Origin of the sequence: Nocardioides jejuensis (assembly GCF_004337475.1) — a bacterium.
Classification (GTDB): Bacteria; Actinomycetota; Actinomycetes; order Propionibacteriales; family Nocardioidaceae; genus Nocardioides; species Nocardioides jejuensis.
The window spans coordinates 57,297-112,197 of record NZ_SJZJ01000011.1 but is presented as its reverse complement, the minus strand read 5'-3'; the positions used below and the strand labels follow the sequence as shown (position 1 = coordinate 112,197).

Annotated in this window: 60 protein-coding genes (1 of these 60 running past the window's edge); 32 read left to right on the top strand and 28 right to left on the bottom strand. The window is 69.3% G+C overall.

Translation table 11 applies throughout. The annotated features are described in order from the left end of the window. Positions 1-70 precede the first annotated feature (70 nt). From EPD65_RS08495 to EPD65_RS08485, 3 genes are all read left to right on the top strand, one after another. Positions 71-1,024, top strand: coding sequence for an alpha/beta hydrolase (locus EPD65_RS08495; RefSeq protein WP_131583108.1), 954 nt, complete (start codon positions 71-73; stop codon positions 1,022-1,024). Positions 1,025-1,109: 85 nt separating this feature from the next. After that, the gene (locus EPD65_RS08490) at positions 1,110-2,705 is read left to right on the top strand and encodes a succinic semialdehyde dehydrogenase (protein ID WP_131583106.1); all 1,596 of its coding nucleotides are present in this window, start codon (positions 1,110-1,112) and stop codon (positions 2,703-2,705) included. Beyond that, positions 2,702-3,472 carry an alpha/beta fold hydrolase gene (locus EPD65_RS08485; protein WP_207891472.1) on the top strand — a complete coding sequence of 257 codons (771 nt, stop codon included), beginning with the start codon at positions 2,702-2,704 and terminating at the stop codon, positions 3,470-3,472. Before EPD65_RS08490 ends, EPD65_RS08485 begins: the two co-directional genes overlap by 4 nt. A gap of 31 nt (positions 3,473-3,503) precedes the next feature. Here EPD65_RS08485 and EPD65_RS08480 read toward each other — a convergent pair whose 3' ends face one another. The 5 genes from EPD65_RS08480 to EPD65_RS08460 all read right to left on the bottom strand — a co-directional run bounded on the left by EPD65_RS08480 (position 3,504) and on the right by EPD65_RS08460 (position 10,605). Then, the gene (locus EPD65_RS08480; protein WP_131583104.1) at positions 3,504-4,115 is read right to left on the bottom strand and encodes a trimeric intracellular cation channel family protein; all 612 of its coding nucleotides are present in this window, start codon (positions 4,113-4,115) and stop codon (positions 3,504-3,506) included. Between the two features lie 3 nt (positions 4,116-4,118). Then, positions 4,119-5,339: an amino acid deaminase/aldolase gene (locus EPD65_RS08475; protein ID WP_131583103.1), complete on the bottom strand. Its 1,221-nt coding sequence runs from the start codon at positions 5,337-5,339 to the stop codon at positions 4,119-4,121. Next, positions 5,336-6,607 (bottom strand): D-arabinono-1,4-lactone oxidase, encoded by a 1,272-nt coding sequence (locus tag EPD65_RS08470; RefSeq protein ID WP_131583101.1) that lies wholly within the window; start codon positions 6,605-6,607, stop codon positions 5,336-5,338. The genes EPD65_RS08475 and EPD65_RS08470 overlap by 4 nt, the downstream gene beginning before the upstream one ends. 214 nt (positions 6,608-6,821) lie before the next feature. Then, positions 6,822-9,059, bottom strand: coding sequence for a neutral/alkaline non-lysosomal ceramidase N-terminal domain-containing protein (locus EPD65_RS08465; protein WP_131583099.1), 2,238 nt, complete (start codon positions 9,057-9,059; stop codon positions 6,822-6,824). A 217-nt stretch (positions 9,060-9,276) separates the two neighbouring features. Then, positions 9,277-10,605, bottom strand: a complete 1,329-nt coding sequence (locus tag EPD65_RS08460; protein ID WP_165872943.1) for an APC family permease — start codon at positions 10,603-10,605, stop codon at positions 9,277-9,279. 411 nt (positions 10,606-11,016) lie between these two features. On the opposite strand from EPD65_RS08460, the gene EPD65_RS08455 reads away from it, so the two are divergent. Further along, positions 11,017-11,628, top strand: a complete 612-nt coding sequence (locus tag EPD65_RS08455; protein WP_131583095.1) for a TetR/AcrR family transcriptional regulator — start codon at positions 11,017-11,019, stop codon at positions 11,626-11,628. Between the two features lie 60 nt (positions 11,629-11,688). On the opposite strand, the gene EPD65_RS08450 is transcribed toward EPD65_RS08455, so the two are convergent. Together EPD65_RS08450 and EPD65_RS08445 are read right to left on the bottom strand one after the other, a co-directional pair. Next, positions 11,689-12,120, bottom strand: coding sequence for an SRPBCC family protein (locus EPD65_RS08450; RefSeq protein ID WP_131583093.1), 432 nt, complete (start codon positions 12,118-12,120; stop codon positions 11,689-11,691). 9 nt (positions 12,121-12,129) lie between these two features. Next, a complete protein-coding gene (locus EPD65_RS08445; RefSeq protein ID WP_131583091.1) occupies positions 12,130-13,521 on the bottom strand; it encodes a flavin monoamine oxidase family protein in 1,392 nt (463 codons plus the stop codon). A 422-nt stretch (positions 13,522-13,943) separates the two neighbouring features. On the opposite strand from EPD65_RS08445, the gene EPD65_RS16245 reads away from it, so the two are divergent. Beyond that, positions 13,944-14,093: a hypothetical protein gene (locus tag EPD65_RS16245; protein WP_165872942.1), complete on the top strand. Its 150-nt coding sequence runs from the start codon at positions 13,944-13,946 to the stop codon at positions 14,091-14,093. On the opposite strand, the gene EPD65_RS08440 is transcribed toward EPD65_RS16245, so the two are convergent. Continuing rightward, positions 14,094-14,558 (bottom strand): winged helix-turn-helix transcriptional regulator, encoded by a 465-nt coding sequence (locus tag EPD65_RS08440; protein ID WP_131583130.1) that lies wholly within the window; start codon positions 14,556-14,558, stop codon positions 14,094-14,096. A 102-nt stretch (positions 14,559-14,660) separates the two neighbouring features. On the opposite strand from EPD65_RS08440, the gene EPD65_RS08435 reads away from it, so the two are divergent. From EPD65_RS08435 to EPD65_RS08425, 3 genes are read left to right on the top strand one after another with little or no spacing between them, the layout of a single operon-like run. Then, on the top strand, positions 14,661-15,839 hold the full coding sequence (locus EPD65_RS08435; protein WP_131583089.1) for an acetyl-CoA C-acyltransferase: 1,179 nt from the start codon (positions 14,661-14,663) through the stop codon (positions 15,837-15,839). A 2-nt stretch (positions 15,840-15,841) separates the two neighbouring features. Further along, positions 15,842-17,245: an MFS transporter gene (locus EPD65_RS08430; protein WP_207891470.1), complete on the top strand. Its 1,404-nt coding sequence runs from the start codon at positions 15,842-15,844 to the stop codon at positions 17,243-17,245. Positions 17,246-17,294: 49 nt separating this feature from the next. Continuing rightward, the gene (locus tag EPD65_RS08425) at positions 17,295-17,747 is read left to right on the top strand and encodes a GNAT family N-acetyltransferase (protein ID WP_165872941.1); all 453 of its coding nucleotides are present in this window, start codon (positions 17,295-17,297) and stop codon (positions 17,745-17,747) included. A gap of 46 nt (positions 17,748-17,793) precedes the next feature. On the opposite strand, the gene EPD65_RS08420 is transcribed toward EPD65_RS08425, so the two are convergent. After that, positions 17,794-18,048 carry a hypothetical protein gene (locus tag EPD65_RS08420; RefSeq protein WP_131583086.1) on the bottom strand — a complete coding sequence of 85 codons (255 nt, stop codon included), beginning with the start codon at positions 18,046-18,048 and terminating at the stop codon, positions 17,794-17,796. 157 nt (positions 18,049-18,205) lie between these two features. Between EPD65_RS08420 and EPD65_RS08415 the strand changes: the two genes are divergently transcribed. Then, complete coding sequence (locus EPD65_RS08415) at positions 18,206-19,093, top strand: HpcH/HpaI aldolase/citrate lyase family protein (protein WP_131583084.1); 888 nt, start codon at positions 18,206-18,208, stop codon at positions 19,091-19,093. A 42-nt stretch (positions 19,094-19,135) separates the two neighbouring features. Next, entirely contained in the window at positions 19,136-20,380 is a 1,245-nt protein-coding gene (locus EPD65_RS08410) for an MFS transporter (protein WP_131583082.1), read from the top strand. Positions 20,381-20,501: 121 nt separating this feature from the next. Here the strand turns inward: EPD65_RS08410 and EPD65_RS08405 are convergent, their stop codons facing one another. Continuing rightward, positions 20,502-21,347, bottom strand: a complete 846-nt coding sequence (locus EPD65_RS08405; protein ID WP_131583080.1) for an aldo/keto reductase — start codon at positions 21,345-21,347, stop codon at positions 20,502-20,504. Between the two features lie 38 nt (positions 21,348-21,385). Continuing rightward, positions 21,386-22,168: a TetR/AcrR family transcriptional regulator gene (locus tag EPD65_RS08400; protein WP_131583078.1), complete on the bottom strand. Its 783-nt coding sequence runs from the start codon at positions 22,166-22,168 to the stop codon at positions 21,386-21,388. A 106-nt stretch (positions 22,169-22,274) separates the two neighbouring features. On the opposite strand from EPD65_RS08400, the gene EPD65_RS08395 reads away from it, so the two are divergent. From EPD65_RS08395 to EPD65_RS08385, 3 genes are read left to right on the top strand one after another with little or no spacing between them, the layout of a single operon-like run. Continuing rightward, positions 22,275-23,738, top strand: a complete 1,464-nt coding sequence (locus tag EPD65_RS08395; protein WP_131583076.1) for an MFS transporter — start codon at positions 22,275-22,277, stop codon at positions 23,736-23,738. A gap of 25 nt (positions 23,739-23,763) precedes the next feature. Then, positions 23,764-24,087, top strand: coding sequence for a YbjQ family protein (locus EPD65_RS08390; RefSeq protein WP_131583074.1), 324 nt, complete (start codon positions 23,764-23,766; stop codon positions 24,085-24,087). Next, positions 24,087-24,854 (top strand): SDR family oxidoreductase, encoded by a 768-nt coding sequence (locus EPD65_RS08385; protein WP_131583072.1) that lies wholly within the window; start codon positions 24,087-24,089, stop codon positions 24,852-24,854. The genes EPD65_RS08390 and EPD65_RS08385 overlap by 1 nt, the downstream gene beginning before the upstream one ends. Positions 24,855-24,864: 10 nt before the next feature. On the opposite strand, the gene EPD65_RS08380 is transcribed toward EPD65_RS08385, so the two are convergent. Both EPD65_RS08380 and EPD65_RS08375 read right to left on the bottom strand, forming a co-directional pair. Beyond that, entirely contained in the window at positions 24,865-25,236 is a 372-nt protein-coding gene (locus tag EPD65_RS08380) for a hypothetical protein (protein WP_131583070.1), read from the bottom strand. Beyond that, entirely contained in the window at positions 25,233-25,619 is a 387-nt protein-coding gene (locus EPD65_RS08375) for a hotdog fold thioesterase (protein WP_131583068.1), read from the bottom strand. The genes EPD65_RS08380 and EPD65_RS08375 overlap by 4 nt, the downstream gene beginning before the upstream one ends. Before the next feature lie 138 nt (positions 25,620-25,757). Here EPD65_RS08375 and EPD65_RS08370 point away from each other — a divergent pair, with 138 nt between their 5' ends. After that, a complete protein-coding gene (locus EPD65_RS08370) occupies positions 25,758-26,156 on the top strand; it encodes a DUF4870 domain-containing protein (protein ID WP_131583066.1) in 399 nt (132 codons plus the stop codon). Positions 26,157-26,209: 53 nt separating this feature from the next. Here EPD65_RS08370 and leuE read toward each other — a convergent pair whose 3' ends face one another. Together leuE and EPD65_RS08360 are read right to left on the bottom strand one after the other, a co-directional pair. Next, on the bottom strand, positions 26,210-26,863 hold the full coding sequence (gene leuE / locus EPD65_RS08365; protein ID WP_131583064.1) for a leucine efflux protein LeuE: 654 nt from the start codon (positions 26,861-26,863) through the stop codon (positions 26,210-26,212). A 153-nt stretch (positions 26,864-27,016) separates the two neighbouring features. Beyond that, positions 27,017-27,211, bottom strand: a complete 195-nt coding sequence (locus tag EPD65_RS08360; RefSeq protein WP_131583062.1) for a hypothetical protein — start codon at positions 27,209-27,211, stop codon at positions 27,017-27,019. A gap of 129 nt (positions 27,212-27,340) precedes the next feature. Here EPD65_RS08360 and EPD65_RS08355 point away from each other — a divergent pair, with 129 nt between their 5' ends. Next, positions 27,341-28,180 (top strand): metal-dependent hydrolase, encoded by an 840-nt coding sequence (locus EPD65_RS08355; RefSeq protein WP_131583060.1) that lies wholly within the window; start codon positions 27,341-27,343, stop codon positions 28,178-28,180. A gap of 89 nt (positions 28,181-28,269) precedes the next feature. On the opposite strand, the gene EPD65_RS08350 is transcribed toward EPD65_RS08355, so the two are convergent. Continuing rightward, the gene (locus tag EPD65_RS08350) at positions 28,270-29,460 is read right to left on the bottom strand and encodes a RimK family alpha-L-glutamate ligase (protein WP_131583058.1); all 1,191 of its coding nucleotides are present in this window, start codon (positions 29,458-29,460) and stop codon (positions 28,270-28,272) included. 26 nt (positions 29,461-29,486) lie between these two features. Here EPD65_RS08350 and EPD65_RS08345 point away from each other — a divergent pair, with 26 nt between their 5' ends. Continuing rightward, a complete protein-coding gene (locus tag EPD65_RS08345; RefSeq protein ID WP_131583056.1) occupies positions 29,487-30,005 on the top strand; it encodes an ATP-dependent zinc protease family protein in 519 nt (172 codons plus the stop codon). Continuing rightward, positions 29,995-30,945: a succinylglutamate desuccinylase/aspartoacylase family protein gene (locus EPD65_RS08340; RefSeq protein ID WP_131583054.1), complete on the top strand. Its 951-nt coding sequence runs from the start codon at positions 29,995-29,997 to the stop codon at positions 30,943-30,945. Before EPD65_RS08345 ends, EPD65_RS08340 begins: the two co-directional genes overlap by 11 nt. 75 nt (positions 30,946-31,020) lie before the next feature. Here the strand turns inward: EPD65_RS08340 and EPD65_RS08335 are convergent, their stop codons facing one another. From EPD65_RS08335 to EPD65_RS16650, 3 genes are all read right to left on the bottom strand, one after another. Beyond that, positions 31,021-31,422 (bottom strand): SRPBCC family protein, encoded by a 402-nt coding sequence (locus tag EPD65_RS08335; RefSeq protein WP_131583052.1) that lies wholly within the window; start codon positions 31,420-31,422, stop codon positions 31,021-31,023. A gap of 297 nt (positions 31,423-31,719) precedes the next feature. Continuing rightward, positions 31,720-33,540: a phosphoenolpyruvate carboxykinase (GTP) gene (locus EPD65_RS08330; RefSeq protein ID WP_131583050.1), complete on the bottom strand. Its 1,821-nt coding sequence runs from the start codon at positions 33,538-33,540 to the stop codon at positions 31,720-31,722. A 147-nt stretch (positions 33,541-33,687) separates the two neighbouring features. Continuing rightward, positions 33,688-33,810 carry a hypothetical protein gene (locus EPD65_RS16650; RefSeq protein ID WP_279387557.1) on the bottom strand — a complete coding sequence of 41 codons (123 nt, stop codon included), beginning with the start codon at positions 33,808-33,810 and terminating at the stop codon, positions 33,688-33,690. Here EPD65_RS16650 and EPD65_RS08325 point away from each other — a divergent pair. Continuing rightward, positions 33,775-34,056 carry an ArsR/SmtB family transcription factor gene (locus EPD65_RS08325; RefSeq protein WP_243640508.1) on the top strand — a complete coding sequence of 94 codons (282 nt, stop codon included), beginning with the start codon at positions 33,775-33,777 and terminating at the stop codon, positions 34,054-34,056. The two genes, EPD65_RS16650 and EPD65_RS08325, sit on opposite strands and share 36 nt — an antisense overlap. A gap of 113 nt (positions 34,057-34,169) precedes the next feature. Then, positions 34,170-34,406 carry a DUF1272 domain-containing protein gene (locus tag EPD65_RS08320; protein WP_131583046.1) on the top strand — a complete coding sequence of 79 codons (237 nt, stop codon included), beginning with the start codon at positions 34,170-34,172 and terminating at the stop codon, positions 34,404-34,406. A gap of 66 nt (positions 34,407-34,472) precedes the next feature. Here EPD65_RS08320 and EPD65_RS08315 read toward each other — a convergent pair whose 3' ends face one another. Continuing rightward, on the bottom strand, positions 34,473-35,648 hold the full coding sequence (locus tag EPD65_RS08315) for an alpha-hydroxy-acid oxidizing protein (protein WP_131583044.1): 1,176 nt from the start codon (positions 35,646-35,648) through the stop codon (positions 34,473-34,475). Between the two features lie 8 nt (positions 35,649-35,656). Beyond that, entirely contained in the window at positions 35,657-36,379 is a 723-nt protein-coding gene (locus EPD65_RS08310; RefSeq protein WP_243640506.1) for a PaaX family transcriptional regulator C-terminal domain-containing protein, read from the bottom strand. A gap of 63 nt (positions 36,380-36,442) precedes the next feature. On the opposite strand from EPD65_RS08310, the gene EPD65_RS08305 reads away from it, so the two are divergent. From EPD65_RS08305 to EPD65_RS08295, 5 genes are all read left to right on the top strand, one after another. Next, positions 36,443-38,083 carry an acyl-CoA dehydrogenase family protein gene (locus EPD65_RS08305; protein WP_131583040.1) on the top strand — a complete coding sequence of 547 codons (1,641 nt, stop codon included), beginning with the start codon at positions 36,443-36,445 and terminating at the stop codon, positions 38,081-38,083. Continuing rightward, positions 38,080-38,850: a crotonase/enoyl-CoA hydratase family protein gene (locus tag EPD65_RS08300; RefSeq protein ID WP_131583039.1), complete on the top strand. Its 771-nt coding sequence runs from the start codon at positions 38,080-38,082 to the stop codon at positions 38,848-38,850. Before EPD65_RS08305 ends, EPD65_RS08300 begins: the two co-directional genes overlap by 4 nt. A 25-nt stretch (positions 38,851-38,875) precedes the next feature. Further along, complete coding sequence (locus tag EPD65_RS16240; RefSeq protein ID WP_165872940.1) at positions 38,876-39,040, top strand: hypothetical protein; 165 nt, start codon at positions 38,876-38,878, stop codon at positions 39,038-39,040. A 78-nt stretch (positions 39,041-39,118) separates the two neighbouring features. Beyond that, a complete protein-coding gene (locus EPD65_RS16235; RefSeq protein WP_165872939.1) occupies positions 39,119-39,286 on the top strand; it encodes a hypothetical protein in 168 nt (55 codons plus the stop codon). A 71-nt stretch (positions 39,287-39,357) separates the two neighbouring features. Continuing rightward, positions 39,358-41,154 (top strand): alpha/beta fold hydrolase, encoded by a 1,797-nt coding sequence (locus EPD65_RS08295; RefSeq protein ID WP_131583037.1) that lies wholly within the window; start codon positions 39,358-39,360, stop codon positions 41,152-41,154. A gap of 133 nt (positions 41,155-41,287) precedes the next feature. Here the strand turns inward: EPD65_RS08295 and EPD65_RS08290 are convergent, their stop codons facing one another. The 4 genes from EPD65_RS08290 to EPD65_RS08275 form a co-directional block, all read right to left on the bottom strand. Then, entirely contained in the window at positions 41,288-41,710 is a 423-nt protein-coding gene (locus EPD65_RS08290) for a VOC family protein (RefSeq protein WP_131583035.1), read from the bottom strand. Between the two features lie 58 nt (positions 41,711-41,768). Then, complete coding sequence (locus tag EPD65_RS08285; protein ID WP_131583033.1) at positions 41,769-42,209, bottom strand: SRPBCC family protein; 441 nt, start codon at positions 42,207-42,209, stop codon at positions 41,769-41,771. A gap of 129 nt (positions 42,210-42,338) precedes the next feature. Continuing rightward, positions 42,339-43,904, bottom strand: coding sequence for an SDR family NAD(P)-dependent oxidoreductase (locus EPD65_RS08280; RefSeq protein ID WP_207891469.1), 1,566 nt, complete (start codon positions 43,902-43,904; stop codon positions 42,339-42,341). 241 nt (positions 43,905-44,145) lie between these two features. Continuing rightward, the gene (locus tag EPD65_RS08275) at positions 44,146-46,281 is read right to left on the bottom strand and encodes an MMPL family transporter (protein WP_131583032.1); all 2,136 of its coding nucleotides are present in this window, start codon (positions 46,279-46,281) and stop codon (positions 44,146-44,148) included. A 56-nt stretch (positions 46,282-46,337) separates the two neighbouring features. Here EPD65_RS08275 and EPD65_RS08270 point away from each other — a divergent pair, with 56 nt between their 5' ends. Then, positions 46,338-46,844 (top strand): winged helix-turn-helix transcriptional regulator, encoded by a 507-nt coding sequence (locus EPD65_RS08270; protein ID WP_131583030.1) that lies wholly within the window; start codon positions 46,338-46,340, stop codon positions 46,842-46,844. 29 nt (positions 46,845-46,873) lie between these two features. On the opposite strand, the gene EPD65_RS08265 is transcribed toward EPD65_RS08270, so the two are convergent. From EPD65_RS08265 to EPD65_RS08255, 3 genes are all read right to left on the bottom strand, one after another. After that, positions 46,874-47,050, bottom strand: coding sequence for a YegP family protein (locus EPD65_RS08265; RefSeq protein WP_131583028.1), 177 nt, complete (start codon positions 47,048-47,050; stop codon positions 46,874-46,876). A gap of 106 nt (positions 47,051-47,156) precedes the next feature. After that, on the bottom strand, positions 47,157-48,227 hold the full coding sequence (locus EPD65_RS08260) for an amidohydrolase family protein (RefSeq protein ID WP_131583026.1): 1,071 nt from the start codon (positions 48,225-48,227) through the stop codon (positions 47,157-47,159). After that, positions 48,224-48,826, bottom strand: a complete 603-nt coding sequence (locus EPD65_RS08255; RefSeq protein ID WP_243640505.1) for a TetR/AcrR family transcriptional regulator — start codon at positions 48,824-48,826, stop codon at positions 48,224-48,226. The genes EPD65_RS08260 and EPD65_RS08255 overlap by 4 nt, the downstream gene beginning before the upstream one ends. 40 nt (positions 48,827-48,866) lie before the next feature. Here EPD65_RS08255 and EPD65_RS08250 point away from each other — a divergent pair, with 40 nt between their 5' ends. The 7 genes from EPD65_RS08250 to EPD65_RS08220 form a co-directional block, all read left to right on the top strand. Next, positions 48,867-50,129 carry an acyl-CoA dehydrogenase family protein gene (locus EPD65_RS08250; protein WP_131583024.1) on the top strand — a complete coding sequence of 421 codons (1,263 nt, stop codon included), beginning with the start codon at positions 48,867-48,869 and terminating at the stop codon, positions 50,127-50,129. Continuing rightward, positions 50,126-50,947 carry an SDR family NAD(P)-dependent oxidoreductase gene (locus EPD65_RS08245; protein ID WP_131583022.1) on the top strand — a complete coding sequence of 274 codons (822 nt, stop codon included), beginning with the start codon at positions 50,126-50,128 and terminating at the stop codon, positions 50,945-50,947. Before EPD65_RS08250 ends, EPD65_RS08245 begins: the two co-directional genes overlap by 4 nt. Further along, on the top strand, positions 50,944-51,699 hold the full coding sequence (locus EPD65_RS08240) for an SDR family oxidoreductase (RefSeq protein ID WP_131583020.1): 756 nt from the start codon (positions 50,944-50,946) through the stop codon (positions 51,697-51,699). Before EPD65_RS08245 ends, EPD65_RS08240 begins: the two co-directional genes overlap by 4 nt. Position 51,700: 1 nt before the next feature. Beyond that, a complete protein-coding gene (locus tag EPD65_RS08235) occupies positions 51,701-52,777 on the top strand; it encodes a phosphotransferase family protein (RefSeq protein ID WP_131583018.1) in 1,077 nt (358 codons plus the stop codon). Then, positions 52,774-53,469, top strand: coding sequence for a histidine phosphatase family protein (locus EPD65_RS08230; RefSeq protein ID WP_131583016.1), 696 nt, complete (start codon positions 52,774-52,776; stop codon positions 53,467-53,469). The genes EPD65_RS08235 and EPD65_RS08230 overlap by 4 nt, the downstream gene beginning before the upstream one ends. Positions 53,470-53,523: 54 nt before the next feature. Continuing rightward, on the top strand, positions 53,524-53,733 hold the full coding sequence (locus EPD65_RS08225; RefSeq protein ID WP_131583014.1) for a hypothetical protein: 210 nt from the start codon (positions 53,524-53,526) through the stop codon (positions 53,731-53,733). An 85-nt stretch (positions 53,734-53,818) separates the two neighbouring features. After that, on the top strand, positions 53,819-54,901 hold the 5' portion of the coding sequence (locus EPD65_RS08220; protein ID WP_165872938.1) for a DEAD/DEAH box helicase. 864 nt of this gene lie beyond the right edge of the window; the window shows 1,083 of its 1,947 coding nt (coding positions 1-1,083); the start codon lies at positions 53,819-53,821; the stop codon falls past the right edge of the window.

Genomic DNA, 54,901 nt, shown 5'->3' with positions numbered 1-54,901 from the left:
ATGGACGGCCGAAGCCGCCCATGACCGCGACCCGGCAACACCGTCAGAACACAAATCAAAGGAGATTGAAGTGACTGAGATCAAGCCGTTCCTGGAGCCGGAGGCAGCCGAGTTCACCGCGGCCACCGACAACCCACCCTTCCTCTTCGACCTGCCCCCCGCAGAAGGCCGTGCAGCCGTCGAGGACGTCCAGTCGGGCGACATCGAGAAGCCCGCAGTCGACGAGGAGTGGATCACCGTCGAAGGCGGTCCCACCGGCTCCGTGCAGGTGAAGATCATCAAGCCTACCGGCGCCACCGGAACGCTCCCGGTCGTCTTCTACATCCACGGCGCAGGCTGGGTCTTCGGGTCCGCCAGCACCCACGACCGCCTCGTCCGGGAACTTGCGGTCGGCGCCGAGGCCGCCGTTGTCTTCCCCGAGTACGACCGCTCACCCGAAGCGAAGTACCCGACTGCCATCGAGCAGAACTACGCCGCAGCCCAGTGGGTCATGAACCATGGCGCCGAGAAGGGCCTGGACGCGTCTCGCTTCGCCGTCGCCGGTGACTCCGTCGGCGGCAACATGTCGGCAGTCCTCACCCTCATGGCCAAGGACCGCGGCGACGTCACCATCAAGCAGCAGGTCCTGCTCTACCCGGTCACGAACGCCGACTTCGACACCGCGTCCTACCACCAGTTCGCCGAGCACTACTTCCTCCGGCGTGACGGCATGCAGTGGTTCTGGGACCAGTACACCGAGAACGACGAGCAGCGGAACGACATCTACGCCTCTCCGCTGCGCGCCACCCTGGACCAGTTGAAGGACCTCCCGCCCGCGCTCGTCCTCACCGCCGAGGCCGACGTGCTCCGCGACGAAGGCGAGGCCTACGCCGCGAAGTTGCGCGAGGCCGGCGTCCCCGTCACGCACCTCCGCGTCGGCGGAACGATCCACGACTTCATGCTCCTCAACGCGCTTCGGCCCACCAACGCCGCAGCAATCGGCATCAAGTTGGCGCAGGACACCCTCAAGGCAGCCCTGCACTGATGCCCGGCCGGGGTGGGCAACCCACAAGGTTGCCCACCCCACCCCAACGCCCCACACACCACACTCACCAACGGAGAACCCGAAAATGTCCCTCGACCACAGTGCGTCGGTCACCACCGCTGCCTCGAACCTGCCGGCCACCCTCACCGCGTCGTTCCTGGACCGCCTCACCAGCCAGGTCGCTGCGGCGCCCGGCGGCACCACGGTCACCACCACGGCCCCCTACACCGGCGAGCCCCTCGCCGTACTCCCTGCCTCCACCGTCGACGATGTCGACGCCGCGTTCGCCCGCGCCCGCATCGCCCAGACCGCCTGGGCCGCAACTCCGATCGAGGAGCGCAAGCAGATCTTCCTGCGCTTCCACGACCTGCTGCTGGAGCGCCAGAAGGAAGCCCTCGACCTGATGCAGGCCGAGAACGGCAAGACCCGCCGCGACGCCTTCCTGGAGGTCGCGGACATCGCCATCACCGCCCGCTACTACGCACGCAACGTGAAGCGACTCCTCGCCCCCAAGCGCCGCCACGGCGCGCTCCCGTTCCTCACCCACACCACCGAACTGCACCACGCCAAGGGCGTCGTCACCGTCATCTCGCCGTGGAACTACCCGCTCTCCATGGCTGCAGGTGACGCCATCCCCGCGATGCTCGCCGGCAACGCCGTCGTCCAGAAGCCCGACACCCAGACCGCGCTCACCGCACTCTGGGCACGCGACCTCCTCGTCGAAGCCGGCCTCCCCGCCGACATCTGGCAGATGGTCATCGGTCGCGCGAGCACCGTCGGCGACCCGCTCCTGGCCAACGGCGACTACGTCATGTTCACCGGCTCCACCGCGAGCGGCCGCCAGATCGCCCAGAAGGCGGGCGAGCGCCTCATCGGAGCCTCGCTCGAACTCGGCGGCAAGAACCCGATGATCGTGCTGCCCGACGCCGACATCGACCGCACCGTCAAGGGCGCCATCTCCGCCGCCTTCCCCTCCACGGGCCAGTTGTGCGTCTCCATCGAGCGCATGTACGTCGCGGACGAGATCTACGACCAGTTCGTGCCCGCCTTCGCCGAAGCCACCAAGGCACTCCGCATCGGCGCGGCCTACGACTTCACCGTCGACGTGGGTTGCCTCACCACCCCGTCACAGTTGGAGACGGTCACCAACCACGTCAACGACGCCGTCGCCAAGGGGGCAACCGTCCTGGCCGGCGGCAAGGCACGTCCCGACCTCGGACCGCTCTTCTACGAGCCCACCATCCTGGCCGACGTCACCCCCGACATGACCCTCTTCGAGCACGAGACCTTCGGCCCGGTCGTCGCGATCTACCGCTACTCCGACATCGAGGACGCCGTCGCCCGCGCCAACGCCACGCCGTACGGCCTCAACGCCAGCGTGTGGGGTCGCAACGGCGCCCGCGCCCGCGCGGTCGCTGCCCGGATCCACTCGGGCACCGTCAACGTCAACGAGGCGTTCACCGCTGCCTGGGGCAGCATCGACGCCCCGATGGGCGGAATGGGCGACTCCGGTCTGGGTCGTCGTCACGGCGCCGACGGCCTCCTCAAGTACACCGAGGCGCAGACCGTCGCCCACCAGCGCCTGCAGGGCTTCAACGCGCCCAAGGGCGTCGACCAGGAGAAGTGGGCTCAGTTCCTCACCAACGCCCTGAAGACCTTCAAGAACGTGGGCATGCGTTGAGCACTGGGCCGGTCGTCCTCATCTCGCCCGCAATGGGCATCGGGTCCCGCTACTACAAGCCGCTCGTCGCCGCCTTCGAGGAAATCGGCTGGGACGCGATCGCCCTGACCCGGCGCGGTTTCGAGGACAAGACCGTGACCGCGAGCCGTCGCCTCGACTGGTCCTACATGGACGAAATCGACGACATCCACGACGCCGTTGCCGAGGCCCGCACGACGTACCCGGGACGACCGGTCCTGCTGCTGGGGCACAGTCTCGGTGGGCAGTTGACCGCTGGCTTCATGATGACCGGGGGAGCGGTTGATGGAGTCATCACGGTCGGCGGCGCCATCCCGCACTATCGGCTCTTTCCGTACGCGGGCGTACACCTGGCGCTGATGGGAGCCGTCATCGTGCCCGCCCTCACCGCAACCTTCGGGTACCTCCCGAAGCCCGCCTTCGGTGGTCCGGGGGCACGAACCCTCATGCGGGAGTGGGCGTCGATGGCGCTCACCGGGCGGACGCCGTTCCCGGAAGGGAAGCCGATCTCGGTACCGTCGCTGGTGGTCAGCCTCGACAACGATTCCCTTGCTCCGTACAAGGCCGTTGAGGCGTTCGGGAAGAACATGTTCGACCGTGACGCCCTCACGCGATGGCACTACACCGATGCTGAGGTGCCTGTCGGCGCAACGAACGACCACGTCGCGTGGGTGCGCACGCCGGAGACCGTTGTGTCGAAGATCCACCTCTGGTGGGACGCGGAGACCGGTCAGTCCTCAGGTTTCTGAGGCAGGGGCGCCCGAGGGCGGGTCCGCATGGTCACGTTGCCGTGCGGACCCGAACGGGCTCCGGCGCCGTCCACCCTCGCCAGATCGCCAACAACCTCCACACGATGGTGACGCTTGCGGCAGCCACCACCGAAGGCCCGACGGCGTCGACAACCGTCAGACCAACGACCGCAATGGTGGCTCCCGCACTAGCCGGAATGGCGTACAACTCGTCCTTGCGGAGAATCAGCGGAACCCGATCGATCAGGGTGTCGCGCATGATTCCGCCGCCGACGCCAGCGACGACCCCCACGAGAATCGCGGGAAGCACTGCAAGGCCGTGGTCGACGGCCTTGACGGCTCCGGCTGCCGTGAAGAGTCCGAGCCCGAACGCATCGAACACGTTGATGTAACCCTCGGCGCGTTCCAGTGCCGGATGCAGCAAGAACGTCGCCGACCCGGCGACGACGGCTGCCAGCAGGTAGCGCCCGTCCAGGAACGCTGCGGGCGGGCTCGCGCCGATGAAGACGTCGCGTAGAACGCCGCCTCCCAGACCCGTGACAGTCGCAAGGACCAGCACGCCAACGACATCGAGTTGTGCACGCACTGCGGTGAGCCCGCCTGAGATGGCCAGGACGATGATGGCGCTGAGATCAAGACCCATGGCTCAGAGGAACGCTCGACCCTCGCCGCGGTACGTCGGAACGGTGGCGACTATCTCGCCGTCGCGGACGAGGTGGAGTTCGTTGACCCGCTCGCACAACTCGCCGGCCTTCGCGTGACGGAACCAGACCCGGTCGCCCAGTCGCATGTCCGATCGCCCCTTCAGCGGGGTCTGGGCTTCGCCTGCGCCTTCCATGCCGGTCAGGGACAGGCCGGTCGGCCACGAGGGTCGCGGCAGCCGGTCCCGCCCGGGAACCCCGCTTGCAACCCAGCCGCCTCCAAGAGCCGTGGCCATCGACGGCGTCGGGCGACGTATGACAGAAGCCGTGAAGTAGGCAGCCGGCAGAGGACGGAAGTGCCTGTAGCCGTCGAACAGTGCGGGCCCGTACAGGCCGGACCCGGCAGCCACCTCGGTCACGGCCTCCTCAGCCAACGTCGATTCGATGCTTCCGGTACCGCCCCCGTTGACGAACTCCAGATCGGTGACGTCCCGGACGGCGTTCACGATCGCGGCTCGGCGGGTGGCCAGTTCGCGAATCGAACGAGCCTGGATGCCTCGGATCTGCAGGCGGTGAACCAGCGAGCCGACGTTGTTCGCCACACCGGCGATCTGACCTTCGTACGCCATCAAGCCAACGAGGTGGAACCGCTGCCGGCCCTGGACTTCATCCGCGAGCGCCCGCACCGACTCGACGGAATGGAGCGGCGACCGTCGAGGACCCAGGTGGACACGTCCGCCGAGGAGGCGGAGCGAGGCGTCGATGTCGAGACAGACGCGCAACGCGGGCCCGGTGCGTCCGACGGCCCACTCGATGAGGTCCAACTGCTCGACCGAGTCGACCATCAGCGTGACCCGGCGGGCCAACTCCTCCGAAGCCGCCAACTCCCGCAACGCGGCGCGGTCGGCCGTCGGGTAGCCCACCACCACGTCCTCGCACGTTTCTGCGAGCCACAGCGCCTCGGGCAACGTCAACGCCAGAATGCCCGCGTAACCATCGGTGTCGAGGACTGCGCGGGTCAGTTCCCGACAACGCACAGACTTCGTCGCGACACGGATGGGCTTTCCGCCTGCTCGTCGAGCCATCGTGCGGGCGTTCGTGGCGAACGCCGCGAGGTCGACCGCTGCGAACGGCGGCTCAAGGTGGCTGGTGGCGGCGTCCAGGCCGGCAACGTCCACGTGGGCCACGTCCGCGGCGCTCAGCAGGTCAAGCGTCGTGACGCTCATCCGAAGATCCTCCGAACATGCGCGTTCGCGAATACGCCGTCCGGGTCCAACTGCTTCCGGACGGTCTGGAAGGCGTCCCATTCCGGGTAACGACCCGACAGGGTTGCTGCATCGAGTGCATGCCGCTTGCCCCAGTGCGGGCGCGCGTCGTACTCCCCGGCGATGGCGGCGACGCCGGCGAAGTACTCCTCCCACGCCATCCCCTGATAGGCGTGGGCCGCGATGTACGCCGTCTCCCTACCGTAGGCCGGGCTCAGCATGGAGTCGGTGTCGCTTGCCACGAACCGGACCTCCAGCGGGAAGTTCGCGTCATGCTTTTCAGCCACCGCCAGGATCTCTTTGAGGGCCGGCGCACACGCCTCCCGCGGGAACGCCCACTCGGTTTCCGTGAACCGCACCCTGCGCGGGCTGGAGAACACATCCTGTGAGCGGCCCACCTTCGTGGACCCGCCCGCCACCGAGGTCACGAACCGGTTGAGACGCGGAATGTGCCGCGGGAACCGTCGTCCGGTCCGCGAAATCAGGTCGAGGACGTGGTTCTCCACCAGTACCTCGTCAAACCAGGCACGTGCCCGGCCCCGGGCCGCCGCCGGCGCGTCGGTCCGGTTCAGGTCCTTGGTCAGGGCCCGCGAGGCGTGCGGAAAGATGAAGAACTCGAAGTGGTCGTTGCCGTCGACGCGCTCATCGAGGTCGGCCAGCAGCGCCGGCAGCGGAGTCAGTCCGCGATGCTCTTCCAGCCGGAACGACGGCACCGTCCGGAGCGTGTATGCCGTGATGACGCCGAGCGCTCCGACACTGACCCGCGCCGCGCGTAGTTCCTCACCGGACAGTTCACGAACCGAGCCGTCCGCGGTGACCAGTTCGAGGGATTCGACGAAGGTTGCCAGGTTGCCGAGCAGGGCACCGGTTCCGTGGGTGCCTGTGGAGATGGCTCCGGCAACGCTCTGCACGTTGATGTCGCCGAGGTTCGCCAGCGCCAAGCCATGCGCGTCCAATGCTGCGTTCAGTTCGAACAGGCGCGTGCCGGCGGCAACGCGGACCAGGCCGGTGTCCCGGTCGACATGCTGGATGCCCTTGAGTCCGTCCAGGCTTAGCAGCGTCCCGTCAGTCAGGACGTTGTCGCCGAACGAGTGACCCCCGCCGACGACCCGGATGATGTCGCCACGGTCCGCCGCCGCACGCACCACAGTGCCCACCTCGTCGACCGAGGTCGGCGCCGCCCTGTGCGCTGGCGCGCAGGTCTGGTCACCGGTCCAGTTGTGCCACATACGTCCTCCATGCTTTGTGCCGACCGTCACACGATGCCGCCGATTCGCTGCCCGGGGGAAACACCAGAACGCCTCGGCACCCACGCATCGGAGTTGTGAGTTCGAGTCGAGCCACCTTGGGCGGTTGCTCGACCGAAGGACGGGCTGAAGGAAATGGGTAGCCCCGGCCGTCCAGAGAGGACGGCCGGGGCCTCGCCGACTTACAGCAGAGGGGTCAGCGGATGACCACTTCCTTTGCGTTCGTGTTGCCGTACGCGTCCTTCGCGCCACCAGCGGGGATGGTCACGTCCGTCCCCGCAGGAATCGCCAGCGCCTGGCTGCCGGACACAACAACCTTCCGACCGTCCACGACAAACGTGGCCGTCCAGTTCGGAGCCCACGACGGGCGGTAGGTCCAGTCCTTGTTCTCCACCGCACCCGGGATGGCCAGTTGCATCTTCCCGCCAGCCACCGTCGGAACGAGCGCCGTCGAGGCCTGCAGCAGGAACGATCCCGACACGAGCCGGTACTGCTTCGCCGTGACCACCATCCGATAGGTACCGGTCGCCTGCGACAGCGACGGCTCCCACCACGCCGTGTACTTACCGTTCGCGTTCGACGACCACAGCATCTGGGTGCCGAGGTCGGACGTCACCGAGGTCCACGTGCCGGAGACGAGGCGCTGCACCGTCACGAAAGCCGAGTCGACCGGGCGGTCGATGCCGTTGGCGCCACCGACCCAACTGAACGCCGGGTGACCCAGGCGACCAACGGTGCCGGGCTGGGCAGTGATGGTCCCCGCAGTAGCACCCGACCCGTAGGCCGCGGCCGTCACATGAGTGCCCTGATTCGGGTCATACGCATAGGCAGCAGGTGCAGGAGTCCCCGCGGCAAGCGTCGTCGCAAGACCACTCAGACCCTGCACCACAAGCGGGAAGGCGTACTGGCCATACACCGTGGCCCCACCCTCGTAGTTCTGCATCTCGAACTCCTTGGGCGTCGTCCAGTAGTCCAGGTACTCGCCCGCGTAGCCAGCGATGACCACACGCTTGATTCCGACACCACTCAGAATCGGGCCGAGCGCGGACCGAAGCATGGTGCCCGCACCCAGCGTCGGCTCACCGGGAACAGTGGCGATGGCCTGGTTGCCAATCTGCAGGACCGTCAGCGGCACAGCCTGAGGCATGTTGCCCTTCTCGTTGAGAAGCGGAATCTTGCGTCCCTGCGGGCCGACGTCAGCGGGAAGGCGCATACCTTCGCGTGCGATGCCGAGTTCGTAGCCCAGGCTCCGGCCCTCCTCGGAACCGGCGAATGCTGCGAGACCGCCAACCGGCGACGAGTCTGTCGGGTGACCATCGACGCTCTGTCCGCACATGCACATACGGGTCCAACGGAGGTTGATCGTCGGGGTGCTCGTCATCGCCTGGCCTGCTGCGGACCACGCAGTGAACATCGCCGCCGCCTCACGCTGACCGACATAGTCGGCCGCCGCGGGGCCGCTCCGGTCAAGCCCGGAACTCATGTCGCCTGCGTCGGAGTTCGCGAACGCGGTCACCACGTTGCTCGAAGCGGGGAGGTGTGCGGCCGTCCGGATCTTGTCGCTGAGGTAGCGCTCGGCGGAGCCGGCGTGGTCGGCGCTGTAGTAACTGAAACTGGCCTTGTTGACCGTGCCGTGGTTCGCGAACGTCGTGTAGACGCCGATCGGGACGCTCTTGCCGTCCTTGAACTGGTCAACGCGAAGCAGGTCGACACTCGGGTCGATGGTGCCCTCGTAGCCGTTCGGGTCCTGGTCCACGCTTCCGGAACCGACGGGCTCGTCGATGCCGTAGTTGGCGAGGTGTGCTTCGAGGCTGCGGTTCTGCGTGACGCCGTACAGGTTCGTGTGACCCCATCCGACAGCGCCGGGGGCGAGGTTGTCATCGGCCATGCGAATCGCGGAGGCCAACTGACGGGTCATGAAGTTGTACATGGTCTGATCCGGCTGGGTCAGCACCAGGTTGGAGTTCAGAAGTGAGTCAACGGAACCGGTGTCCGGGAGGACGCTGTTGTAGGCAGGGAAGTTCATGTAACTCATCTGCGAACTGTGGGTGTGCGTCGCAGATGCGATGACGTCCTGCTCGGTGAACCCGCGCCCCGGCAGCAGAGCAGCCGCGTCGCGGACCATGCCGGCGCTCAACGCGAACAGGTCCGTCGTGACCAGGGCGACCTTCTGGGTGCCGGACTTGATGACGACCGCGCGGGCATACAGGCGGGTGTTCTGCCCGTAGGCGTGGGCGCAGGAGCACGCCCAGCCGCCCTTGTAGCCGCCGGTCGGGGGAGTGATGTCGGCGTACCCGACCCCCACCTCGATCTTCGGGGGAGTGGTGGCCGCAGCGCTCGGGCCGCTTGTGCCGGTCAGGACCGGCATGGCGAGGACCGCCGCGAGCAGCAGCGTGATGAAGCGGTAGCGCCCCAACGGGGGTGTCTTTCTCATTCGGATGGTCTCCCTCTGGTGTGAACGATGTCCGCACGCGAAGCGCACGATGATGAGTGACTCGGGTAGGGCCGACCGCGCATCGGGCGACCGCCCCGATGTGGGTCCGCGGGGTTCTAGCCACGATGGGCGGAGGCCGGCGCGAAGAGAAACACCAGATCAGTGCGGCATCCACACATGAAAGTTGTGAGGTCTCCGTGCCGGCCCACGCTGTCGGTCAGGCGCCGCTCTTGGCGTTACGGCGGGCCTGCACGGCGAAGCCCAACGGCACCGCGACCAGGAGCACAGCCGGAAGAAGCCGACTCGCCGTCGACGTCGACCCCGTCAACACGGAGTAGTTCGCCACGATCGCGTAGCACGCACCGATGGCACCCAGCCCGCCGAGCACTGGCGCACCCAGCGTCGACCAGCCGGGACGCGTTCCGCTGCGCGCGTAGAAGACCACCACTGCGATCGACACGAGTGCCTGCGCGGCGACGATGCCGAGCGTGAACAAGCCGGTGAGCGCGGTGGCGAGCCCGATGTACGGGTCGGCCTTCGCTACCGCGAATCCGACGAACAGCACCGTTCCAAGCGCACCGAGCACCGTGGAGGCGGTCGCCGGCGACTGGAACTTCGGGTGCAGTGAGCCGAGGGGGCGGGGCAGCGCTCCGTTCGCGGCGAGTGTGTGGGTGTACCGGGCGCTGGCGTTGTGCAGTGCAACGAAGCACGCCATCAGCGACGTCACGAAGAAGACCTGCGTGATGTTGACGAAGACAGTGCTCACCTCGGTGCCGGCGACAAGAAAGACGAGTCCGCCCTGTGCCTGTCCGGCCGTAGCTACCGCAGCCGCGGTGCCCAGCGACCCGATGACCAGCCACGCGGTCATCACATACAGGACGCCGATGGCCGCCACGGCCGCGTAGGTCGCCCGTGGGACCGACCGCGCGGGGTTCCGCGTCTCCCGTGTGTACAGAACCGCAGACTCCACGCCGATGAAACTGGAGAACCCGACCAGCACGGCGGGGCCGAGGTTTCCGGAGAAAGCGTTGTGTGCGCTGAACACCGACAGGGGCAGCGCATCCAGGCCGTGCTTCACCAGGATGGCCCCGTCGAGGAAGACCACGACCGCAAGTTCGGCAAGCATCAGCAGGGTCAGCACCTTCGCTGACAGGTCCGCTGCCCGACGACCCAGCAGGAGCACGATGGCGTACGCCGTCAGCGAGTACGCCCACCACGGCACGTCGACGCCGTGCATGGTGCCGATCAGGTTGCCGAAGTAGCCCGTGGAGGCGGCCAGTGCGAGTGAACCGGTCCAGTACGAGATGCCGGTGATGTAGGCGGCAACGAGACCCATGCTCTTGCCGAGCCCGGCCCGGACAAGGTCCGCGAAGCCGCCATCGGCCCGCACATCACGTGCCAGTCGCATGAAGCCCGTGGCCATGCAGGCGATGACGAGCGCTGCGGCGAGGAATGCCGCGGGGAGGCCGATTCCGTTGCCCAGCAGGAGACCCACCGGAAGGTTGCCGATGGCGACGCCCAGCGGTGCCGCCGCGGCGACGATCATCAGCAGCAGGTGTTGGGTCTTGAGGCTGCCCGGTGACGAGTCACTTCCGGAGGCGGACGCTGTCGGACTGTCAGTCGGGTATGGGCGGGGGAGCGTTTCAGGCATGGTCATCTCCGTGGTCGAGTCGAAGGACGCGTTGCGAGTCGGGTGGTGCGGGTGTTTGGCCCGAGATGTCGCGGAGGCGGACGGCGACGTTGGCGTCCGCTGGAAGAGCAAGGGGTTCACCGGCGTGGTGAAGGTCTTCGATGTGGCGCAGGCTCGGCCTGTCCCACTAAGGTATTTAGAACGGACGTCCGAAATAGTTCAAGGATGTAACTTTCCTGTGAATGCACCCCGCGGACGTCGGACGCCGACACCATCAAGACCTCCGACCCGCCACCATGGGGTCAGAGACCTCACCCAAGGAGAGCCGTGCCAAAAGTCGTCGACCACGATGAGCGGCGCCGCGAACTCGTCGCCGCGACCATGCGCGTCGTCGAGCGCCTCGGCCTCGAAGGCGTCACCATCCGCGAAATCGCGAGCGAAGCCGGCTACTCAACAGGTGTGCTCGCGCACTACTTCACCAACAAGGCCGACATCCTCGTCACGGCCCACCTCGCAGCCTTCGAGCAAGTCGCCAGCCGAGTCGACGCCCTCCGAGCCAGCCCCCACCACCCCGTCGAACTGATGCGCCTCGCCCTCGAAGAAGCACTCCCGCTCGACCGCCCCCGACTCATCGAAGCACAAATCGACGTCAGTTTCTGGGGCCTCGCCCTGCGCGACCCCTACCTTCGGTCAGTCCGCGAAGACAGTTACGTCTCCACCATCGCCATACTGCGCGACCTCATCGACGACATCGTCACCGAAGGCCACGCCCTCCCCGGCACAGACGTCGACGGCCTGGCCCGCGAAACCCTCGCCCTCATCGACGGCATCTCCATCCAGGCCGTGCTGTTCCCATCGCAGATGACCCCCGAGGTCCAGCGCGAAGCGGTCCAGCACCACCTCCGCAGTTTCACCACCTACCCGGTCGCAACCGCCTGAGCCGAAAACGCAATTCGCGGACCGTGGCAGTACGCCACGATCCGCGAATGCTGTGTGTGCTCAGGCAGCGCTGACCAGGGCCGCGTTGAGGACCGCGTTCACCACATCCGGGAAGCCCGCTGCAATCTTCCGGCCGAGCAGGGCGGTGTAGACCCGCGAGAGGGGCCCCTCGACCCGGACGCCGTGAGTGACGGCGTAGTTGCCCTTGCCCTGCTCCTCCACCAGGTGCGTGATGCTGACCGTCCCCAGGGGCAGGTTGAACGCGAAGTCGAAACGGCGCAGCGGCTCGACACAGGTGAACGTGAACTTCTGCGCGGGGGAGCCGGGGCTCTTCAACTTGCCCGTCGAACCGTTGCACGGCTCGCCGTCGAACAGCGCCCACTCGACGCTCGGGTCATCGATGGCCCACGTGGTGGCAACGGCCCAGCGGGACCAGACCTGTGCCGGGGTGGCGGTGGTGATTTCGGTGTGCTTGTGTTCCCAGGTTCCCATGACTGTTCCTCAGTTCTTGTCGGTGATGGATGCGTTGCTGACGGCGGCGATGACTTCGGCGGCGGCACGTTCGCCGGCGCGAACGGCGCCATCCATGAACCCGCTCCACTGGTCCGCGGTCTCGGTGCCCGCCCAGTGGATGAGGTGCTGCGGCTCGATGAGGGTCTTGGCGTAGGGGAGAACGTGACCCGGGGCAGGGGCCGCACACGGCCCACCGCCAACCCACTCCTCGGTCACCCAACGCTGGTCCAGGTAGCCGCGCGGGTGCCGCGCCTGCTCGCCGAACAGTTCAGCGAAGCCGTTCAGTGCGCGGAGGCGTCGCTCGTCCTCCGGCAGTGAATCCCACATGCGCGCCTGCTTGCCGCCGATGAACCCGAGCAGCACACCGACGGACCCGTCCTCCGGGCTCGCGTCAAACGTGATGACCGCCGGGCCACGATCCGACACAGCCTGCCCCGACAGGCCGAAGTCACGCCAGAACGGACGGTCGTAGACGGCGTACGCCTTCGAGAGAACGCCGCCCGGCCACCGCTGACCCAAAGCAACCGCGTCCGGCCCAAGGCTCGGCGTCACCTTGATCCGCTGACGCATCCAGACAGGCACCGCGATGACCACCCGACGAGCCAGGAACTCCAGGTCAGGAGTCCGCACAAGCGCGACATCGCCCGTCTGGTCGATGGACAGCGCCGGCTGGGACAGATGCACCCGCCCCTCGCCAAGTTCAGCAGCGACCCGCGCAGCAATCTCGTGCGTCCCCTCGACGAAGTGCTCCTCCTGTGCACCGTTCTTCGTGTCCAGCAGGAGATCGAGACCACCCGCCATCGCGATGTAGTGCAGCGCGTGGAGGAGCGACAGTTCGTCAGGCTCACAACCCCACGTCGCACGCGAAGCGATCGCGAAGATCTCGTACGTCGACGCGGTCGCGCGGTGGGCACGCATCCAGGAACCGAGGCTCTGGGCGTCCAACTCCTGCGCGTTCGGCGCATCCCACGGACGGCCCGGGGGAACGCTGCGGCTCAGTTTGTCCAGCGCAGACTGAATACGACCCGCGTCAACGAGCGCGATGGGCCCGATGGAGGGGATGGTCCCGCGGTAACTACGGCGGGTGCCGCCCCAGTGCATCAGGTTGCCGCCCTCGACGTACGTGGCAAACCGCTTGACGCCGACCTCCTCCGAGAGGGCGATGATGCGGTCCTGGGTCGGGCCGACGAAGGTGCCGCCCAGGTCAAGGTGTGCGCCCGCGACGTTGGCGGAGCGGACCCGGCCACCGACACGGTCGGCGGCCTCGATGACGTGGACGTCAAGACCCGCCTTCTGCAGCGTCCGTGCGGCGGCGAGGCCCGAGAGGCCTGCCCCGACGACGACCACGTCGACGGTCTTCGCTGGTGCCTTCGTGTTCATGTCGTACCCATCTCTCCGTGTGTCGGTAGCCGAGTCGTTGTCTCTGCTGGGTCTCGTCGGTCAACGCGGTGCTGCCGAGGGGACCGATGTGACTACGTTATTTAGAACGGACGTCCGAAATAAATCCATGACGTAACAATTCCGTTAATGCGCCTGGCCGAGTCCGGGGTCAGGTCGCGGATCGCGCCATGAAAACGGACAGCCCAAATGACCGCCCGCGTCAGGGCGCGCCGATGCGTCTGCGCAGGGGCTTGTCACGACGAAGCGGCCGGACCCGGCCGTCGTACCCGATCCGCTGCTGCTCGACCTCGAGCGGGCCGTGATCCGCTCGGTCGTCTGGGGCGACGGGCGTCAAGGCGGACCACTCGTTCGTCGAGCTCCCGGTCTCCGACGACGAGGGCCGGATCCGCCGCGACGGTGGCGTGGTCGACTGGTCGGGGCTCTATGTCGTCGGCCTGCCCGTGCTGCGGCGTCGGCGCTCGACCGTCATCGACGGCGCCGCTGCGGATTCAGCGGAGATCGTCGATCACCTCGTCGCCCACGCCCTGTCCGCGCGCACGGCGACGCCGTAATCACCGCGCGACGCGCAGCTCCAGGTCGTCAGTTGCGACCTCGTGCCCGGCGTCGCACACCAGGCGAACGTCGACGTGGGTGCCGCACCCGTCGTGGTCGATCGCCAAGGGCGGCGGCGCGGCGGCGTGCTTCATGCCCCAGTTGAACAGGCCGACGACGACCGGCATCAGGTCGCGCCCGGCCTCGGTGAGGACGTACTCGAGCCGGGTCCGGTGTCCGGCCTCCTTGTAGCTGGACCTGGTGAGCAGGCCGGCCTCGACCAGCGCCTTCAGGTTCGACGCCGTCGTCGCGTCGGACATCCCGACGCGATGGCCGAAGTCCTCGAAGCGCGTCGTGCCGTAGAACGCCTCGCGCATGATCAGCATCGCGTTGCGCGACCCGACGACGCCCATCGCCTTCTCGATCGGGCAGACCCCGTGGGTCACCCAGGCATCGCGGTTCTCGAGCTTGCCGCTGAGTCGCATGACCACTATCACCTCCTCAGGTGACTTTACCGCATTGAAGTCTGGTAGTACCTTCGGAACTGACTTCAGTTGACTAAAGTCAACTTCTTCGAAGGAGATGCCATGTCCAGCAGTCCCCGTTCGGCCGTGATCGTCGATGCCGTCCGCACGCCCGTCGCCAAGGGCAAGCCCGGAGGTGCGTACAGCGAGATCCACCCGGTCGACCTCCATGCCGTGTCCCTGAAGGCGCTCGTCGACCGCACGGGGATCGACCCCGCGATCGTCGATGACGTCATCTCCGGTGCCGTGGGCCAGGTGGGGGAGCAGTCGGGCAACACCGCGCGATGGGGCCTGCTCGCCGCCGGCTTCCCGGAGTCCGTGCCGGGAGTCACCGTCGACCGCCAGTGCGGGTCGAGCCAGCAGGCACTCCACTTCGCGGCGCAGGGCGTCATCGCCGGAGCGTACGACGTCGCCATCGCCTCCGGTGTGGAGTCGATGAGCCGGATCCCGATCGGATCGCAGTTCGGTGGCAAGGACTTCGCGGGGCCGACCGTGGGCGAGCGCTATGCGCCGAGCCTGGTGCCGCAGGGCATCAGTGCCGAGCTCATCGCCGCGCGCTGGAACCTCAGCCGGACGCAGCTGGACGAGTTCGCTGCCGAGTCGCACCGACGGGCCGCCGAGGCGTGGAAGAACGGGCTCTTCGACTCCCAGGTGGCCTGGGTCAACGAGCTGCGGACCGACGAGACGATCCGTCCTGACACGACCGTCGAGTCACTGGGCGGCTTGCGGCTGGCGTTCCAGGACGACTACTGGGCCGGTCGCTACCCGGAGCTCGACTGGCGGGTCACCGCGGGCAACAGCTCTCCCGTGAACGACGGATCGGCCGCCGTGCTGGTCGCTTCCGAGGAGGCCGCCGCGAAGTACGGTCTGACGCCGCGGGCGCGGGTGCACTCCGTCGCGGTGGTCGGTGACGACCCGATCTACATGCTGACCGCGATCATCCCGGCCACGCAGAAGGTGCTGGCCAGGGCCGGCCTGACGATCGACGACATCGACGTCTTCGAGGTCAACGAGGCGTTCGCATCCGTGGTGCTCGCCTGGCAGGCCGAGACCGGGGCGGACTGGTCGAAGGTCAACATCAACGGCGGCGCGATCTCGATCGGCCACCCCCTGGGTGGCTCGGGTGGACGACTCCTCACCACGCTGGTCAACAACCTCGAGCAGGTCGGAGGCCGCTACGGCCTCCAGGTCATGTGCGAGGCCGGCGGTCTGGCCAACGCCACGATCATCGAGAGGATCTGAGCGTGGCGCACTCGAAGCGGGTCCTGCTCGTCCTGACCCTGGCCGCCTTCATGGCGTCGCTGGACGTCTTCATCGTCAACGTCGCCTTCGATGCCATCGGCGCCGACTTCCACGGCGCCTCCCTGGCCGACCTGTCGTGGGTGCTCAACGCCTACGCGATCGTGTTCGCGGCGTTCCTGGTCCCGGCAGGGCGGTTCGTCGACCGCTACGGGCGCAAGCGGGGCTTCCTGGTCGGCCTCGCGGTGTTCACCGCAGCGTCCGTCGGGTGCGCGATGGCCGGCGATGTGTGGACGCTGGTCGGCTTCCGGATCGCCCAGGCGATCGGTGCCGCCGTCCTCACCCCGGCCAGCCTGGGACTGGTGATCGCTGCGGCGCCGCCGGAGCGGCGTACGGCCTGGGTCCGGATCTGGGCAGCCGCGGGAGCGCTCGCCGCAGCGTTCGGCCCGGCCGTCGGCGGGGTCCTCGTGCAGGTGTCGTGGCACTGGGTCTTCCTGGTCAACGTGCCGATCGGCATCCTGGCCATGATCGGCACCTGGGTCTGGGTGCCGGAGTCCCGCGACGCCACGGCGATCCGCAACCCGGACGTCCTCGGTGCGCTCCTCCTTGTTCTCTCGATCGGTGCCCTGTCCCTCGGGATCGTGGAGGGGCCGACGTGGGGCTGGTCGTCCGGGCGGATCGGTGGAGCGTGGATGGTCGCGATCGTCGCGATGGCGGGCTTCCTCGCCTCCTCGGCGCGCCATCCCGTGCCGGTGATCTCCCGGGCGCTCATGCAGGTGCGCCCCTTCGCGTGGGCCAACGTGACGGCGCTCCTCTTCGCCATCCCGTTCGCGGCGGCGCTGCTGGCCAACATCCTGTGGATGCAGCAGGTCTGGCACTTCTCGGCGATCGAGACGGGGTTCGGTGTCGCGCCCGGCCCGCTGATGGTGCCGTTGTTCGCCTTCCTGGCTGCACGGTTCCTGCGCGGTGTACCCGTAGGTGCGATCGTGGCGGCGGGCTGCGTCCTCTTCGGAGCCGGCGGACTGGTGATCGCCGCCAGCGTCGGAGCACAGCCCGACTACGTGGGCGCGATCCTGCCGGGATGGCTGATCGGCGGAGCGGGCGTCGGGCTCGCGCTGCCGAACATCCTGTCGGCGGCGACTGCAGATCTCCCTGCTTCGCAGGGCGCCACAGGATCCGCGATCGTGAACATGTCGCGGCAGATCGGCACGGCACTCGGTGTCAGCCTGCTGATCGCCGTCATCGGCAGCCCGGCGACGTACGACGCTGCGCACACGTCGTTCCGGCACGCGTGGTGGCTCTTCGCCGGCATCGCCGGTCTGGGTGCGCTGGCGGCACCCTTCATGACGCCGACCTCGCACCGCGTCGCGGCCCCGCGCGTTGCGGAGCCGTCGAGCTACGCCCATTGAGGTCAGCGGATTGGCGTCGCGCGACAATCGACGGGTGACGAGTGTGTCGGTGGAGCAGATCGATCCGTACGCCAGTGTGTGGTTGCGGCAGCGCGTGCTGCGCCCGGACCTGACGTACGACGAGGTCGTGGCCGACACCGCTCACCCGGACGTGTTCGCGATCGGTGCCTTCGTCGAGCGATCGCTGGTCTCGTGCGTGGTGGCGTACCCCGATCTGTTCCCTGCTGGCGTTGCTCAGCCGGCCGCAGACGTTGCGGATTCCGAGGTCTGGCGGCTGCGCGGCATGGCGACCGATCCGGTACACCGTGGTCAGGGGCACGGGGCTGCCGTCCTCGCGCGGATGCTCGACGACCTGCGTCTCCGCGGAGCCCGCATGGTGTGGTGCAACGCCCGCATCCCTGCGGAGGGGCTCTATCGCCGGGCGGGGTTCGCCACGATCGGCGAGCCCTGGGTGGATCCGGTGATCGGACCGCACGTGCGCATGTGGCGTCGCCTGGGCTGACGGAGCGCTCGACCGTGAACCCGGCCGCCCCGACTGAGGGTCCAGGTCAGCCGGGCCGGCGACCGGTGGACGGGTGACCGGCGCGCTGAGCGGCAGCGAGGCGGGATGCGGTCCGGCGGGCGCGCAGGGCCTCGAGGTCGAGCACCGTCGCTGCCTCTGCGTCGACGGGACGCGTGAGCGGCTTCCGCAGTCGGTACGCCGTCAGGTCGGCCACGCCTTCCGGTGCAACGACGACCGGGGGCTCCGGGAGCAGCAGCTCGTGGGCCTGCCGAAGGATCAGGTCGATCGAACGGATGAGCATGGCGGACCTCGGCTCGGGGTGGGGTGCTGGACTCCAGCAGATCGCGCTCACGTTTCGTCCGTATCGCGTGCGCGAGACATCGGTGGAAACAAAGCGGTCGGCAACCGATATGAACACAACTTCCGAGTAACCCGCGGCCAGGTCTAACGTGAGGAACATGTCACCTTCTGTCGACGCGCTCGACCTGGACACCCGCCGCTCCACCCGCGAGGGCCACCGCGTGGACCCGGCTCACGCCCGGAGCTGGCAGCTGGTCAACGCGCTGCACGTCGACCGGTTCGACGCTGCGCAGCTCGGCCACGCGGATGCCGTCATCCTCGACATCGAGGACGCCGTAGACGACTCGCAGAAGGACGCCGCGCGCGGCCACGTGCTCGACTGGTTCGGCGCCGGCGGCAGCGCCTGGGTGCGGATCAACGACGTGACGACGCCGTTCTGGGAGGACGACGTGGCGGCACTCGCCGGACATGCCGGCCTCAAGGGCGTCATCCTGGCCAAGGCCGAGGCGCCCGACCAGGTGGTCGCGACCTTCGACCGGCTCGGAGCGAAGGCGCCGGTCGTCCCGCTCGTCGAGTCGGCGGTCGGCATCGAGTCCGCAGTCGCCGTTGCGCAGGCGCGCGGCGCCTTCCGTCTCGCCTTCGGCGGTGGCGACTACCGCAAGGACACCGGCGCGGAGAACACGCCGCTCGCGATGGCCTACCCGCGCTCCCGCCTCGTGGTCGCCTCGCGCATCGGCGGCCTGACCGGACCGGTCGACCAGCCGACCATCTCCACCCAGCACGCCGTCGTCCGCGAGCACTGCGCCGACGCGGTCTCCCTCGGCATGACCGGCAAGCTCTGCCTCGACCGCGAGCAGCCGGCGCTGATCAACGAGGAGATGAGCCCGTCGGCGGCCGACGTCGCGTGGGCCTTCGACTTCCTTGCCTCCTTCGAGGCCGAGGGCGGCGTCATCAAGGACGGCTCCTACAAGCCGCGGATCGCCCGCGCCACGATCATCAAGGAGCGGGCCGCCATCTACCGGATCGCACCGCCGACCTCGGAGTGAGTCCCGCGGGGCGCTGACCCCGGGAGTGGCTACGGTGGCGCCATGACTGCCACCACCGCGACCAGCCGGGTCTGGACGCCGTGGCGCACGGTCCTCGCGTTCGGCCTGGTCAGCCTCGCCGCCGACATGGTCTACGAGGGCATGCGGGCCATGGCCGGCCCGCTGCTCGGCGACCTCGGCGCGTCGGCACTGACGGTCGGACTCGTGACGGGTGCCGGCGAGGGCATCGCCCTCATGCTGCGCCTGCTGACCGGTGCCTGGGCCGACCAGGCGCAGAACCACTGGCGGCTCACCGTCATCGGCTACGCGATGACCGCCGTCTGCGTGCCCCTGCTCGCGGTGACGCCGTTCCTCGGTGCCGCGGGACTCGCGACCGCTGCGGTCCTGATCCTGCTCGAGCGCACGGGCAAGGCGGTCCGGTCACCCGCCAAGAGCGCCCTGCTCGCACGCATGGCGACGCAGACCGGCCGTGGCAAGGGCTTCGGCGTCCACAAGGCGATGGACCAGGTCGGCGCTTTCTCGGGCCCGCTCCTGCTCTCCGGCATGGCGGCGCTCACGGGCGTCCTCTGGCCGGGCTTCGCCGTGCTCGCGATCCCCGGCGCACTCTCCCTGCTCCTGCTCGCGCAACTGCGCCGTCACGCCCCCATCGTCGAGGAGGGCGACTCGCCGCCGCCGTCGAAGGGCGCGCTCGCGGGCCTGCGCACGGCGATCGGCACGGAGCTGCCGGGCGCCTTCCACGTCTTCTCGCTGGCCACCGCCTTCATGACCGCCGGCCTGATGACGTTCGGCGTCATCTCGTTCCGGCTCGTCGACCGCGGCATCATCACGGCCGCCGTCGTCCCGCTCGTCTACGCGGCAGCCATGGCGATCGAGGCGGTCGGTGCGCTCGTCACCGGACAGCTCTTCGACCGGTGGGGCGGAGCCGTCCTCCTCGCGGTGCCTGCACTCGTCGCCGGTATCCCGCTGCTCGTCTTCGCCGACACCGTGTGGGTGGTCCTTGCCGGCATCGCCGTGTGGGGCGTCGCGACCGCGATCCAGGACTCCACCGTCAAGGCGTACGTCGCCGACCTCGTGCCGAGCTCGCGCCGGGCCACGGCGTACGGCGTCTTCGCGGCGGTGCAGGGCATCGGCGCGCTGGGCGGTGGCGCGCTCGCCGGCGCGCTCGTCGAGCACCACCTGTCGGTGCTGGCGGCGACGGTCGCGGTGATGCAGGTCGTGGCCGCTGGCCTGGTGATCTGGACGCTCGTGCGCACGCGCCGCAGCGCTGTACCCCACGCCGGCGGCTGAGCGGCAAGGTCTTCGTCGGGGCGAAGACCTTGCCGCTCCGTGGGCCTTCTTCGGGGCGAATTCTGTGCCTCGGTGAAGACTTCGTCATCGACCCCGTTCAGCTCGCCGCCGGCTCGGGGAATCAGGGGATCCAGTCGAAGAGGTCCGGGTCCGGACCCTGGCGCCCCGCAGCACCGCGGTCGAGGGCGGCGAGCAAGGCGACCTCGGCCGTGCTGAGCGCGAAGTCGAAGATGGCAGCGTTCTCGGCGAGGCGCTCGCGGCTCATCGACTTCGGGAAGACCACGTCACCCCGGTCGATCTGCCAGCGGAGCAGCACCTGAGCGGGCGTCTTGCCGTGCGTGCCCGCGATGCGTACGACGGTCTCGTCGGTGAGCTCGCCACCGCCCTGGCCGAGCGGGGACCACGCCTCGACGAGGGCGCCGTGGCGACGGGTCGCCTCGCGGACGCCCTCGTTGGCGAAGTACGGGTGCACCTCGATCTGGTTGACGGCCGGCACCACGCCCGTGGCGCTGACGATCCGGTCGAGGTGCTCGGTCTGGAAGTTCGAGACGCCGATCGAGCGGGTCAGGCCCTCGGCGCGCAGCTCCACGAGCGCCTCCCAGGTGGAGACGTAGTCGCCGTCGTAGCGCGTCGGCAGCGGCCAGTGAATGAGGAAGAGGTCGACCTGGTCCAGGCCGAGCAGCTCGAGCGAGCGAGCCAGCGACTTCTTCGCGAGAGCCGGCTCGTGGAAGCCGTTGTTGAGCTTGGTGGTCACGTAGACCTCGTCGCGGGCGAGGCCCGCGGACGCCAGTGCCGCGCCGACGCCGGCCTCGTTGCCATACATCTGCGCCGTGTCGATGTGGCGGTAGCCGAGCTCGAGGGCGTCGGTCACGACGCGCTGCGTCTCGTCGGCGGGCACCTGCCACACGCCGAGGCCGAACTGGGGGATCGAGGTCTGGTCGTTGAGCTGGAGCGAAGGAATGTCCATGGTTCCTGCAACCAGTCGGCCGCGGGAGTATTCCGGGCTCAGCGGCGGCGTTCGACCGCCTGCCGGACCAGGCCGCCGAGCAGCAGGTCCAGACCCGCGATGAACTGCTCGTCATCGTCGTGCTCGCGGAACTCGCCCGCGATCGAGTGCAGCCAGCGGAACTCCGTCGGATCGAGCGCGAGCCAGCCGTCGGTCACCTCGGCCAGCTGCTCGTCCTTGGAGCGCGAGGTGTCGGCGTGCAGGTCCTGCGCGGCCATCTCTGCGGCCACGCCGGAGACGTATCCGCTGATCGCCGTGCTGCCGTGGAACTGCTGGCGGGGAGTCAGGCCCATGTCGGCGAGCGGTCGGCCCAGCTGCTCCCAGTAGCGCAGCAGCTGAGGCGTCGGCGGCCCCTGGGCGTGCAGCTGCAGGGCCAGCCACGGGTGCTCCTGCGTCAGCTCGAACAGCGCCAGCGCCGTACGCCGGAGGGTGCGGACCGCATCCACGACTGCCGGGTCGTCGGTCTCGAGCTGGGGGCCGCCCGGCGCGATGCCGGGCGGTGAGGTGACCTCACCCGGGCCTTCGCCGGCGGGGGCGCCGGCGCGCACGAGAGCTTCGGCGAGCAGGGCGTCGCAGGCAAGGGCGATCAGCTCGTCCTTGCTGCCGACGTACCAGTAGATGCTGCCCAGGCCGCCGCCCAGATCGGCCGCGAGCCCGCGAAGCGTGAGGCCGCGGATCCCGTCGCGGTCGAGGATCGCGGTCGCCGTCGCGACGATCTGCTCGAGCGAGTGGGTGGCTCGTCCGCGTCGACGGTCGGTGGGGCTGCTCTCGCGCGGGGTCACGCCCGCACCCTATCGCGGCGAGTTGACATTCTCGAACACTGTTCTATTCTCGAACCGTGTTCGATCGAACAACGTTCGACAACCATGAACCCGAAAGGAGACGGCCATGACTGACACCACCACCGCAGCCCTCGCCACTCCCGAGCGGACCTACCGCTCGCTCCGCGCGGCCTGGATCCCCCTCGCCGCCCTCTGCCTCGCCTTCTTCGTCGAGATGGTCGACAACACCCTGCTGATGATCGCCCTGCCCACCATCGCGCGCGATCTCGGCAGCAGCACGACCGGCATCCAGTGGGTGACGGGCGCCTACTCGCTCACCTTCGGCGGCCTCCTGCTCACGGCCGGCGCCACGGCCGACCGCCTCGGACGACGCCGCGTCCTCCTCGTCGGACTCGCCGTCTTCGGCGTCGTCAGCCTCGGCGCGGCCCTCGTCCACAACGCCGGCGAGCTGATCGCCCTCCGCGCAGCCCTCGGCATCGCGGCCGCGATGATGGCGCCGATCACCAACTCGCTCGTCTTCCGGCTCTTCGACGAGCAGGCGCTGCGCATGCGGGCGATGACGGTGATGATCGTCGTCGGCATGAGCGGCTTCGTCCTCGGCCCGCTCCTGGGTGGCACCGCCCTCGCGCACGTCAGCTGGGAGTGGCTGCTCCTGGTCAACGCCCCCATCGCGCTCGTTGCCTGGGTCGGCGTACGACTGGGGGTGCCGGCTGACCGCCCCGAGGGCCTGACCCGCGACCGCCTCGACCTGCCGGGCGCCCTGCTCTCGATCGCCGCGATCGGCCTCGGCTGCTGGTCGCTGACCAGCGGCGTCGACCGCGGCTGGACTGCCGGTCTGACCCTCGGTGCCGCGTTCGGTGCGGTGCTTGCGCTGGTCGCGTTCGTCGTCCACGAGCGGCGTACGCCGGAGCCGATGCTCGACCTCGCGCTCTTCCGCAACGGCACGGTCCGCGGCGCCACCATCGCCCAGGTCGGCAGCTCGATCGCGATGGCTGGGGTGATGTTCGGCCTGATCCTGCACTTCCAGTTCGCGTGGGGCTGGAGCCCCGTCCGTGCGGGCCTGGCCAACCTCCCCATCATCGTCACGATGCTGCTCGCCGCGCCTCTCTCGGAAGGCCTGGGCAAGGCGCTCGGCCACCGCCGCGCCACCCTGGTCGGCGCCGGCCTGCTCGCCGGTTCGCTCGCCGGGCTGGCCTGGGGCGTCGACCACGGGTACGCCGCCATCGCAGCGTGCATGGTCGTGATGACCCTCGGCCTCCGCACCGTCATGACCATCTGTGCCGTCGCCCTGGTCGACGCGGTGCCGGCGAACCGCACCTCGCTCGGCGCCGCGCTCAACGACACCGCGCAGGAGGTCGGCACCAGCATCGGCACTGCCGTCGTCGGCACCCTGATCGCTGCACTTGTCACGTCGGTGCTCCCGGCCGGCGCCTGGAGCAGTGAGCTGGTGGCGTCGTTCTTCCACGGCGAGCGGGTGACCTACGCCGTCCTCGCCGTGCTCGTGGGTGTGGTGGCCGGGCTGGGTGCTCTCGCACTCACCGACTCGCGGTCGGTGGAGGAGCTGCACTGACCGGGGGCGGCCTAGGCTCGCAGACATGATCATCGTGACCACCAACGACGTTCCCGGCGCCCGCATCGAGCACACCTTCGGAGAGGTCTTCGGCCTCACCGTGCGCTCGCGCAACATCGGCTCCAACATCGGCGCCGGCTTCAAGTCGCTGGCCGGCGGTGAGCTCAAGGGCATCACCAGCCTGCTCCACGACTGCCGCAAGGAGGCGCTCGCGCGCCTGGCGACCGAGGCCGAGGCGATCGGCGGCAACGCGGTCGTCGCGTTCCGCTTCGAGACCACGGAGTACGCCGGCAGCGGGGTCGAGGTCTGCGCCTACGGCACCGCGGTCCGGATCGCCGAGGGCGCCTGATGCGCGTCGCCGTCGCCGGCGGCACCGGGCTGGTCGGCGCGAAGGTCGCCGACCGGCTGCGTGCCCAGGGCCATGAGGCCGTGGTGCTCACCCGCGGTGAGGGGGTCGACCTGACGACCGGCAGCGGTCTCGCGGCGGCGCTGGCCGGCGTCGACGCGATCATCGACGCCACCTCGCTGGAGTCCACGAAGCCCGCGGACACCGTTGCCTTCTTCAGCGCGGTCGCCGGCCACCTCCAGCGCGAGGGAGCCGCCGCCGGCGTACGCCGGATCGTCACGCTCTCGATCGTCGGCATCGACGGTCTGGGTGGCGGACCGTTCGGTCACTACGACGGCAAGCGGGCGCAGGAGGAGACCACCGAGGCCGGGGAGGTCCCGACCGCGATCCTGCGGGCGACCCAGTTCCACGGGTTCGCCGGGCAGCTGATCGACTGGATGGCGAAGGGCCCCCTGCTGCCGTGCCCGACCCAGCCCGTGCAGACCGTCGATGTCGACGCGGTGGCGGACGAGCTCGTCGCCCTCGCGCTCGAGTCGCCCGCCGACCAGCACGTCCGCAAGGACGTCGCGGGCCCGGACAAGCGGCTGCTCGCCGACCTCGCTCGCGCGATCGCCACGGCCCGCGGTCGGCGCCTGTGGGTGCTGCCGGTCTGGCTCCCCGGCGACACCGCGCGGCGGGTCCGGCAGGGCATCCTCCAGGCTCCGCCGGCCGCGAAGATCATCGGTGGCACGTTCGAGGAGTGGCTGGCCCGGGAGTACCCCGTCGGCTGACCCGCGAGGGTCAGTCGAGGCCCTCGAGGGTGTCCGGTACGACGAAGTCGTCGGTGCCCAGCAGCGCGTCGGGGTCCTGACGGATCGGCATGGCCTCGACCACCAGCTTCGTCAGCCGCGCGGCCGCCTTGCTGCCGGCCGCGGCGGCGTACTCCTCCTTGGAGAAGTCCGGGGTCGCGCCGACGGTCGGCCGCTCGGGGAGGGCGATCAGGGCGGGGATGACGGCCTCGCCGACTGCTGCCTTGCGCTGGTACTTCTCGAACTTCGGCAGCAGGTCCCAGGCGGCCTGCTTCGACTTCCGCCACGGAGGGAGGGTGGCGAGGAAGAGGCCCTCGGCCACGCGGTCGATGCCGACCGTCATCTCCCGCTCGGTGAACTTCATGCGCGCTCGCGACGGTTGCCGCGGCCGGTGGCCCGGGCGACGACCTCGTCACCGCGGCAGACCTTGACCACGTAGATGTCCTCCTTGGGGAGGCGGACGTCGACCTTCGCCTCGGCGCGGAGCTCGTCGCCCTCGCGGACCGGGCGCAGGTAGTCGATCGCGACGTGGCTGATGACGCCGGAGTGGGTCTCGTTGTTGGCCGCGGCGGCCAGTGCGATGCCCGAGACCGAGAAGAGGAAGGCGCCGTGCGTGGTGCCGTGCGGGTTGAGGTGGTCGGAGGTGACGGTCACGAAGGACTCCGCGTGGCCGCCACCGTGCTGCACGATCGACACGCCGAGGTGCTTCGCGTAGTTGTCGACCGGGGCGCTGCTCTGGGACGTCATGCCTCCAATTCTGCGGTACGCCGCGGCCCGACCCTGATCCCGTCTCGGGGAGATTTCAGGGTCGATCTCCGGGGCCGTCCCGGAACACAGGGTCGCCGGTCATCCGTTTGACTGGTGTCACCCACCAAGGAGCACCCCATGACGCAGAACCCGTACGCCCCGCAGTCCGGCACCGCCGCCCCGCTCACCCCGCAGGAGGAGCGGACCTGGGCCGTGGCCACGCACGCCGTCACCGGATTCGCGACGGCCGTCAGCGCCGGCACCCTCGGCTTCATCGCCGCCCTCGTCGTCTTCGTCCTCTTCAAGGACCGCGGCCCGTTCGTCCGGCACCACGTCGCCAACGCCCTGAACATCCAGCTCACCGCGCTGGTCTGGGTCGTGGCGATCGCGATCTTCGGCATCCTCACCATCGGCGTCGGCTGGTTCCTCTTCGCGGTCATCCCGGTCGTGGTCGTGGTCCTGCACGTCCTGGGTGCGCTCAACGCCTGGAACGGATCGTGGGCCAACCCGCCGCTGACCGCGCGCTTCGTGCGCTGACGGCCCTGCCGCGCTCAGGCGGGGGCCTCAGGCGTGGGCGTCAGGCACAGGCCTCAGGCGTGTGCGAGGGCGAGCTTCGCGGCGAAGCCGAGGAAGACCGCACCGACGGCCGAGGTGCCCGCCGCGGAGAGACCCTTGCGGCGGCGGAACGCCTCGGCCAGCCGTGACCCGAAGAAGATCAGCGCGCTGAGGTAGAGCACCGAGGCGATCTGGCACAGCACGCCCAGGAAGAGGAACGTCAGCGCTGGCCACGCGTAGTCGGGATCGACGAACTGCACGAAGAAGGCGACGAAGAAGAGGATCGCCTTCGGGTTGACCAGGCTGATCACGAGTGCGCGGTGGTACGGCCGCTCGCCCGGCGACTCGACGGGTACGCCGGCAGCGGCTGCCGTCGCGAGGCGGCGTGACCGCCACGTCGCCCAGGCGCCGCGGAGCATCGCGATCGCCAGCCAGGCCAGGTAGCCGGCGCCGGCGTACTTCACGATCGAGAAGAGCAGCGGGTTCGTCCGCAGCACCGAGGCGACGCCGCCTGCGGTGAGCAGCATCAGGATCGTGTCACCGGTCCAGACGCCGGCGGCCGCGGCGTAGCCCGCACGGGTCCCGCGCCGTGCCGCGACCGACACGACGTACATCGAGTTCGGGCCGGGCAGCAGGATGATCAGCACCAGACCGATGAGGTACGTCGTCAGGTCCGTCACGCCGAGCACGGATCGATGGTGCCAGCGGTGGTCACGGCCGAGAAGGTCCGCGGCAGGATCGAGACCGACTCGAGACGTGCTGATCCACGTGCTGATCCACATGAAGAGGGCGAACGGCCCCGGACCAGTCGGTCCGGGGCCGTTCGTTTCAGTGTGTGGTGCTCAGATCTTGACCTTCTTCTGGCGCACGACCAGGTCGAAGGCGAGGCCGGCGACGATCGCGAGGATCGGCAGGATCCAGAGCCATCCCTTCACCGAGGTGTCGTCGCCCGAGCCGGCGGCGCTGAAGAGGATGAGGAGCAGGACGGCGACGATGACGCCGACGATGGTGGCGAGCCAGGGCTTGACGAGGTTCATGGTTCCGAGTCCCAATCTGTGAGTCATGCTGACCTCCGCACCCTAGGGCATGGTGGTCCAGACCAGTCGGTCCCGGCGCGCGGAGCGGGGAGCCTCGACCGGCCCGCGCCGTCGGCGTACGTTCGGAGCATGTCTGGTGACGTGCACGCACGGAGGATCCGCTTCTCCTACCCCCAGGGCTCGCTCGACCGGCACTACGTGCAGGGCGACCTCGTGATGAGCCACGCGGTCAGCGTGCTCTCGGCGCTCTTCCCGTCGGGCGAGGACTACTTCGTCCGCTCGGTGCGGAACTTCACCGACCAGGTCACCGACCCGGTGCTCCGCGACCAGGTGAAGGGTTTCGTCGGGCAGGAGGTCACCCACGGACGCGAGCACCGCGAGCTCAACCAGCGCCTCGACGAGATGGGCTTTCCGACGCATGCGATCGCCCGCAACAGCAAGGGCTGGCTGCTGCGCTACGAGCGCTGGTTCCCGCCGATCTTCCGGCTGGCGCACACCGCGGCTCTCGAGCACTTCACCGCCGTCGTTGCCGAGACGCTGCTGACCAAGCCCGAGGCGCAGGCGTTGCTCGGTGACAACGAGGTGCGCAACATCTTGCTCTGGCACGCGCTCGAGGAGTCCGAGCACCGCGCCGTCGCGTTCGATGTCTTCCGCACCGTGGGCGGCACGGAGCGCATGCGGCGTCAGGGCTTCCGCGCGGCGTCGTTCGGACTGATCCTGGCCACCGTCGTCGGGACGACGCTGTCGATGTTCCTCACGGACCGCTCCGCGTGGAACCCCGTCCGCCTGGTCCGGTCACTCCTGCGGCTGCGTCACAACCCGTTCCTGCAGCGCGACGTGGTGACGCGTCTTCGCGACTACCGCCGCGACGGCTTCCACCCCGACGACCACCCGAACGACGAGCTGGTCGCGCGCTGGCGTGAGCAGCTGTTCGGCGAGGACGGCTCGCTCGCCGACCACCTGCACTGATCTCGCAACTGGACAGAAGTGGCAGGTCCAGACCCCGGAGATCTGCCACTTCTGTCCAGTTGCGGGGGACGGGGGCGGCTCAGGGTCAGTCAGGTCTCGTTGATCGGGTGCTTGGGCAGCTTCTTCACCTTGGACCGGCGGGTCTTGCGGTCGGGGATCATCGACCGCATCTCCTCGAGCCTGCCGAAGCAGAGCAGCCGGTCGTCGGCCTCGAGGATGTTGCGCGCGGCCGGGTTGGGGATGACGTTGGTGCCGCGGTGCAGCGTGAGCACGGTGATGTCGCGCTCGCGCAGGCCCGACTCGGCGAGCGTCTTGCCGATGAACGCGCCGTCGCCGTGGACGACGATCTCGGCGACGCCGTAGCCGGTCGAGACGGAGAGCCGCTCGCGGACGTCGATGTGCGGGAACGCGACCTGGTTGTCGATGTAGTCGATGATCGCGCCGGCCACGTCGAGCTTGGTCGCGGCCTCGATGCCCTCCAGGCCCGGCGAGGAGTTGACCTCCATGACCAGCGGGCCGGCGTCGGCCTCGAGCATGTCGACGCCCGCGACCTTGAGGCCCATGATCTGCGCCGCGCGCACGGCGACCCGCTCGTACTCCGGGTCCAGCTCGACGCGCTCGACGGAGCCGCCGCGGTGCACGTTGGAGCGGAACTCGTCGCCCTTCGCCGTACGCCGCATGGCCGCGACGACGCGGTCGCCGACGACCAGCGCGCGGATGTCGCGGCCCTTCGACTCCTTGATGAAGCGCTGGATGAGGACGTTCTGCCGGGTGCTCTGCAGGGTCTCGATGATCGCCTCGGCGACCTTGATCTCGGGCGCCAGGATGACGCCGATGCCCTGGGTGCCCTCGAGCAGCTTGATGACGACCGGAGCGCCGCCGACTCGCTCGATCGCGGGGATCACGTCGGCGCGGTCGCGGACGAACGTCGTGGCCGGCATGCCGATGTTGTGGCGCGACAGGATCTGCGTCGCGCGGAGCTTGTCGCGGGAGTTGGAGATGCCCGCTGCGGTGTTGGGCGTGTAGACGTCCATCTGCTCGAACTGACGGACCACGGCCGTGCCGTAGTACGTGATCGAGTTGCCGATCCGGGGGAGCACGGCGTCGTAGTCCGACAGCGGCTTGCCGCGGAACTGCAGGTCGGGTTCGTCGCCGGCCAGGTCGATGCCGAAGCGCAGGGTGTTGAGAACCTTGACGTCATGGCCCCTGTTGAGGGCGGCAGACCTGAGGCGCTGCGTCGAGTAGGAACGCGGAGCGCGGGAGAGGATCGCGAGCTTCACCGGGTGCCTCTGCTTGGATAGGGGCCGTGACGGAGACCCATCCAACCAGACACCCGGAGACGGCTGGGTGGCGCGAGTGGGTGAGTCTTCCGGACCTCGGCGTCCCGTGGATCAAGGCGAAGCTCGACAGCGGCGCCCGCTCCTCGGCCGTGCACGCCTTCGACCTGGAGCCGTATCAGCGTGACGGCGTGGAGTGGGTCCGCTTCTCGATCCACCCGTGGCAGCGCAGCGCCGACGAGGCGGTTGACGTCGACCTGCCCGTGCACGACCGCCGCGCAGTCCGCAGCTCGTCGGGGCACTCCGAGGAGCGCTACGTCGTGCTGATGGACATCCGCCTGCTCGACCGCACCGTGACAGCGGAGGTCACCCTCAGCCGTCGCGACGAGATGGGCTTCCGCTTCCTGATCGGCCGCGAGGCGCTGCGTCAGGGCTTCCTCGTCGACTCCGCCCGGTCGTACGTCGGCGGCCGCCCCCGCCGCGTCGTACGCCGGAAGAACCGGGGCGTGGCCCCTCTCCCGAAGGCGGTACCCACCGATGGCGCGTGAGTCCTTCGCGATCGGCAACGTCCGCGTCCGTGCCGGCTCAGCCAAGTCCGTCGAGCTGCCGATCACGCGCCTGGTCACCGGCGGTGACGCCTCGCTGCCGGTGCACGTCGTGCACGGCAAGGAGCCAGGCCCCGCGATCTGGGTCAACGCAGCCATCCACGGCGACGAGGTGCTCGGCGTCGAGGTGATCCGTCGGCTGATGGCCGACCTCGATCCGAAGACCCTGCGCGGCACGGTCGTCTTCGTCCCGGTCGTCAACGTCCTCGGCTTCATGAACGGCGACCGGTACCTCCCCGACCGGCGTGATCTGAACCGGATGTTCCCCGGCTCGCCGCGCGGTTCGCTCGCGTCGCGCATTGCCAATCTCTTCATGACCGAGGTCGTCTCCAAGTGCGAGCTCGGTCTCGACCTCCACACGGCGGCCGACAAGCGCGACAACCTGCCGCAGATCCGCGCCGACCTCGACGACCCGGTGACCCGCAAGCTCGCCCAGGCCTTCGGTGCGCCGGTGATGCTGCACGCCAAGCTCCGCGACGGTTCGCTGCGCCAGGCCGGCCTCGATGTCGGTGCGCGCGTCCTGCTCTACGAAGCAGGCATGCCGATGCGCTTCGACGAGGCACCGATCCGCGTCGGGGTCGACGGCGTTCTGCGGGTGCTGACCCAGATGGACATGATCGACCTGCGTCCCGAGCTCATCGAGCCGCCGTACGTCGAGGAGTGCCGCTCCAGCGGCTGGGTCCGGGCCCGCGGCACCGGGATCCTGCACCTCGAAGTGGATCTGGGTGCCGAGGTCCGCGAGGGCCAGCGCCTCGGCGGGCTCTCCGACACCCTCGGGCGGCGCGTGCGGCTCGTGCACGCCGACCGCACGGGTGTCGTCATCGGACTGACGCGTCAGCCGATCGTCAACGCCGGCGACGCGGTCATCCACATCGCCAACTGACACTTGCGCAGGGTGTGACAGGTCCGAACTGTCACACCAGGCCAAGCTGTCAGTCTGACAGTTTGGCGGGAGGGGTCAGGCCGTGGCGGCCTGGCGCACCTCGAGGGTCTCGACGAGGCGGGCGACGGTGCGGGCCATCGCCTTGGCGGCCGCCTTCTCGATGAGCGGCGCAGCGAGGCCGACGATCGGGGCCTCGCCGGTCTGGCGGAGGGTCAGCTTGGTCCAGGCGCCGGTCGGCTCCCAGGTGTACGTCGCCTCGAGCGCCACCGGGCCCTGCGCGCTGCGCAGCACCATGCCGTGCGTCGGCTCGAAGGAGACCAGCTCGAAGCCGAGCGGCAGCTTGCGGCCTAGGACGTGGGGCAGCCACGCCTCGGCGGTGGCCGGGTCGGCAGCGTGCCGGGCGACGTCCGCAACGGGACGGCGTACGAGCGAGGTGACGGTGACGTCCATGGCGGGTGCTGCGACCGTGGTGCTCATGGGGCTGCCTTCCAGAGGTGGTGTGACCCGAGTCTTCTGGCCACTCGTCCAGAGAAACGTCTGAACCGGCGATCGGTGACGCGGTTCACCACCAGAAATTCCGTGAAGGCGCGAAATGAGCGTCGGCGGGTCCGGACACCCCCGTGCTCCCCGGACCCGCCGTGCACGATAGCAAGCAACGCTACCCAACTTAGTAGGTCACGGCGCTTCGGACAAATACGTAGAAAATGCACGAAGGCCGCCACCCCGTCGTACGACGGAGCAGCGGCCTTCGATCAAGCCGTCAGACGGTGATCGTCACGCGTCGAGGTTCTTGGCGACGCGGTTGTGCGCCTCCCAGATCTCGGCCGGCACGTTCGTGAACTGCTCGAGGTGCTCCTTGCGGTAGCCCATCTCCTGCTGCCAGCGAGCCGTGTCGATCGTGAGGATCGTGTCGAGGTCGGCGAGCGTCTGCTCGTCGAGGCCCTCGAGGTTGAGCTCGTCGCGCGCCGGGATGACGCCGACCGGCGTCTCGACACCGGTGACCTCGCCGTTGCGGTACTGCATGAGCCACAGCAGCGGGCGGAGGTTCTCGCGGTAGCCGGGCCACAGGAAGCGGCCGTCCTCGCCACGCTGGAACCAGTTGACGTGGGCGAAGATCGGGTTGTTCGTCGCCTTGCCGACCACGTTCAGCCAGTGCTGGGCGTAGTCACCCTCGCCGTAGGACATGAACGGACGCATCGACATCGGGTCGTAGCGGAGCACGCCCTCGAGGCCGTCGGCGGCGAACGTCGCCTCGGCGCCCAGGGTGAGACCGTCGTAGACGCCCTCGGCGAGGTCGTTGATCGCGCGGATCAGCGGCTCGCGGTCGCGGGTGCGACCACCGAAGATGATGCCGTGGATCTCGACACCGGCCGGGTCGTCCCACTGCTCAGCAGCGTTCGGGACGTTGGCGATGGTGGTGGTGAAGCGGGAGTTCGGGTGCGCCCAGTTCTCGTCCGCCTGCTCCGCAGTGCGGTCGGCGATGCGCTCGCCCTTCCAGTCCAGCCAGCCGTCGAGGTCGGTCGGCTTGTCGCCGCGACCCTCCCACCAGACCGCCTGCGTCTTCTCGTTGTACGCGACGTTGGTGTAGATGACACCGAGGCCGGGCTTGATCGAGTCGATCGCGGTCGGGTTGGTGTGCTCGTTGGTGTCCTTGGCGACGCCGAAGACGCCGTTCTCCGGGTTGAAGCCGCGGAGGACGCCGTTGTCGTCGACCCAGATCCAGGCGATGTCGTCGCCGTAGAACTCGACGTAGTAGCGGTCGCCCAGGGCGTCCGGCGAGAGCGTCATCGCGAGGTTCGTCTTGCCGGAGGCCGACGGGAAACCACCGCAGATGTTGTACTTCTTGCCGGTCTCCTTGTCGGTGATACCGAGGAGCATGAACTGCTCGACGAGGAAGCCGTTCTTCCAGCCGTCGTACGAGCCCTGGCGCAGACCGTGGGCGATCTTGCCGAGCAGCGCGTTGCCGCCGTACGAGGAGCCGAAGTGCAGGATCGTGCGCTCGTCGGCGACGGTCACGAAGTAGCGCTTGTCGTCCGGGGTGCCCTGGCCGAGGTTCGGCAGGTCGCCCGTGACGTGCACGGCGCGGACGAAGTCGTTGCCGAGGTGGTTGATGTAGTCGACACCAACGCGGGCCATACGGATCATCTGCAGCACGACGCCGACGTTGTCGGTGAGCTCCACACCCGCGGCGAACTTGTCGAGCGGGGAACCCGCCGGCGCCATCAGGTAGGGAATCACGTACATGGTCTTGCCCTTGGAGGCGCCGGTCATCAGCTCGATGAGCTTCGGCTTCATCTCCGAGGAGGGCTTCCAGTTGTTGTAGATGCCCTTGTCGGCCTCGTCGGAGGTCGCAACGATGGTGCGCTCCTCGGCACGCGCGGTGTCCTTGAAGTAGGAGCGCGAGAAGTACGAACCCTCGCCAGCGGGGAGCAGGTCCCCGTTCTCGAGCGCCACCTGGATCAGGCGGGCGTCGTCGGCGGCGCTGACCACCTCGACGCGCTCGGCGCCGGTGATGGCAAACCACTCGTTGACGTACGCACGCACGTCCTCGTTGGTCAGACCAGCCTGGTCAAGCACGGTGTTGACGTCAGTCATTTGGGTCCTGTCCTCTCGACTCTGACAGCCATTGCACACGACACGCCCTCGGATCGCACATTCGTGAGGCTACTTGAGATGAAGAGTTTCGCAAGTCATGTAGCCTTCATGTCCAATGGTGGTGGACGTCGCCGTTGACGGACAGGATCAGGTCGCGAGCGAGGAGAAGTGGTGGGAGTACCGCTCTATCAGGCTAAGGCCGAGCTCTTCAAGACGCTCGGGCACCCCGCCCGCATCCGGATTCTGGAACTCCTCAGTGAGCGGGATCATGCCGTGCATGAGCTGCTCGAGAAGATCTCCATCGAGCCGTCGAACCTCTCGCAGCAGCTCGGCGTCCTGCGTCGTACGCAGCTGGTGACGTCCAACCGGTCGGGTGGCGCGGTCGTCTACTCGATCGCCGTTCCCGAGGTGCGCGACCTGCTGCTGGCCGGCCGCCAGATCCTCGGACAGCTCGCCGCGCAGCAGAGCCAGCTCTCCGCGGAGCTCGCGGGCGCGCAGGAGTCGACCGCCGACTGACCCCGCGCCGAGTCCCGGGTTTTGCCCCGTCGAGTCCCGGGTTTGGGCGCGTTGAGTCCCGGGTTTTGGGGGAATGGCTTCTCAGCCGTCCGGTTGTGGGCGACGATCTGCGCATGTTGTCGATGAAGAGCAAGTGTGAGCTGTGCGCGGCACCCCTCGACTATGCGGCGGACGCATTCATCTGCTCGTACGAGTGCACCTACTGCCCTGAGTGCGAGGCGCAGCTCGACGCGTGCCCCAACTGCGCCGGCGAGCTCGTCCCGCGGCCGCGCCGCGTCACCGGCCTGCGTGAGATCGCCCGCCGGGCGCCCGCACGCGTCGTACGACGGGTCAAGCGCGCGCGATCCTGAGCCAAAACCCGGGACTCAACGCGCCAAAACCCGGGACTCGACGGGGCAAAACCCGGGTCTCGACGATCAGGGGATGCGGACCAGCACATCGCGGGTCAGCTCCGCGACGGAGGCGTAGCCGTTGAGGCCCATCGTCAGGTCCGCCTCGGCCAGCAGGCACTGGAGCACGTGCTGCGCGCCGGCCGCGCCGCCCATGGCGATGCCCCAGCCGTAGGGACGGCCGACGCCGACCGCGGTCGCACCGAGGGCCAGCGCCTTGACCACGTCGACGCCCGAGCGGACGCCGGAGTCGAAGAGCACCGGCATGCCGTCGGCCGCCGTGACCACATCGGGCAGGAGGTCGAGCGCGGGCGCCGAGGCCGCCTGGCGGCCACCGTGGTTGGAGCAGTAGATGCCGTCGACGCCGCCGTCCTTCGCGCGGCGTACGTCGTCGGGGTGGCAGATGCCCTTGAGCAGCAGCGGCAGGTCGGTCAGGCCGCGCAGCCACGCCAGGTCGTCCCAGCTCAGCCCGGGGTTGCCGAAGGTCAGCGCCCACTGGATGGCCGCAGCGCCCGGGTCCTCCTCCGGCGTCTTGTCGAGCTTGGCCCGGAAGACCGGGTCGGAGAAGTAGTTGGCCAGGCACTTCGCCTGGAGCTGGGGCATCGCGGCGTGCTGCAGGTCGCGGGGGCGCCAGCCGAGCGTCCACGTGTCCAGCGTGACGACGATGCCGGCGAAGCCCGCCGCCTCCGCGCGGCGTACGAACGACTCCGCCAGCTCGCGGTCGTTGGGCGTGTAGAGCTGGAAGAACGCCGGGGTGTCGCCCAGTTCGGCGGCGACGGCCTCCATCGGGTCCTGCATGAGCGTCGACATCACTGCGGGTACGCCGGTCGCGGCAGCCGTGCGGGCCACCTCCAGGTCGCCGTGGCCCGGCGTCTCCGACGCGGCGTCCATGACACCGACGACGCCGACGGGCGCCATGAAGACCGGGCTCGCGAAGCGGTGGCCGAAGAGCTCGACCGACAGGTCGCGCTCGGCGGCGCCCGACAGCATCCGCGGCGTGATGCCCCAGCGCTGGAAGGCGCGCACGTTGGCATCCTGGGTGAACTCGTCGCCCGCACCGCCGGCGACGTAGTCGTACATGACATCGTCGAGCTGGGCGCGCGCGGCGGCCTCCCAGCCGGCGTACTCCATCGGGAAGGCCGGCATCGTGCCGAAGAGTCCGTTGAAGTAGACGCCGGTGTTGAAGTCGGAGAAGTTCGCCATGGTCGGCATCATGCCGTCTGGCGGGTCAGCGTGAGCAGCTCCTGCTGATAGGCGCTGTACGCGTCGCGCAGCTCGGCTCCCGGCCAGTCGGCGGGGAGCAGGCCGGGCGGCAGGAGCGGGTCGCTGGTCAGGTGGCGCACCAGGTGCGCGGCCGCGGCGAGCCGGTCGGCGGGAGCGATGGCTGCGCCGAGCTGCGCAAGGATCCGGCGGCCGGTGTCGGCCCAGGCGGGCAGGTCCCACAGCCGTGCGGCGAGCTCGGCCGGGTCCTCGTCCGGAACGCTCCGGAAGGTGCTGAGCACCGGGTCGGCTGCGTAGGCCGGCGAGCGGCGGAGGTTGGCCGGCCGGGTCCACACGCCTTCACGCAGCTCGGCGAGGCGTGCGCCCGACAGCTCCTCGCGAAGCGCGGCCCGCTCGGCACCTGAGCGGCCGGTCACGACCACGACGGCCATCTCCCAGCTGCCGTCCCACTCCGATTCGGCGTCCTCTACACCCTCGTCCTGCCGGGCCTGGCGGCTGGTGAGCCGCTCGCCGAGCTGGTAGCCGCCGTCGAAGCGGACCAGGTCGCCCGCGGCGACGGCCCGACTGAGCGCGACGCGGAGGGTCGCGGAGGCGACGCCGACGTGGTCGCCGGCCCGGGTCAGCTCGGCCGTCGTGAGCCGCGCCGGGTGGGCGCCGAGCAGCAGGCTGAGCACGACGGAGCGCGCGGAGAGCGGAGCGACGTCGGTGGGCACGTCCACATTCTTTCACTGCAACACGTATCGACATGTGTGTCGACAAATACGTAACATGGTGTCATGAGCGAGTTCCGCACGCACGAGGTCTTCAACCAGGTCCCGCCCCTCGTCGGCCACGACACCAGCGCCGACCCCGCCCTCCGTGAGGGCCTCGAGCGCGAGGGCGCCGGGTGGGCGATCCCCGAGATCAGCGAGCTCGGCCGCCTCGCCGGCACCGCCGAGGCCCAGGCCTGGGGCCGCCTCGCCGAGCGGGTCCCGCCGGTGCTCCACAACTACGACCGTTACGGCAACCGGGTCGACGAGGTGGAGTACGTCCCGGCGTACCACCAGCTGATGACGACGGCCGTGTCGCACGGCCTCCACGGCGCCCCGTGGGCCGACGACCGCCCCGGCGCCCACGTCGCACGCGCCGCGAAGTTCTACACCTGGAACGTCGACGCCGGCCACGGCTGCCCCATCTCCATGTCGTACGCCGTCGTCCCCGCCCTCCGCGCGAACCCCGAGCTGTCGGCGCAGTTCGAGCCGCTGCTCACCAACCGCGAGTACGACTTCGGCCTGAAGGACCCGGCCACCAAGCGTGGCCTGATCGCCGGCATGTCGATGACCGAGAAGCAGGGCGGCTCCGACGTACGGGCCAACACGACGACCGCCACGCGCCAGGCCGACGGGACCTACGTGCTGCGCGGTCACAAGTGGTTCACGAGCGCGCCGATGAGCGACATGTTCCTCACGCTCGCCCAGACGCCGGCCGGCGTCACCTGCTTCCTCGTGCCGCGCGTCCTTCCGGGCGGCGAGCGCAACGCCATGCGCTTCGTCCGGCTGAAGGAGAAGCTCGGCAACAAGTCCAACGCCTCCTCCGAGATCGAGTACGACGCCGCGGTCGGCTGGCTCGTCGGCGAGGAGGGTCGCGGTGTCCGCACCATCGTCGAGATGGTCAACATGACCCGCCTCGACTGCGTAATTGGCTCCTCGGCAGGGCTCCGCACGGCGGTGACGATGGCGGCGCACCACGCCCGCCACCGGTCGGCGTTCGGCAAGCTGCTGGTCGACCAGCCGGCGATGCGCAACGTGCTCGCCGACCTGCAGGTCGAGTCGGAGGCCGCGACGACGGCGATGATGCGCCTGGCCGGTGCCAACGACCGTGCGATCCGCGGCGACGAGGGGGAGGCCGCCCTGCGGCGCATCGCCCTTGCCGTGACGAAGTACTACGTCTGCAAGCGCTCCCCGATCGCGGTCGGCGAGGCGCTGGAGTGCCTCGGCGGCAACGGCTACATCGAGGAGCACGACATCGCTCGGATCTACCGCGAGATGCCGCTGCTCTCGATCTGGGAGGGCTCCGGCAACGTGGCCGCCCTCGACGCGCTGCGCGCGCTGGCGAAGGAGCCGCACACGCTCGACGCCTTCTTCGCCGAGGCGGAGCTCGCGAGTGGTGTCGACGCCCGCTACGACGAGGCGCTCGACCGGCTGAAGAAGGAGTTCACCTCCTTCGACGACATCGAGCTGCGGGCCCGGCGGATCGCCGAGCAGATGGCGCTCGTCTTCCAGGGGTCGCAGCTGCTCCGGCACTCGCCCGCGGCCGTCGCCGACGCGTTCTGTGCGAGCCGCCTCGGCCGCGACTGGGGCGGTGCACTCGGCACGCTGCCGACCGGGCTCGACCTGAGCCCGATCATCGAGCGCACGGCCACCGGGTTCCCCGGATGAGCGTCCACGTCGAACGCCGCGGGGCGGTCACCGTCGTGACCCTGGACCGGCCTGAGGTCCGCAATGCCGTCGACACCGCGCATGCGCGCGAGCTGCACGCGGCGTTCCTTGCGTTCGATGCCGACCCGGACGCGAGCGTCGCGGTCCTCCACGGCGCGGGCGGCACCTTCTGCGCCGGGGCCGACCTCGCCGCCGTCAGCACCGGGAGCATGGAGGTCGCGCCACCCGCCGGCGCTGCCGACGACCTCGGCCCGATGGGCCCGACCCGGCTGCGCCTGTCGAAGCCGGTCATCGCCGCCGTCGAGGGGTACGCCGTCGCGGGCGGCCTCGAGCTCGCGCTCTGGTGCGATCTCCGGGTCGCCGACCCGGCGGCGACGTTCGGTGTCTTCTGTCGTCGCTGGGGCGTGCCGCTGATCGACGGCGGCACGATCCGCCTGCCCGAGCTGATTGGCCGTTCGCGCGCGCTGGACCTGGTGCTCACCGGGCGTCCGGTCGACGCAGCCGAGGCGCTGTCGTTCGGCCTGGCGAACCGGGTCTCCGCCCCGGGCGCCGCGCTGGCTGAAGCGGTCGAGCTGGCCGAGCGGATCGCGGCGTTCCCCCAGGCGTGCATGCGATCGGATCGCGCCTCGGTCCTCGGCGCCGCCGGGCGCCCGGAGCCCGAGGCGATCGCGGAGGAGTGGCGGCTCGGTGAGGCGGTCCTGCTGGAGGCCGTCGCGGGTGCCGCCCGCTTCGCGGAAGGTGCCGGACGGCACGGCGCCGGGGCGTAGGCTGGAACCGGCACAAGGAGGAGTCATGCACCCCGGCGAGATCTTCACAGGACTGGTCATTCTCGCGTTCTTCATCGGCGCGGTCCTGATGGGCGTTTCGCGTCCGTGGGACACCACCGATGCGGAGCACCACCCCGACATCGTGGACCCGGACGGCCCGATCCCTCCTTCGGAGGAGTCCGGCATCTGACGCTCTCAGGCCTCCCGCTGGAGGGCGTGAGCGGCGTACCCTCGAAGTGGTGGGGCACACCGTCTACGGAGGTGCGCCATGGAGTCGTTCATCGAGATCTTCACCCGGGATCAGGTCTTCATCCTGATCGCGATCCTGTTCTTCTTCCTGGTCTCGATCGTGATCGCCTTGTCGGTCCGGAAGCCGGAGGAGTCGACCGACCTCGAGCACTTCGACCACGAGCACGGCGACGCCGACGCGCGCTGAGTTCGCTACGCCCGCGGGCTCACTTGTTGACGCCTGCGTAACCAAGTGGCCTGCATCACAGTTGTGCAGGCATGCTCTCGCGTTCCCGTGCCTCTCGCGTGGCGCCGCTGGCCGCTCTGGCCGCCGCAGCCACCGCCCTCGTTGCTCCCGCGCTGCCGGCGTTCGCTGCCCCGGCGTTCTCCGTGCAGACCCTGCACTTCGCTGTCACCACCGGCCCCGACAACGGCACGGCGTGCGACATCATCGGTGACCTCTACCTGCCGTCGTCCGCGTCGGCGACCAGCCGCGTCCCCGCGATCCTGACCACCAACGGCTTCGGCGGGTCGAAGAACGACCAGGCCGCGTGGGGTGAGAAGTTCGCGACCGACGGCTACGCGGTCCTGTCGTACTCCGGCCTCGGCTTCGGCGGGTCGTCCTGCAAGATCACGCTGGACGACCCGGACTGGGACGGCAAGGCGGCCAGCCAGCTCGTCTCCTACCTCGGCGGCAAGGACGGCATCGCCTTCCTGGACGCCAAGCACACCCAGCCCGCGCCGGCCCTCGACGTCGTCCGCCGCGACCCGCGCGACCACGACAACCTGCCGTCGACCAACGACCCCCGCGTCGGCCTGATCGGCGGCTCCTACGGCGGCGGCTTCCAGTTCGCTGCCGCCTCGGTCGACAAGCGTGTCGACGCGCTTGTCCCGATCATCACGTGGAACGACCTCTCCTACAGCCTCGCGCCCAACAACACCGACCGGGTCGCGCCGGATCGCGTGACGTCGACCAACTCCGGCACCACCAAGCTGGCCTGGGGCCTGGGCTTCTCGGCACTCGGCCTGACCGGCGACCTCCAGAACGGCCAGATCCCCGGCGACCCGCTGCCGTGCCCGAACTTCGCGGACTGGGTCTGCCCGGCGCTCCTCACGGCCGGCACGACCGGCTACTTCTCGCCCGCTGCGGTGGCGGCATCGCGACACGCGTCGGTGGCGTCGTACATCGCGCAGGTCAAGGTGCCGACCCTGCTCATGCAGGGCCAGGCGGACACCCTCTTCAACCTCAACGAGGCGACCGCGACCTACAAGGCGCTCCGGGCCCAGGGCACGGTCGTGAAGATGGTCTGGCAGCACTACGGCCACAGCTCCGCGGGCATGCTGCCCGGCGAGAACGACTACCTCGTCGGCCGCGCGTCGGCGTGGTTCGCGCGCTACCTGAAGGGCCAAGCGGTCGCGACCGGTCCGCAGTTCTCCTACTACCGCGACTGGCTCGACACCGGCGACGCGGGTGCGACGTTCGCCCAGTCGGCGTCGTTCCCGGTCGGCACGGCGAAGACCTGGCGCCTCTCCGGCAAGAACGCCCTGACCACCGGGCTCGCGGCCGCTGGCTCGCAGGCGTTCCTCACGCCGCCGGCCGGGCTGCCGACGTCGTTCCCCGAGACCGACGTGATCGGCGGTTACGTGAAGAACCCCGTCGCCGACGCCCTCGACGTCCCCGGCACGTACGCCGCGTGGTCGACGCCGGCGCTCACGGCCAACGTCGACGTGGTCGGTTCGCCGGTCGCGACGCTCAAGGTCAATGCCCCGACGGCCGCACTCACCCAGGGTGCCGGTGAGGCGGGCCAGCTGGTCCTCTTCCTGAAGGTCCAGGACGTCGATGCTGCGGGTCACGCCACGACGATCCACGCGCTCGAGGCGCCGGTGCGGATCGCGGACGTCACCAAGCCGTTCACGGCGACCATGCCGGCGTTCGTGCACCGCTTCGCCCCGGGGCACACGATCCGCTTCGTCGTCGCGGGTGGCTCGATCAACTACCGCGGCGGGCTCACGCCGGTCGCGGTGACCATCGCCAGCGGCAGCGGCCAGACGCTGAAGCTCCCGGTCGTGCCCTGACGCATCGAAGCCGGCTGCCGGCTGGCGCGAAACTGTCAGGCTGACACTTTCGCGCCAGGTGACAGTCCGGAAATGTCAGAGCGGGCCAAACTGTCAGACTGACAGTTTGGCCCGCCCTGCGTTGCGGGCTGCGTCAGGCGCCGGCGTTCTCCGCCGACACGATGTTGACCAGCCAGCTGATGCCGAACTTGTCGATGACGTGGCCGAAGACGTCACCCCAGACCTGCTTGTCGAGCGGCATGCCGATCGTGCCGTCGGCAGCGAGCGCCTCCCAGTAGGCCCGGAGCGGAGCCTCGTCGACGCCGGAGAGGCTGATCGAGAAGCCGGCCGGAGCGACGAACTCGCCCATCGACGGGTGCGAGTCGGAGGCCATCAGGGTGAAGCCCTCGTCGGTCACGAGCATGGCGTGCATCGTGAGGCCGGCGGCCTCGCTGGTGTCGCCCATGTCGCCGAAGGTGCTGACCTTGAGGTCACCGCCGAGGAACGACTGGTAGAAGGCCATCGCCTCGGCGGCGTTGTCCTTGAAGTTGAGGTACGGGTTGAGTGCGTTGGTCATGTCTCCAGCCAACACCCGACCACCGACAGCCGTCGAGGGCCGCGAGGTGAACAGCGCGTCAGGCGCCCGCTTCGATGCCGTTCTTGAGGTCCTCGGCGCTCTGCTTGGCCGCGATCTTGATGAACGGCTCGACGAGCTTGCCGATCGTGCGGCCGGCGATGCCGCTGCCGAAGTCGAAGGTCCAGATCAGGCGCACCTTCGCGTTGCCGTCATCGACCGGGCTGACGGTCCAGTCCATGCCGTTCTTGACGCCCTTGAAGGACTGCGTCGCGTAGTGCACGCCCTCCTCGAACTCGGTGACCTCGACGCACGACTCCAGCGAGGCGCCCATCTTGACCCGACCCTCGAACTTCGCGCCCTTGCCGCGGGTCAGCTCGGTGAGCGGCTGCAGGTGCTGCAGGCCGTAGATGTACGACGAGCACTTGGTGTAGTCGGAGATGTAGTTGAAGACATCGGTCGCCGAGGCGTTGATGTCCAGATCGATCGTCACGTCAGCCATGCCCCGAGGGTAGGGATAGCGGGACTACCTGTCTCGCGGATCCCGCCGTCCGGGCAGCAGAACGGCGACGTCCCGCAGGAGAACGCCGCCGTCCGTGACGCGTGTTACGTCTGAGTGCCGCCGCTGCGGTCACCAGGGGCTGGGCTCGTAGTCCTTCACGAAGACGCCGTAGATGTCCTGGCCGGCCTCGCCCATGACGATCGGGTCGTAGACGCGGGCGGCGCCATCGACCAGGTCGAGCGGCGCGTGCCAGCCCTCCGCGGCGATCCGCAGCTTCTCGTAGTGCGGCCGCTCGTCGGTGATCCAGCCGGTGTCGACGGCGGTCATCAGGATCCGGTCGGTCTCGAAGTACTCGCCGGCGGAGGTGCGCGTCATCATGTTGAGCGCGGCCTTCGCCATGTTCGTGTGCGGGTGCCCGGCGCCCTTGTAGCGGCGCGAGAACTGCCCCTCCATGGCCGAGACGTTGACGATGTACGCCCGGCGCGCGCCGTTCTGGACGGCTGCCCGCATCGCCGGGCGCAGCCGGGAGTTGATCAGGAACGGCGCGATCGAGTTACAGAACTGCACCTCGAGGAGCTCCAGCGGGTCGACCTCGTCGAGCACCTGGGTCCAGGAGTTGTTGTCCTGGATGTCGGGGATCAGGCCGCCGGCGTCGATGGCGGTGCCGGCCAGGTGCTGCTCGAGCGACGCGCCACCCGCCTTCAGGGCGAGGGCCGTCATCGACGCAGCGTTGTGCGCGGCCAGCGCTGCTTCGTGCGACTCGCCCTCGTGGTGGGCGACCGCGGTGTCGGACAGCGCGCCGGCGATGGCGGCCGGGTGCGCCTCGGAGATGTGGTCGAAGGTGACCATCTCCGGCAGCGCCTTGATGCCGAGCGACTCCGGCGTGCCGAGCGGTGCGTTCTCGCCGTCGATCAGGTGCGAGTAGGCGCCAGGGAGGCGGCGTACGGTCTGGCAGGCGTTGTTGATGATGATGTCGAGCGGGCCGTCGGCCGCGACGTCGTCGGTGAGCGAGATGACCTGCGTGGGGTCGCGCAGGTCGATGCCGACGATCTTGAGCCGGTCGATCCAGTCCGCGGAGTCCTCCATCGCGGCGAAGCGGCGTACGGCGTCCTTGGGGAAGCGCGTCGTGATCGTCGTGTGGGCGCCGTCGCGGAGCAGGCGCAGCGCGATGTACATGCCGATCTTCGAGCGACCGCCGGTCAGCAGCGCGCGCTTGCCGGTGAGGTCGGTGCGCTGGTCGCGCTTGGCGTGGCTCTTCGCCGCGCAGGTCGGGCAGAGCCAGTGGTAGAACGCGTCGACCAGGGTGAAGTCCTGCTTGCAGATGTAGCAGCCGCGGGCGGTGATCAGCTCGCCGGCGAAGGCGCCCTTCGCGGTCGAGACGAGCGGGATACCCGCGGTCTCGTCGTCGATGCGCATCGGGGAGCCGGTCGCGGTCTTCTCGATGATCGCCTGGTCGTGCTGGATCTTCTCCTGCCGCAGCTCCGTGCGGCGCTGCTTCTTGATCAGCTTGTACATGTACGACGCGCCGCGCTTCATGGTGCGGACGTCGTCGTGCTCCGGGTCCAGCCGCGGGATCTCGGCGAGCACCTTCAGGGCGATCCGGAGCTCCTCGGGGTCGATCCGGTCGAGGGGCTCGTCGGAGAGCGGACCACCGAAGGGGTGGTCGTCCTGGGGCTGGTCATCACGGTGCGGCACCGGCAGATCGTACGGCGCGGCAAGACGCTGCTCCGAATGCGCGAGCGAGCCCGAAATACAATTCGAGCCCGCCTCGACCAGCGGGAGGGAGGGAGTGCTGGTGGAGACGGGCTCGAGCGATCAGGGAACTGGGAGGGAGGTTGCTCCCCGACCGTTGTGCCCTGATAAACGCGCGGTGACGCGGCGGGTTACGCGGGTTCCGAAATATTTTTCCGGGAACTTCGCTGGTCTGGACCAGAGGTCACGACTCGCGGATGCCGAAGCGGTCGTGCAGGCGGCGCAGCGGGCCGGGGGCCCACCAGTTCGCCTCGCCGAGGAGGCGCATCAGGGACGGCACGAGCAGGGCCCGGACGATGGTCGCGTCGATGAGGACGGCGAGCGCCATGCCCACCGAGATCTGCTTCATGAAGAAGACCGGGCTGACCGCGAACGCCGCGAAGACGACGGCGATCATCACGGCCGCAGCGCTGATGATGCGACCGGTCCGGGCCATGCCCTGGGCGACCGCCTCCTCGTTGGACATGCCGCCGTCACGCAGCTCCTTGATCCGCGCCATGACCAAGACCGCGTAGTCGGTCGCGAGGGCGAAGGTCACCACGAAGAGGAACACCATGCTGGTCACCTCGACCGAGTACGGGCCGGGGTAGTCGATCAGGCTGCTGCCCACCTTCTTCTCGAAGACGATGACGAGGATGCCGAGCGTGGTGCTCAGCGTCAGCGCGTTCATCAGCAGCGTCTTGAACGGCAGCAGCACCGACCCGGTGAGCAGGAAGAGCAGCACCAGGGTCAGCAGCACGATCGCGCTGACCACGAGCGGCGCGTTGCTGGCCAGTGAGGCCTTCTGGTCGATGAAGCGGGCGGTGTTGCCGGTGACCAGCAGCTTCGTGCCGTCGCCGGCCGACAGCGTCCGGATCTCCTTCAGCGACGCCTGGGCGCCGTCGTCGAGGGCCGGTACGTCGAACGCGGCGGTCGCGTAGGCCACGTCGTCCGAGGTGTGCTGGAAGGGGGAGACGCTGACCACGTGGTCGACGTTCGCGATCTCGGTGCGGAGCGTGGCGAGCTTCGCGTCGGAGGCCCCGCCGGTCACCGTGAGGGAGATGCCCTCGGTGACTGCGCGCGGGTAGTGCTTGTTGAGGTACTGCGTCACGCCGTAGGACTGCTGGCCCGGCGGGACGGCCTGCGAGCTCGGGCCGGTCAGGTGGGTGCCGAGCAGCGGGAACGCCACGGCGAGCAGGACCACCGTGGTCGAGACGGCCACGATGACCGGGCGCTTCATCACGCCACGGGCCAGGCGGAGCCAGGCAGTGGACGCGTCGGAGACGGCCGGGCCGCGGCGGATCGAGAACTTGTTGATGTTCGGGCCGAGCCAGGCCAGCAGTGCCGGCACCACGAGGACGGCCATCGATGCGGAGAGCAGGCCGACCATGCCGCCGGCGACGCCGATCGAGTAGAGGAACCGCTGCGGCATCAGCACGAGGGCGGCCATGGCGCCCGCAACCGTCAGGCCCGAGAAGACGGCCGTGCGGCCGGCCGAGGTGACGGTGTTGCGCAGCGCTTCCTCGGTGTAGCCGTGCCTGGCGACTTCCTCGCGATGCCTCGAGATGAGCAGGAGTGCGTAGTCGACCGCGAGGCCCAGGGAGAGTGCGGTGGCGATGTTGAGGGCGAAGAGCGACGTCTCGGTGAACGTCGACATGATCCGCAGCGCGAAGAGCGTGCCGATGATCGACAGGCCCCCGACGAGCAGCGGGATGAACATCGCCACGACGGAGCGGAAGACCAGGAGCAGCAGGATGCCCAGGATCGGGAACGCGATCAGCTCGGCCTGGGTGAGGTCCTTGCGGGTCTGGTCGTTGACCTCGTTGAACGCCGGGGCGTAGCCGCCGTAGCCGACGTCAAGGGTCGTCGAGGTGACCAGTGTGCGCACGGACTCGTCGGCGATGCCGCCCTTGTCCTCGATGTCGGGGTCGGTCAGGTGGGCGCCGAGGTCGAGCGAGCGTCCGTCGGCAGCGACCAGTCCGGTCTTCGCCGGGTCCGTTGCGGCCAGCGGGTTGTCGACCTTGCCGACGTACTCACCCTTGGCGAGCTGGGTCGCGAGCCGGTTGACCTCGGTGACGACGGCGGGGTCGTGCAGGTCGAGCTTGCCGCCGTCCTTGGCGCGCACGAGCACGACGAGGCTGGGCTCGGCGGTGTAGCCGAGGTCGTCGGCGAGCACGCGTCCGGCGACCTCGCTCTGCGATGCGGGGTCGGCGAAGCCGGCGGCGGCGAGGTGCTTCTCGACGTCGTGGCCGAAGAAGCCCGCCACGCCGGCGAAGAGGAGGACGAGGGCCAGGACGGCGCGGGGGTGGCGCCAGGTGAGGGCACTGATGCGATCGAGCATGGACGCAACGTAGCAGCGTAAGTTCCCATTGGGAACCCACCTGCTAGGGTGACTCCGTGCACACATCGCCGGAGGACCGCCACTGCTCGGTGGCGCGCTCGCTCGACATCGTCGGCGACCGCTGGTCTCCGCTGATCATCCGCGACGTCGCCCTCGGTGTCAGCCGCTTCGACGCGATGCAGCGCGACCTGGGCATCTCGCGCAAGGTGCTGACCCAGCGCCTGCAGGCGCTGATCGACCACGAGGTGCTGGAGAAGGTCGCCTACTCAGAGCACCCGCCCCGCTTCGACTACCGGCTGACGGAGAAGGGCAACGACCTGACGATGGTCGTGCTCGCCCTGCAGCAGTTCGGCGACAAGTGGCTGGTCGGCGAGGAGGGTCCGCCCCTGCTGTGGCGTCACCTCGGCTGTGGCGAGCTGAGCTCGCCGGTCGTCTGCTGCGACCGGTGCGGCGAGCAGGTCGCGCCGGGAGATGCCGTGCCGGTCAAGGGCCCCGGCTTCCGCGAGGAGGACGGCCCGGGGCTGAGTGCTGCCATCGACGCACTGCACGCGCTGGTCGAGTAGGGCCGGGCGGCCCTACTCGACCGCCATGGTCACACCTCGACGACGGACGCGCCCTCCGCGGCGCGCTGGACGGCCTCGGTGCCCTTGATCGCTGCTGCCTTGGTCTCGTAGTCCTCGCCGACCGCGACCACCTGGCCGTTGGCGGCCTTCAGGCGGAACCGGAACTTGCCGGCCTTGTCCTCGTAAACCTCGAACTTGCCTGCCATGCCTTCACCTTCCGAGTCTTCAGCAAAGAACGGATCCCGAGCTCCGGCGGGCGGGTGCCCGGGCTGAGTGGACCACGCTGTTGGTCCGGCGACAAGAGGGTCGATGTCAGGTGATCCGGTAGGTACGCCGCCCGACGTCGCGCAGGAGCAGGTCGGTGTCCGCGTCGCTGCCCAGGACGTCGAGCAGCAGCGTGATGCTCGCCGGGATGCCGAGGCCGGGCTTGTCCATCGGGAAGTTCGACGCCCACATGGTGCGGTCGGCTCCGAACGCGTCGTGCAGGTGCCGGATCAGCGGCGCGACCGTGTCGACGAAACGGGGGTCGAGTGGGGCGGTGCGCGGTCGGCGTACCTCTGCGCCGAGGACGGGCATGCCGAGGCCGGAGTGCTTCGCGACGACGTTGGGCTCGGCGGCGAGGGCGGACACGTCGTCGCGCCAGCGTGCCAGCTGGTCAGCCCGCTCGGCGGCGCTGCGCCCGGTCGAGGTGCCGCGCGGACCGAGCAGGCCGACGGGGGAGCCGTAGTGATCGAAGACGAACGTCGTCTCCGGATAGGCGCGCACGAGGGGGAGGGCATCGGGCAGCTGGTGCGCGTAGCCCCAGAGCTCGAAGCTCAGTCCTCGCTCGGCGACCGCGGCGAAGCCGTCCAGGAACGCCGGCTCGGCCCACAGGCTCGGGCTCTCCTCGAAGTCCCGGACGCCGGGGTCGGGGTGGTGCGCGGCGCTCGTGCGGACGCCGCGCACCAGCGGGCTGGCGGCGAGGTGCTCGTCGAGCACTGCAGCGACGTCCGGCCACCGCGGGTCGACCCGCGCGACGATCGCGCCGAGCGTGGGTGCCCCGCCTTCGCCGAAGGGGAGGCTGCTGATCCAGCGCGTCTCGTTGACCGACTCGCGGTGCGGCTCATGCGGCCAGGCCGCCTCGATGTGCACCAGCGACGCGACGGGGACGTCGCCCGCGTCGGCGCGGTAGCTGAGCGGGAGGTAGGGCTTGAGCACGTGGTGCGGGTCGCCGACGAACTCCCTGTCCGCGCGGGGTAGCGCCCAGCGCAGCGCGCGCGGGATGCGGGGGATGGGGCGGAGTGCGCGTGCCTTCGCCGCCACGATCCCGTCGTTGGTGAACGGGTTCCACTGGTGGACGTGCGGGTCGACCACTCCGCCGGCGGGCCAGGCGTGCGACGTCATCGGGTTTCTCCTTCGAGTGCGATGAGGGCGTGCAGGGCACGGCAGGCGTGGTCGACTTCGTCGTCTCGCTGGGCACGCGCGTCCTCGGGTAGACCCGACCAGCGCAACGCCCGGTCCTCGACGTACGCCGTCCAGCCGTGCGCCGCGGGCAGGGCAGACTCGGGGAGCCCGGTGGCCGTGACGATGCGGCGGGCGATCGTCATGCGGTGCGTGTCGACGCCTTCGCCGCCGAGGGAGAGGGCGCCGTTGCCGAAGACGAGCGCCAGGTAGAACTCCCGGCGGCGTTCGATCTGGGCGTAGAAGCGGTCGACGAACTGGTGCAGGGCCACGTCCGGTGCAGCGTCCTCGTCCGGCGCGATGTTGCGCAGGACCCGCCGCAGGGCTGCGCCGACGACGGCGTCGTAGTAGTCGGTCTTGCTGGCGAAGTAGTGGAAGAGCAGGCCACGGGAGATCCCGGCCTCGGCGGCGACCGCGTCGAGCGGAAGGTCCTGGATCGGCTTCTCCACGAGCATCCGCAGCCCGATGCCGAGCAGCTGGCGCCGCCGGTCCTCCGGGCTCATGCGGGACCGACCGGGGCGCGTCTCGGGTTCCTGGCTCACGCTATTGAGCATTGCTCAACAAGTGTGGCATGGTCAAGCCATGGACTTCTCCCCTTCGCCCCGCGCCGCCGAGCTGACAGAGCAGGTCCGCGCCTTCATGGCCGCCGAGATCGAGCCGGTCGAGGCGGCGTACCACCAGGAGATGAAGCGCCGCCGCGAGGCCGGCGACGGCTCCAACTGGCAGGAGCTGCCGGTGATGAAGGAGCTGCAGGCGAAGGCGCGCGCGCAGGGCCTGTGGAACCTCTTCCTCCCCGCCGGCCACGAGGGCCCCTACGCCGCGAAGTACGGCACCGACGGCGGCGCCGGTCTGTCGAACGTCGACTACGCGCCGATCGCCGAGCTCACCGGCCGCAGCTTCATCGCGCCGTACGTCTTCAACTGCAACGCGCCGGACACGGGCAACATGGAGGTGCTGCTCAAGTACGGCTCGCAGGAGCAGAAGGACACCTGGCTGGACCCGCTGCTCGACGGCCGGATCCGGTCGGCGTTCCTGATGACCGAGCCCGCGGTCGCCTCGTCGGACGCGACAAACATGGAGCTCACGGCGGTCCGTGACGGTGACTCGTGGGTCCTCAACGGCACCAAGTGGTTCTCCACCGGCGTGGGGCACCCCGACTGCGAGATCTACATCGTCATGGCCGTGACCGACCCCGACGCGGACCGGCACCACCGGCACTCGATGATCCTCGTCCCGCGCGACACCGCGGGGGTGAAGGTCGAGCGGATGCTGACCACGATGGGCTTCTTCGACGAGCCGCACGGCCACGGCGAGGTGTCGCTGACCGACGTACGCGTCCCGGCCGGCAACGTCATCTCCGGTCCGGGGGAGGCGTTCGCGATCGCGCAGGGCCGCCTCGGTCCGGGGCGCGTCCACCACTGCATGCGGCTCATCGGTCTGGCGGAGAAGGCGCTCGAGCTGGCCATCCAGCGCGGCACCTCGCGCGAGGCGTTCGGCAAGCAGCTGGTCAACCTCGGCGGCAACCGCGAGCGGATCGCCCAGGCCCGGATCGCCATCGAGTCGACCCGCCTGCTGGTCCTGAACGCCGCCTGGAAGCTCGACGTCGGCGGCCCGATGAACGCGATCTCCGAGGTCTCCCAGATCAAGGTGGCGGCTCCGCGCATGGCACTCGACGTCATCGACTTCGCCATGCAGATCCACGGCGGCGGTGGCCTGACCGACGACTTCCCGCTGGCCGCGGCGTGGACCGGTGCCCGCTCGCTCCGCTTCGCCGACGGTCCGGACGAGGTCCACCTCGGGCTGATCGCGCGGCTCGAGCTGATGAAGCACGGGCTCTCGCGATGAGCCGTCCCGCCAGTCGTCGGGTCCTCGTCACCGGAGGCTCCTCCGGCCTGGGCGCTGCGCTGGTCGCGGCGTTCGCAGCCCGGGGTGACCGGGTGCTCGTCGCCGACCTCAACGCTCCTGCTGCCCTCGCCGAGGGGTCGCACTTCCTCCGGCTCGACGTCACCTCGGATGCCGACTGGGACGCGGCGCGCGCTTGGGTCGACGCCGAGTGGGGTGGCCTCGACATCCTGGTCAACAACGCCGGCATCGCCACCGGCGGACGCATCGACGTCGTGACGATGCCCGAGTGGGACAAGGTCATCGACATCAACCTGCTCGGCGTCGTCCGCGGCATCCGGACCTTCGTCCCGCTGCTCAAGGCGCAGGCGGAGGCCGGTGAGGCGCCCGGTCAGATCGTCAACACCGCGAGCCTGGCCGGTCTCGTGCACCCGCCGGCCATGGCGTCGTACACCGCGGTCAAGGCCGCCGTCGTCGCCATCAGCGAGACGCTCGCCTACGAGCTCGACCCGTGGGGGATCGCGGTCTCTGCGGTCTGTCCCGGCTTCTTCCGGACCAACCTCGCCTCGTCGCTCGATGGCTCGGACGCCGCGATGGACCGGGTCGCAGCGCGCCTCATCGACCGGTCGCCGCTCGACGCCACCCAGGTCGCCGCCCTCGTCATGAAGGGCATCGACGCGCGGCGGATGGTCATCGTCCCCGACGCTCCCGCACGCAAGGCTGTGTGGACGAAGCGCTTTGCCCGCCCCCTCTACGACCGCGAGCAGCGGAAATTCGCTGCCCGCATCAACTCGATCACCGCAAAGGACGCAGAAGCATGAGCAAGGGAACGATCCTCATCACCGGCGCGAGCTCGGGCCTGGGCGCCGAGATGGCCCGCCAGTTCGCCGACCTCGGCTACGACCTGGCGATCACCGCGCGCCGTACCGAGCGTCTGGATGAGCTGGCCGCCGAGATCACCGCGAAGCACGCCGACCGGCGCGTGATCACCAAGGCCCTCGACGTCACCGACGACGAGTCCGTCTTCCGCGTGTTCAAGGAGGTCGCGGCGGAGTTCGGCACGCTCGACCGCGTGATCATCAACGCCGGTCTCGGCAAGGGTGCGCCGCTCGGCAAGGGCCGCTACGACGCCAACAAGGCGACCGCGATGACCAACTTCGTCGCCGCACTCGCCCAGACCGAGGCCGCGATGGAGATCTTCCGCGCCCAGAAGTCCGGCCACCTGGTGATGATCAGCTCCGTCTCCGCGATGCGCGGCATGCGGTCCGCCATCACGACGTACGCCGCGACCAAGGCCGGCGTCGCCGCACTCGCCGAGGGCCTGATCAACGAGAACGTGAAGGCCAAGGGCATCGACGTCTCGATCATCTACCCGGGCTACATCCGCTCGGAGATGAATGACAAGGTCGAGCAGAAGACCAAGTTCATGGTCGACACCGAGACCGGCGTTCGCTCGATGGTTGCGGCCATCGAAAAGCGCAAGCAGAAGGCGCTCGTTCCCTCGTGGCCCTGGGTGCCGCTCGGCTTCGCGCTCAAGAACGCGCCGATGAGCGTCGTCCGGAAGCTCTTCTGAGGTGGGTGAGGTCGCCGGCGCCCGCGCGGTCCGCGCGGAGGACTCCTTCGATGTCGCGGCAGTCGACACCTGGCTGCGCGCGAACGCCGACGGGTCGGCCTGGGGCGACGGGCTACCCGAGGTCCAGCAGTTCTCGGGCGGCGCGTCGAACCTGACGTACCTGCTCCGCTATCCCGCGAAGGACCTGATCCTGCGCCGCCCGCCCGCCGGCACCAAGGCGGCGGGCGCGCACGACATGGGTCGCGAGTTCCGGATCCAGGCCGCGCTCGCGCCCGTCTTCCCGTACGTCGCGCCGATGGTCGGGCTCTGCACGGACGCGGCGGTCCTCGGCAGCGACTTCTACGTGATGGAGCGCCTGGTCGGCTCGATCCCGCGCAAGGACTTCGAGGTCGCGCTGACCCCCGAGCAGGTCCGGGCGGTCTGCACGAACACGCTGGACCTGCTCGTCTCCCTGCACGCGGTCGATCCGGCTGCCGCGGGCCTCGACGTGCTCGGCAAGGGCGAGGGCTACGTGGAGCGCCAGGTCAGCGGCTGGACGAAGCGCTATCGCGACGCCCACACCGACAACGTCTCCGACATGGAGGACGTGATGGCGTGGCTGGCCGCCCATCAGCCCGCCGACCGGGGCAGCTGCCTGATCCACAACGACTTCCGTTTCGACAACGTGGTCTTCAGCGACGACGACCCGACGCGTCCGATCGGCCTGCTCGACTGGGAGCTCGCCACGATCGGTGACCCGCTCATGGACCTCGGCTGCGTGCTGTCGTACTGGATCGAGGCCGGCGACGACGACATGTGGCAGCTCGTCCGCATGCAGCCGACGAATGCCGACGGGATGCTGACGCGCGCCGAGGTCGTGGCGTACTACTGCGAGCGTGCCGGCCTCGAGGTCTCGCCGGAGGCGCTGAGGTTCTACGAGGTCTACGGGCTGTTCCGTCTCGCCGGGATCGCCCAGCAGATCTACTACCGCTTCCACCACGGCCAGACGACGAACCCGCGCTTCGAGCACTTCTGGATGTTCGTCAACATGCTCGGCGACCGGGCCCGCGCCGTGATCGAGGCCGGCGGTCGCGGGTGAGCGTCCTGCTCCTCGTCCGGCACGGCCAGGCGTCGTTCGGGGCCGCGGACTACGACGCGCTCTCCGAGACCGGGCACGAGCAGGGGCGCATCCTGGGGCGGGCGCTGGCTGCCCGCGGCGTCGTTCCCGAGCGGATCGTCCGGGGCGGGCTCCGGCGTCACCGGGAGACGGTCGAGGGCATCCTGGTCGGGCTCGGGGAGTCCGGACGCGACCTGCCGGTGCTCGTCGACGCGGGCTGGGACGAGTTCGACTTCGACCACGTCCTGCGGGTGCACACGCCGAGCGAGGAGTCGCAGTCGGTGATGGCGAGCGTGGGTTCGCTCCCGCCGGAGGAGCAGCGGGCGGTGTTCCAGGCATTCTTCGAGGAGGCCACCGCGCGGTGGACCGGAGGGACGGCGGATCACGAGTACGCCGAGTCGTTCCCGGCGTTCTCGGAGCGGGTCGTCGGGGCGCTGCAACGCGCGGCCGAGGCGGCGAGCGGCACGGTGCTCGTGGTGAGCTCGGGCGGCCCGATCGGGTTGGTGACCTCGCACCTGTTGGCCCGCGACGCCTCGCTGTGGGCGCAGCTCAACCGGGTCGCGGTCAACACGGCGGTCACCAAGGTGATCAGCGGCCGCTCGGGCCTGCACCTGTCGTCGTTCAACGAGCACACGCACCTCGAGCATGACCGGTCGTTGCTCACCTACCGCTGACGGTGGCGAGGAGGCCGCAGATGCGGCCGCGGAGGGCCGACGTACGCTGGAGAGGTGGACGAGAAGGCACCGCGCCGACCGGTCCGCGAGGAGTGGACGAGTCGGCGCGCAAGCGGCAAGGGCGGCCCCTTGGGCGTGCCCTGGAGCACGGATCCGCGGGTGCCCTCCGGCCACGAAGGCGACGACCACGACGTGGTCAGCGGAGGCGGCCTGGTCGAGCACGAGAAGCTGCGCAGCTCGGAGGGGTCGACCCACGTCGACTGAGGCCACTCGGAGTGGCGCACGGCGTGTCGGGCGTCACCGCGATCGGGAATCGTCGTATAAGCGCGCGGGCCACTACCCTTGACCGGTGAGTGACCTTGTGAACGACGCTGCCCCCGCCTCCGTTGACGCCCCGGAGGCGGTTGAGGAGACGGTGAAGTTCGCCGATCTCGGCCTCGACGAGCGTGTCCTCAAGGCGCTCAAGGACGTCGGCTACGAGACGCCGTCCGCCATCCAGGCGCAGACCATCCCGCCGCTCCTCGCGGGCCGCGACGTGATGGGTCTCGCGCAGACCGGCACGGGCAAGACCGCGGCGTTCGCGCTGCCGGTGCTGTCGCAGCTCGACTCCGGTCAGAAGACCCCGCAGGCGCTCGTCCTGGCCCCGACCCGTGAGCTCGCGCTCCAGGTGTGCGAGGCGTTCGAGAAGTACGCCGCGCACCTCAAGGGCGTCCACGTGCTCCCCGTCTACGGCGGCCAGGGCTACGGCGTCCAGCTGTCCGCGCTCCGTCGTGGCGTCGACATCGTCGTCGGTACGCCGGGTCGCATCATGGACCACCTCGAGAAGGGCACGCTCGACCTGAGCGAGCTGCGCTTCCTGGTCCTCGACGAGGCCGACGAGATGCTCTCCATGGGCTTCTCCGAGGACATCGAGACGATCCTCAAGGACACCCCGGAGACCAAGCAGGTCGCGCTCTTCTCGGCCACGATGCCGGCGACGATCAAGCGGATCTCCAAGCAGTACCTGCACGACCCGGTCGAGATCCAGGTCAAGAACAAGACCGCGACCAACACCAACATCACGCAGCGCTACCTGATGGTGTCGTTCCCGCAGAAGGTCGACGCGCTCACGCGGATCTTCGAGGTCGAGAACTTCGAGGCGATGATCGTCTTCGTCCGCACCAAGCAGGCCACCGAGGAGGTCGCGGAGAAGCTCCGCGCCCGTGGCTTCTCGGCCGCCGCGATCAACGGTGACGTCGCCCAGGCCCAGCGCGAGCGCACGGTCAACCAGCTCAAGGCCGGCAAGCTCGACATCCTCGTCGCGACCGACGTCGCCGCCCGCGGTCTCGACGTCGAGCGGATCACGCACGTCGTGAACTTCGACATCCCGACCGACCCCGAGTCGTACGTCCACCGCATCGGCCGCACCGGTCGCGCCGGCCGCAAGGGCGAC

Coding starts and splice junctions, on each gene's coding strand:
- EPD65_RS08445 (WP_131583091.1), bottom strand. CDS start 13,521: ATGAACACGAAGGCACCAGCGAAGACCGTCGACGTGGTCGTCGTCGGG.
- EPD65_RS08390 (WP_131583074.1), top strand. CDS start 23,764: ATGATCATCGTGACCACCAACGACGTTCCCGGCGCCCGCATCGAGCAC.
- EPD65_RS16240 (WP_165872940.1), top strand. CDS start 38,876: ATGCACCCCGGCGAGATCTTCACAGGACTGGTCATTCTCGCGTTCTTC.
- EPD65_RS08395 (WP_131583076.1), top strand. CDS start 22,275: ATGACTGACACCACCACCGCAGCCCTCGCCACTCCCGAGCGGACCTAC.
- EPD65_RS08465 (WP_131583099.1), bottom strand. CDS start 9,059: ATGAGAAAGACACCCCCGTTGGGGCGCTACCGCTTCATCACGCTGCTG.
- EPD65_RS08385 (WP_131583072.1), top strand. CDS start 24,087: ATGCGCGTCGCCGTCGCCGGCGGCACCGGGCTGGTCGGCGCGAAGGTC.
- EPD65_RS08320 (WP_131583046.1), top strand. CDS start 34,170: ATGTTGTCGATGAAGAGCAAGTGTGAGCTGTGCGCGGCACCCCTCGAC.
- EPD65_RS08360 (WP_131583062.1), bottom strand. CDS start 27,211: ATGAACCTCGTCAAGCCCTGGCTCGCCACCATCGTCGGCGTCATCGTC.
- EPD65_RS08375 (WP_131583068.1), bottom strand. CDS start 25,619: ATGACGTCCCAGAGCAGCGCCCCGGTCGACAACTACGCGAAGCACCTC.
- EPD65_RS08480 (WP_131583104.1), bottom strand. CDS start 4,115: ATGGGTCTTGATCTCAGCGCCATCATCGTCCTGGCCATCTCAGGCGGG.
- EPD65_RS08410 (WP_131583082.1), top strand. CDS start 19,136: ATGACTGCCACCACCGCGACCAGCCGGGTCTGGACGCCGTGGCGCACG.
- EPD65_RS08330 (WP_131583050.1), bottom strand. CDS start 33,540: ATGACTGACGTCAACACCGTGCTTGACCAGGCTGGTCTGACCAACGAG.
- EPD65_RS08420 (WP_131583086.1), bottom strand. CDS start 18,048: ATGCTCATCCGTTCGATCGACCTGATCCTTCGGCAGGCCCACGAGCTG.
- EPD65_RS08335 (WP_131583052.1), bottom strand. CDS start 31,422: ATGAGCACCACGGTCGCAGCACCCGCCATGGACGTCACCGTCACCTCG.
- EPD65_RS08315 (WP_131583044.1), bottom strand. CDS start 35,648: ATGGCGAACTTCTCCGACTTCAACACCGGCGTCTACTTCAACGGACTC.
- EPD65_RS08300 (WP_131583039.1), top strand. CDS start 38,080: ATGAGCGTCCACGTCGAACGCCGCGGGGCGGTCACCGTCGTGACCCTG.
- EPD65_RS08240 (WP_131583020.1), top strand. CDS start 50,944: ATGAGCAAGGGAACGATCCTCATCACCGGCGCGAGCTCGGGCCTGGGC.
- EPD65_RS08475 (WP_131583103.1), bottom strand. CDS start 5,339: ATGAGCGTCACGACGCTTGACCTGCTGAGCGCCGCGGACGTGGCCCAC.
- EPD65_RS08405 (WP_131583080.1), bottom strand. CDS start 21,347: ATGGACATTCCTTCGCTCCAGCTCAACGACCAGACCTCGATCCCCCAG.
- EPD65_RS08370 (WP_131583066.1), top strand. CDS start 25,758: ATGACGCAGAACCCGTACGCCCCGCAGTCCGGCACCGCCGCCCCGCTC.
- EPD65_RS08250 (WP_131583024.1), top strand. CDS start 48,867: ATGGACTTCTCCCCTTCGCCCCGCGCCGCCGAGCTGACAGAGCAGGTC.
- EPD65_RS08265 (WP_131583028.1), bottom strand. CDS start 47,050: ATGGCAGGCAAGTTCGAGGTTTACGAGGACAAGGCCGGCAAGTTCCGG.
- EPD65_RS08470 (WP_131583101.1), bottom strand. CDS start 6,607: ATGTGGCACAACTGGACCGGTGACCAGACCTGCGCGCCAGCGCACAGG.
- EPD65_RS08450 (WP_131583093.1), bottom strand. CDS start 12,120: ATGGGAACCTGGGAACACAAGCACACCGAAATCACCACCGCCACCCCG.
- EPD65_RS08490 (WP_131583106.1), top strand. CDS start 1,110: ATGTCCCTCGACCACAGTGCGTCGGTCACCACCGCTGCCTCGAACCTG.
- EPD65_RS08295 (WP_131583037.1), top strand. CDS start 39,358: ATGCTCTCGCGTTCCCGTGCCTCTCGCGTGGCGCCGCTGGCCGCTCTG.
- EPD65_RS08440 (WP_131583130.1), bottom strand. CDS start 14,558: ATGCGACTCAGCGGCAAGCTCGAGAACCGCGATGCCTGGGTGACCCAC.
- EPD65_RS08285 (WP_131583033.1), bottom strand. CDS start 42,209: ATGGCTGACGTGACGATCGATCTGGACATCAACGCCTCGGCGACCGAT.
- EPD65_RS08460 (WP_165872943.1), bottom strand. CDS start 10,605: ATGATCGTCGCCGCGGCGGCACCGCTGGGCGTCGCCATCGGCAACCTT.
- EPD65_RS08355 (WP_131583060.1), top strand. CDS start 27,341: ATGTCTGGTGACGTGCACGCACGGAGGATCCGCTTCTCCTACCCCCAG.
- EPD65_RS16235 (WP_165872939.1), top strand. CDS start 39,119: ATGGAGTCGTTCATCGAGATCTTCACCCGGGATCAGGTCTTCATCCTG.
- EPD65_RS08290 (WP_131583035.1), bottom strand. CDS start 41,710: ATGACCAACGCACTCAACCCGTACCTCAACTTCAAGGACAACGCCGCC.
- EPD65_RS08435 (WP_131583089.1), top strand. CDS start 14,661: ATGTCCAGCAGTCCCCGTTCGGCCGTGATCGTCGATGCCGTCCGCACG.
- EPD65_RS08305 (WP_131583040.1), top strand. CDS start 36,443: ATGAGCGAGTTCCGCACGCACGAGGTCTTCAACCAGGTCCCGCCCCTC.
- EPD65_RS08260 (WP_131583026.1), bottom strand. CDS start 48,227: ATGACGTCGCACGCCTGGCCCGCCGGCGGAGTGGTCGACCCGCACGTC.
- EPD65_RS16650 (WP_279387557.1), bottom strand. CDS start 33,810: ATGATCCCGCTCACTGAGGAGTTCCAGAATCCGGATGCGGGCGGGGTG.
- EPD65_RS08275 (WP_131583032.1), bottom strand. CDS start 46,281: ATGCTCGATCGCATCAGTGCCCTCACCTGGCGCCACCCCCGCGCCGTC.
- EPD65_RS08245 (WP_131583022.1), top strand. CDS start 50,126: ATGAGCCGTCCCGCCAGTCGTCGGGTCCTCGTCACCGGAGGCTCCTCC.
- EPD65_RS08415 (WP_131583084.1), top strand. CDS start 18,206: ATGTCACCTTCTGTCGACGCGCTCGACCTGGACACCCGCCGCTCCACC.
- EPD65_RS08380 (WP_131583070.1), bottom strand. CDS start 25,236: ATGAAGTTCACCGAGCGGGAGATGACGGTCGGCATCGACCGCGTGGCC.
- EPD65_RS08340 (WP_131583054.1), top strand. CDS start 29,995: ATGGCGCGTGAGTCCTTCGCGATCGGCAACGTCCGCGTCCGTGCCGGC.